The following is a 57671-nucleotide window of genomic DNA, read 5'->3' on the forward strand; positions in this document are numbered from 1 at the left end:
GCGATGTCAAAAATATCTTGTTTACGCGTCCCTATACCATTTTGCTGCTCGCCCGCAGAGTCTTTCGTGCCACCCAAGCGGGACTGAGAACGTTGATAATATTCGTTAAAACTCAACGGCTTTAAATCTGTATGGTCAATCAACACTGCCCGCGCCGGATTTATTGGCGAAGTCTCTATTTTCGGAGTTGAATTTGGTGGCACGTCCCAATCCAAGCCAGAAGGCAGTTGAAACCTATCGTATTTAGGAGCCGGAATTGGTGGCGCGACCCAGTCCAAACCAGCTGGAGCCTGAAACATACCTTCTATGTCGTCAATCGCTTCTTTTTGATTGTTCGCTGAAGGCAAAAATTTGACTTGAGGAGCCGACAACAACGGACGCATAGACGGATCGGTACCATGAACATGTGTATAGTTCTTGCCAAATCCCGTTACCAAAGCAGGAGTTTGTTGAATTTTATAAATGAACCCATTAGGCGCCATAGCATTTCTTCCGCTATAGGCTGGGTTCGGATTTCCATAGTGAAGGCTTGAACCAACGATACTCTCCCCTCCTGCAGCTCTATACGCGATTATCCTTCGAACCAAACTGTCTATTTTTGGACTGGCCCTAGGTGCCTTTTGCACACTTCCATATGGTTCTAGTGCCACTCGCCGCTTGAGCTTAGAATTGTAATAGTATTTTGGACCATTTATCTTAGAAAATGCATATTTTTGATTCAAAACGTCAGTAACGTTATCAGGAAAACCAGCATAAGCAACACGATTTAATATCGTATCAACTATAGCAGCCGCTCCAATCGCAAGTATTTCATTTCGCCAAACTGGAGGCACTTCAGTTTGGACAACGCGAGCAATATAGTCGATGTCCAAATCATCTATAAATATACTTTCCGCATCCGTTTTCTTCATTTCATACCATTCCTGTTGTTTAATAAATTAAGAAGAGAGAGAAAAGATCTCTTCTCAAGAATGAGCCGATTTTTCCCGCAGCCTTACGACCGCAGAAACAGCCTAGTGGGGTGTTCGCGAAATTGCCCGCACGGTTTTGAGGTTGGCTTCGTCACCTCCGCCGGGGGCAAAAATGATCTCGAGAGTTCCGTACTCGAGGAGTTCAGTGTCGCCTTCGCCTGTCATCTCATCCATCTCATCGAAGCCATGCCATCTGAAGAAGACCATTGAGCGGCTGTATTGCAGATCCAACCCCACCTGCAATGCGCCGAAAGTGATCTGGCCATGGCCGTCGGCCTGGATGGAGACCGCCGCTGGCCCGCACAGATCGAGATGATCGCGCTGCCACAGGTCGGCTTCGACAATGCGCCACTGGCCGATCAACTGGCAGTTCATCGGAGCGCTCATGCCGTGGCCGCCAGGAGTTTCGGCAGGCGGATAAGATTGAAGGCGCAGGCCGTGAAGACAAAGTCCCATCCCACGCGCTCCCGGCCTCGGAAACGCGTCTTGCGCCGGCGGCCAACGGTCTTTATCCAGCCGAACGTTTCCTCGATCCTCTTGCGAAACCGCTGACTGGCGGCATAGCCCGCGTGCCGGGTCGTGCGGCCGTCGATCGCCGAACGGCGGCCACTGGTGTTTTGCGCCACATGCGGCGTGACATTCAGACTGCGCAGTTCATTGATGAAGTCCTGGCTGTCGTATGCCTTTTCGGCGCCGAGCGTGACCGCTTTCGGCCGCTCCGCATGCGCCTCGATCATATACAGCGCGGCGTTCCGCTCCGCGTGGCCATCGGCGGCGGTCAGGCAGGCATCGACCAGAAGGCCGTGACGGTTCTCCATCAGGCCATGACCCATGAAGCAAAGCTTTGCTTCCTTGCCCCGGCCTTTCTTGTACAATCTGGCGTCCGGATCGCTCGTCGAGGCATGGGTTGCGTTGGTCCACCTCTGGCCGTGGAAATCCGCCTCGCCATTGCGCCCGCCACCGGACGGACCGCCGCCGTCAGTGTCGTTGTTTGTGTCGTCCTTTGACCTGACGCTCTTCATCGAGGCCCAGGCCTCGATCAAGGTGCCATCGACCGAGAAGTGATCGCTGCGACAGCAGCCTCTTGACCTTGGGCTGCGCCAGGACCGCGCTCAGGAACTTTGCCGCGATGTCGCCGTCAAGCAGACGGTCGCGGTTCTTGGAAAAGGTCGAATGGTTCCATGCGGGATCATCAACGCCAATACCGACAAACCAGCGGAACAGAATGTCGTATTCCAGCCGCTCCATCAAAAGCCGCTCGGAGCGGATCGAGTAAAACGCCTGCAACAGCATCGCCCGCAGCAGCTTCTCCGGCGCGATAGAAGGACGGCCCATCGAAGAATAGAGCGCCGCGAAGTCACCGCTCAGAGCCGACAGCGCAGTGTTCACGATCTCCCGGATCTTGCGCAAAGGGTGATCCTTGCGAACCCGCGCCTCAAGATCGACATAACACTGAAAAGTTCACCGGTTCCGTCGTCGCCACCGCGCATCTCAAATCCTCATGATCTCAACGGATCAGAAGGAATCATGATTGAATCCAAAGCGCCAGCGACTTTTTCAACAGCCTGCTAGATACTGATGGAAATTCCTTAACGTCATCAGTAACTACAACTCTACCAATTCCACTGGACTTTAGTTCTGAAATTAAGTTTTGAAACGGTTTTGAACTTACATACAATTCCCTATAATCATCTTCAATTCTACTTGATTCGAAATAACCACTATTTAGAGCCGTTTCCAGGCGTACAGGGATGTACATAGCTGTTACTCCACAATTAGATCGCCATTATTGAGATATTTAATGTATTTACAGTTAGTTTCTCTTGGATCACAACTCTCAAAAACTATCGCTCCATTGTCGGTGATAACATCACTCACGAAAAAGTCTTTATACAAAAAATCGATGGTATTTACTTCGCATCTTTTTACTCTGTGAAAGCAAATTAAGGTCAAAAAGAGATCAGGTTCTCTTTTTTTGTCAGAAACAAATATTGAAAAAGACTCGTTTTCGCTGAACTCAATTCTGTTATTTTCGGTGACGTCAAAACCAAGTTCTACCAAATCAGAAATATCTCCATCATATTCTTTTAGCTCTAAAAAATACCCTCTCGCTTGCGCACTTGAGTACTGGAAGATAAAGAGAGAGCAACAAATAAATATAACGGTAAAAAATCTATTTTTTACCAAGTTTTTCTTTTTTTCTGATAAGCGCATTATTCTTACTACCTTAAGATGAGCATAGGCCATATTCCAGGCCGTGTGGACGAATTGACTCAGGTATAAGTTTGGGATTCCGGATTTGATTTCAACGTGATTCATAGGTTGCCGACGTGATTTGGAGGTCGGCGATGTGTACCAAGATGACAGAACGGGACTTCGAACTGGCCCTGGAGGTTTTCCGGGCTTGCTTGCCACGGGTTGGCGCGAAGGCACAGAATGACGGTCTGTTTCTCGAGGCGCTACATTATTTCACGCTTCACAACATCTCCTGGCGCGCTTTGCCGGAGCGGTTCGGCAACTGGAACAGCGTCTGGAAACGCTTCGACCGCCTTGGCAAGGCACGTGTGTTTGAGGACTATTTTTCCATTCTGGCCGGACTTGATGAAGGGGCGCATCTGATTGCCATGTTCGACAGCACCGTTATTCGGGCCCATGTTTCAGCGGCAGGCGCCAAAGGGGGCAGGAAGGTCAAGCGCTCGGGCGTTCGCGCGGCGGGGTCGGTACCAAGATCCATCTGAAAACGGATCGAAACGGCCTGCCGCTTGGCTTTGAGCTGACAGGTGGCGAAGCCTCTGACTGCAAGCAGTTTACCGATCTCATGGAAACCGGCCCCGAGATCAAGCACCGGGCCATCGTTGCCGACAAGGGCTATGACAGCAACGCCAATCGAGAGGCTGCGCGAAAGGCTGGGGCTGTCCCGGTCATCCCTTACAAATCAAACCGGCGCGATATTCCCAGGCACTTCGCCAAAGCACTCTACCGGGGACGGGCACGCATCGAACAAATGATGGGAAAGCTCAAACGCTTCAAACGGGTCGCCCTGCGTTGCGAGAAAACAGCCAGAAACTTCCGCTCCATCGTCGCAATCGCCGCAGCATTCATCTTGATCAAATCCGTCCACACGGCCTAGGATCTACATCTTCGAAAGCATGGTCGATGCGATTGTTCGCTTGCGAACTCAACAAATCCTCAAAAGCTTGCCGAATTCTTCTATCGACGTAATCCTCTAAATTTCGGTTTTCTTGATCAGTCATCATTCTGTCACTTGTTTGAAATGGCTGTTTTGGCGCCCATCACCCCTAAACCCGGAACAACCCGGGGTCCCGGCCGGCGGCCAGGATCATCTGGCGGGCGCGGGCCGGGTTGCGGTCGAGAAGCTCCGATTGCTGCTGCAGATCGAGACTGCCCGGCGCGAACGGGTTGCCGCCGCCGTCGTCGCCAAGGCCCGCAAAGCCGTCTTCGGCAAAGGCCCGGTCGTGGATGAAACTCAACAGCTTCACCGCCACCGGGTCCACCACCTGCTGCAGCCCGTTCCGGTCGGCCCGGCTCAGCGCGCCTTTGCCCGCAAACCAGTCAGCCAGGTCGATCCCGGCAGATTTCAGGCCGGTCAAAGCCCGGTCCGCCCGGGCGACCGCGTTCTGGTAGCCGTCGCTTTCCGGGGGGCCGAATTCCTGCACCAGTTCCCGGTGAGCGGTCTCTGCCGCCTGCTGCTGGATCCGGGCAGCGCCTGCCGCGCTGTCTTCCTGGGCGGAGAACTCCTGCGCCATCTTGCCCACCCATTTGTCATGCAGCGCCTGCGCTGCGGCGGGGTGCAGGCCCGCTTCCTCAAACCAGCCGCTCGCCTCCTGGGCAAAGGCCTGATCATAAGGGAAATTCTCCGGCAGGCTGTCCGGCAGGGTGAAGCGGTAGCCGCCCTTGGGCGTCCAGCTTTTGGAGATTTCGGCATAAAAGGCCGCCCGGTCCTCCTCGCTTGCCTCGTGGCCCGGCACCTGAAGCGCCTGCGTCAAGTCGCCGTCAAGCACCGGCTCGGCTTCTGTCCCGTTGAAAGACCCGTCAAAGGCTTGGTCTGCCCCCTGTGCCGGGGAGCTGTCACCAGTGGCCATGTCATCGCCGGACCCGGCATTGGAAAACGCGTTCATCACAATCCCTCGTCAGTGCCCAGATCGGGCAGGGTTTCCAGCCGCGCGGCTTCCTGCAGCGCGGCATGTTCTTCCGGTGAAATGCGGATCATGGACAAGACGCGGGCAAACAAGGCCTTGCGCCCGTCCAGATAGCCGCTTTCGCGGGGGGCGAGATCGGCCGGGGCGGCCTGGTAGATCCCGCATTCCGCGGCCAGATCCGCCAGCACCACCTCCCCCTCCGGGCATAAAAAAACGGACCTGTAGGCCCGTTCGATGGCGGCTGTCCTGTCCGCCCGCCGCCGGGCGGTCCGTTTAAGCGAGCGCCAGAGCATCCAGCCCGCCTCCCTCTTCGTTCAGGGTTTTCAGGAGCGGGGCGCCGTCCTTGGCCATTCGGGCCAGGCTTTCGCCTGCCGCCATCTGCTCCTGCTGGGCCGCGGCCTCCTCCTTCTGCTGGCGCAGGGCCTCCACCTCTTCCGGCCGCCGTTTCAGCTTGGCCGGCAATCCAAGAGAGCGCCGGGTCAGGTCGTATTCCTCGACCCGGTCGTGCAGATCCAGGATCGCCGGATCTGCCTGCCCTGCAATGCCCAGATATTCCTGGAAGCCCATGATTGCCTCAAAATGCCCGGCCTCGCGCATCTGGTCGATGGGCGCGGTTGAGGTCAGCGTCACATCATTTTCCGCAACGCTCTGGGGCGGCTCCAGGGGTGAACCTTTGGCAAAGGCGCCCCGGCGCCCCAGAATGCCGATCTCCCGCTCAAACAGACTCTCATTGCCCGCCATGATGTTGGTGGAGAACGGCCCGATCATGTCGGCCATTTCCTGGCGGCGGATATTGACTTCCGTCGCCGTGCGGCCATTGCCGTCCAGAAGCGTCTGCCACAGGTCGCCATAAAGACCGACCCGCAGTTTCTCGCGGATATTCTCGATTTGGCTATCCGCCGCGCCCGGGTTTACCGTTTCCAGCATGGGCCGGAACAGGGGCCGGCCCTGCTCGTCGATCAGCCCCGGATTGGTGCGGCCGGGATTGAGATCCAGCTGCCGTTCCTGCCGGTGGGTGGCGATCGGCGGCCGCACCGCCTGGGAGCTTGCGATCAAACCGTCCCGGGCGAGACTCTGCAGGCTCTTGATGTCGCTCATCAGCTTGGCCTGGGGCGGCGAGCCATAGGGCGACAGGCCGTCCCGGTCCCAGCGGCTGATCACCAGCGGATACTCAAAATAGCCGCCTTTGCGGCAGATATGGCGGCTTTCCTCTTCAAAATGGATGCTTTCATAGCGCGATTTGCGAATGTCAGCCGCCTCGTCATAGCCGCCCTCACGCAGGAAGCAGGCATGGACAAATCGGTGCTCGGCGGTCTTGCGCACCGGGTCAGCCGCATCCTCTTTCACCCGGGCCGAGACCGCGCTGCCATATTCCTTCACCGCCTGCCAGGCTTTCAGCGTGCGCACCCGGAAAAAGCCGCAGTCATTGCCCTGCGCATCCACGATCAGATAGACCTCGTAAAGCGGCACATAGCGGTAATGGACCGGGGTGCGGATATCGGCGAGATTGCTCTCGTTCTCGATGGGAAACAGCACACCGGTGCCCAGCTTGATGGTGGACAGGAGCCGGGACCGGTTGGCCAGCGCAAAGCCGGACCGGCCCGCATAGCGCACCCGGAACAGGTGATCGCGCACCAGCTCGAAAAACTCCTCGTCTTCCTGGCTGGGCGGCGGGGCGAACGGGTCTCCAAAGGCAACCCCATGCCAGTTGAAGCCTTCCGGCATGGTCAGGGAGCCAACACCGGAGGCCAGCCGGTCAAGCAGCCAGACTGCGGTCGGGTCATAAAGCTTGCGCGAGCGTTCGCGCGCCGCCGAGCGCCGGTAGACGCTCATGCCGTCCGGCGCGCAAATGCCCCCCGGCCGGTTGAAGGACCGCTCCATGTCCGGCGCGGTATAGGTGACATAGTCCTGCCAGTCGGTTTCATACCAGAGCCGCTCGGACTTCGCGCCCTGCAGCTCCTGGGCCAGATCCTCAACAATCCCCATGCCTTATGCCCGTCCCAGCAAGGTGACACCGGGCCGCGACGCGCTGCCATAGTTGGAAACGCCCAACGGACTGGTCTGGGTCGTGGCCCGGGTGCTATAGGCGGCCGCCCGGCGGCGCCGGTCATTTTCCTGCAGGTTCTTGGCCTGCCGCTGCGGGTCCGGGTCGCGCGGCGCCGGCGGTGTCGGTTCCGGGTCCTGCTGCTTGGGAGCCCCTCCGAATAGGCACATGCTTGTTTCCTTTCCTGAAATTGCCAAAAAGGCCAGCCAGCGCACAGGCCGTCCCTGCCGGTCCGTTTGCGGAACGCCTGACAGCACCTTTTCACCTGACTGATTTTTGATGAGATTACGCGCTCTGCCGCGTGGTAGCGGCCCTATGTCCGGACGCGGGCACAGATCCGCACAAGCCCTTTGAGCGTGCCACGGTCATCCGGTTTTAAACTGCCTGGTCTTTTGCGTTGAAATCGCTGATTTCAGGCGACGAAAGACAAACCCGATGAAACGCGATGTGCTCTGAAAGAGCCTTCTGGCCAAAGCCGCATTTGTCCAATGTAATGTGATGAGGTCTGTTTTAGCCCCGTTTTGACGAACCGTCCATGCGAGCGGAATGTCTTGAACAGGGGCCCAGACAGGGCTGCCGGTATTCTTTGTAAGATGTCAATGCTTTGCGGACACGGTCCGTTGCGCGCAATGGCTTGAAAATACAGTCTTTGTCATCTTTCCTGCAACGCCAGGCGGGCACTGAGCGCGCAATAGATGCCGCCAACAACCTTGCCCTGCCACTTGGCCACAGCCTTGTGCCTGCGTAAAAAATCCCCCAAACGCCCGGCACCGGCAGCAAGCCCTGTCAGGTTCGAAGGCTCTTCGGCACATCGCAAGGCGGCATCCCGTTTCCCGGCCGCACCCACGCATAGACAAAAAAATCCTCCCCGCCCCGGCCATAGGCGCGCAGCTTACCTTCCCGTTGTCCGCCAAAGCCTTCAATCCAGCCATGGGCAATATCGTGATCGCTTTTGGCGATCACCTGCAACCGGCGGCACTCTCGCTCCACCACGGGCCGGATCTCGTTGAGATGCCGGGTCATCAACGGCACGCAGCGCTTGAACCGGTCCGTGCCGAATGCCCAGGCCTGCCAATGGTCCGGGTCGAAGGCTGACGCCCGGCTGAACCCATAGGCTGCTGCCGGCTGGCCCTCATACCAAACCGCCCAGGCCATACCGGGAACGGCGGTTTCCAGCGCGCAGATCCCAAGCGCCCGGGTGTCCCAGGTCTCCCAGAGACAGGCAATTTCCTGGAAATCCTGCGCCCGCAAATTCGCGGCAATATAGCTGGCATCGCGCACGGTCAGGTCCCGGATCAGAAGCCGTCGAGCGGATCGTCCAGCGCCGCCGAGCGGCTCCGCCGGTCCTGTTTCATCACCTGTCTGACCGTTGCCTTGTCTTTCCATCCCAATGCCTCAACAATTGCGTCCGCCTCATCCGGGGACGCCCCGAGACGGTCCTTGATCTCTTCCTTGCTCTCAATCAGGATCTTGCCGCCCTTCAGCTTCCAGCGATGGGCCGTCAACTGCGCCTTCACGGCTGCGGAGCGTTTGATGGCCAGCCCCTGACCGCTTGTGGGGTGCAGTGCCTCGCGCAAGCGCCAGTAGAGCTGGGCGCGCAGGTTGTAAAAGGGAATGCGGCTGTCCTTCGCCGTTTCCCCGGACTGGGCCGAGAACACGCATTTTTCCACCGGGATGCTGTTTTCACGGCTCAAGAACCCGACTGTGTCACCACCCCAGCCGCCGGTGCAGTCCACCACAATCAGCGCATTGTCCCGCCGTTCGCGGACGATCAGCGCGCCCACATCCGCCCCGTCCCGCGTGTCGGTTCCCTTGCGGATCACGGCCGCTTCAAAACGGCAGCCATGCAGGGGTTGCAGCACCGTCTTGTCCTTGCCGCCCTGGGCCACATCAACGGCCAGAACGTCCATGGGCTTGCCCGCATCAACTCCCTCGTCATAGCGTTTGAAGGCAGCATCCACCCATTCGGACGGGATGACCTGCCAGTCATGATCCTGACGTGCAGCCTGAAAGTCGCCGGTCCGAAGGGCCGTGCGCATGGGCTCCGGCATCTGGTCCAGCTGGGCGTCATAATCTTCGCCGAGATAGCGGTTGTCCCCGCGACGGGCGGGAATGAAGGTCCGGCTTTTCGGAGTGCGCAGCTCCCCTTCCACCTCCACCGGCTCCGGCCCGTCCACCCAGACGGTGCGCACCGTATCACCGTCGTCAATAAACACGGCCCAGAGCAGTTCTCCGGGTTTCACGGTTCCGAAGAGCGGATGCAGAGGGTCGAGCCAGGGAGCAAACCATTCAATCAGGTAATCCCCTTGCCCGCCCAGCGGCGGATTGGTGGCAATCAGCCCCCGGCAGCGCTGTCCCGGCCGGGTGGTGCGCAGCCAACCCAGCACGAACAGGATCTTGCGCGGGTCCATCTGTGCGCCTTCATCAAAGGCTTTCAGATCATGATCCCGCCCCTGCCAGTCTTCTTCCGATCCCGGCAAACCCAAATGGCCGAACTCGATCATACGTTCTTCAGGCCCGGTCCAGCGCGGCGGATTTCCGGTGATCTTGCCCATCCCCGCCCGGCGCATCAGCGTGTTCATGCGCTCAATCAGGCCTTTCAGGGACTTCAGCGACTGGCGGAAGATCACCGCCTTGTGGTGGGCGAACAGGGCCAGGCCCGCAATCAGGTCAGTTTTGCCTCCACCAGCCGCCCCGCCATAGAGCGTCAGATCCGCTTGGGAAAAATACCCCTCCGTCTGCGGCCCCCTCTGCGGCTGCCAGATGTCGAACTGGGTCAGAACCCCCGTCTCATCCAGCTGTTTTTGCAAGGCAACCCGGTCAGGAGCCGCCATCTTGTCAATATGGTCAATCAGCGTCTGAAGTGCTGTCGTCATTCCCTTTGATGCCCTCACCCGTCAACAATGCCATCACCCCCAGCGCGATTTCCGCGGAGCTGCGCGGCTTGAAGGTCTCGATCCTGGCCGCATCTTCCGGGCCGCCCAGCACAGTCCAGATCTCGGCCTCGGACCGCTCCCGCCAGCCCGCCCTGTTCCTCATGGTGAGCGACCAGGCGCTGGCGTTGAATTTCGCCAGCTCGCCGCGCACGCCCTCCTTGCCGATCCGCTCCCATTCCAGAAGCCCCTTGCGCGCCGCTACCTCCAGTTTGTCCGGAGGAAAATCCTCGGGAAATTGCTCCGCGTGGTAGCGGATGGTTCTCCGGTCGGCCGCCGGAAAACTCTCGATCGAAAAGCCTTCGGCAATGTGGGCGCACAGATCCCGGCAGATCTTCTGCCGTTCAGCCGGTGTTGACCACAGGAGCGGATCCGCCTTCTCATCAGTTTCAGACATGGTCAGTCTTTCCCGTTCCATATAAAACCGGCGCTCTGTATCAATTGAGATTTGTATTCACCGGTCGGATTAAAAATAAAATCAGTGAAATAAGCCTGCCCGATGTGAATGGGCGCAGGCTTTGCTTTCGGGGTGGCATAAAAAACACCCCAAAACTTGGCGCTCTAAAGCGCCTTGCAGTCCTGTGGCCGCAAACCATTTTTCGTTTGCGTTGACTTCTTTGATTTCAGTCAGAGAAAGGACAACCCGTTGAAATGCCGCACGTTTTCGAGGGAACGCTTCAAGGTTGGCATACGGTCAGCGTGGCACACGGTTCCGGGAAAGAATTGGCAGCCCGTAGACTATTGGGTCTGCTCGTCCGCTTCTTCAGAACGGTAGTCCTTGGGATCAAACCAGTAAGACGGCTCATCCAGAGGCGTCAGCGCGCTCAGGTTTGGATTTGCAATCGTAAAGACCTTTCGCTGGTCCAGCCTGGCACGCATAACGGCCTCCAGATGATACTTCCGGAAGTGCGCTTCGAATGTTCCGTCCGCAATCATCAGTTTGAGGCCGTTCTCAATCTGCCGGGCAAGTTCCGGATATTGCGGACTGACAAAAAAATAGACCGGCAGGGGCACGAACAGGCACAAGGTCTGCTCGACCACCAGATCTCCCCGGCCCCGGTCATAATCCCCGATTTCGTTGAAAATCTCGAACACACCCCGACCGAATGTAACAATCCGCCCAAGGCGCAACATCTCATAGAGAGAGCCAAGCCCTTCGGCCGTGATCACACGAAACCCGGATGTCTGTAGGGCCTCCGTACTGGCCCATTGCAAGCCGGAGCCGGTCGGCAGTTGCTTCAGTTGCTCAAGCGTTTCGACAGCAGCCAGCGTGTCTGCGTCCTTCTTGTTGATGGCAAACAGGCGGTAGCCCTGCAGCCCCTTGTGCAACGGGATGCGGATCGTGATCAGCTTCTCTTCCCATCCGGCAGTCGGCGCGTGCGAGACAACCTGAAGATTTTCCCCCTTAATCAGCTCTTGCAGCATCCGCTTGCGTGAAAAATCCGTCTTTGCATAGACCAGATGAGCAGTTACCCCGACCTTGTCGAGCGCCATGACAAGAGTCTCTTCAATGAAACGGTGGTGACCGGCATGATAATAAGCGGGATCACGCACTATAATCTCTACGTCATCTGCAAATGCCATCGTTTGCAAACAAGACAGAAATTGCACGCATATTGCAAAAATGAAAGTTTTGACAGCCAAGAATTTACAATTCACCGTAAGCCCAACTATAAATTGTGGAAGCTTACCTAAATGATACCACAACAAGTTCCAGATAATCCGCTTTTTTACCAATCGGAATTTTAACGAAAAAACAATCAAGAAGACAAGGGATACCCCGCCCCACCCTGACAACAACCGGAAAGCGGGCCAATCTGCTCTCAAGCCGCCAAACCGGAACAAGCTGTCCTGCCAGACGCCGCCGCACAATTGGCACCAGCTTCCGCAAGTTGCAAGGGCCCAGATTACTGTGATGACGCCCGTTCTAGCCGCCTTTTGAGGAACCGTCCAGAAAACGGGACCGTCTGAAACCGTTCCCAAGACCCAAAATTCCGTTAACCTGCTGACATAAAATATTTTTCTCAGCCGGTAAATTGAGCGCACCGCATCAAGATTTGCCAAAGCCGCCGCCGATCCCGGCTGCGCTGGCAAACCAGCGCAGCCGGGTCATATGTTAAATTGAAAAACGCTCAAGTAGCCAGCGTCCGCCCGGCCAGTCTCTTCAGAACCACCTTGTTCCGGCTCGTCACTGTGCTGCGCTTCCAGCCATATGTCTCGCAAATCCGGCTGAACTTGCCGCCACCAGCCTTGCACATCACCTCAAACTGCAAGGCCCGGCGCGCATCGGCATCATCGATCAGCGTGAACCAGGTCAGCGCCTCTTCAGCCTCCGAAATGCGCCGGGGCGGGAAAACACGTGTGCGCCTAGCAATCTTGCGCCGGTAATCCGGCCAGGCAGCCAGAACCGATTTCGGCCCGTCCCCCTTGCCAGTCACAGCAATGACTTCAAAAGCTTCGACCAGACGCCCCATCACAGCATCCGGATCTTCAGGTATCCGGGACGATCCCATGTCAAAGCACCTCCAAGCCAACTGTTGAGATCGAAGGGGCAAAAACCCCCCTCTCATTCCAGCCTGAAAATATGCCTTGCAGGGCCCCTTTACCCTTCAGCCCTGTGCCGCATCCCGGGCTTCCAGAAACCCCTGCTCCCAGAAGAAGAAATAATCGACTTCCCGAGGATAAGGATTGTCGCGTTGCGATTTCCCTTCCCGGTACGCCTCCCCCCCACGTTCGAAAGCGTGGACCTGCGCCTTTGTCTGATACATGTTCTAGCCCCCAACCGGCCCATGCTTTGTTGCATGTGTCACCGCCTTTCAAGGCCCACCTCAACCCAAATCTGACGCAAGATCCAGATTCCAGTTTCAAGGCCAGCACTCGCAAAATATTAGCAAAAATACCTATCTTATCTTTCTTTACGATTAACATCACGCCACCATACCTGGTAATTTTGACGATAATGACCGATCCAGTTCGTAAGACAGAAGGACAGCCAGCGTCAGTGTCGGCGCACCTGGATTGATATCCTTGGCGCAGATCAGCATCCCGCCCAGATCGATCTGGTCAAACCGGCTGACAAAATCCGCCTCAGCAACAAGACCCGGCTTGTTGCGAACCAGCCAGGACACGGCTGTCAGAACCGGCGCAGACCAGTTGCCCCTGTTCTGCGGCGTATTGATCAGACCAAAGACCAGCCGCAGATGCTCCGGACCATGCTTGCCCAATAGCTGCTGACAGGTCTTGCGGGCCTTGCAGTGATGACGCCCCTCCAGACGCCTGGCAGACGAGATGAAGTGCACTCCGAATTCCGCCGCAATTCTGTCTACGTGACCGCCGGAAGCCATCACTCTACCTCCTTTCCCGCATCCCCGCTTTTCTGCAAGGCGGCAAAGGCCGCCTCAGCCCGGTCCCGAGGCTTCAAACGCAAAAGTTCATGTTTTGTTCCTATTGTTTTTCCAGCGGCTTTACGCGCAGACCCGCGCCCCGGTTGCGGCTTGCAAGCAGAGTCCCCGCGCGAGTTTACCCCCTTAGAAGGCACCACCGCCCCCAATTGGGACTTCAAACTGCGCAACTCCAATGTCAGCAAGCGGTTGCGCGCCTTTTCCAGGGCAAAATCATCTTCCAGACGTGCATTCGGCCGCTCTGCCCGCAACCGGCACCGCTCCACCCTGTCCCGGGCCTCTTCCATCTGCTCCTTAAAGTCCCTCACCATTTGCTCCCATTCCAGATCCGCAGACCCTTGTCCGTACCTAGCCCGGATGCGCCGAATCCTCTCAGGCCACCTCTTCCTCGCATTGCCGACTCCTCTTTTGCAATTTTAGATCGCAGAAAACGTACGTATATAACGTACACTTGTCAACGCAATACTCATACGGTATGAATCGCGTCTCTTTTAGCGAACAGACGGCACACCCTGGATGACCGGAACCTCTCTTCACGAAAAACTTCAGCACCTGAAGGACCGGTCCGGCCTGTCACTGCGGGCCATCGCCCGGGAAATGGGTTACTCCCAAGCCTCGTCGATCCAGCGGTATTTCTCGGCCAGTTATCCGGACGCAGGCCTGCCAGCAAACTTCATCAGCAAGCTACTGACCGTTCTACCGGGCAAAGGAAACCCGGCCATCACGCGCGAGGATGTGCTCGCCCTGGCAGACGGAGCTGTTGCGGAGATCCAGAAAAAAGTGCCTCAAATCCCCAAGAACGGCGTTCCGATTGTCGGAGAAGTTGCCGCAGGCCTGTGGATGGAAGCGGCTCTATTTGAAGCAGAAAATGCTTTAGAATCAACAATTTCATATGATATCCGCTTCCCCGCACAAGCCCAGTATGTGGTCAAGGTCCGCGGAGAATCCCTCAACCGGATTGCAGCCAATGGCGACCTGCTTCTCTGCGTTGACTATCTGGCCGCAGGCATTGAATTGAAAGAAAACGATCTGGTCCTGGTTGAGAGGTCCCGGGACGATGGCATGACGATTGAACGCACAGCCAAACGCCTCATCAAGCTGAACGGACAGTCCGAGCTGATGCCGGAATCCAGTGACCCCCGGTTTCAGGATACGATCCTTTACCGGGAAGGAGATGCCAACCACACAGAGGTCAAGATCAAGGCCAAGATTGTCATGGTCTTCAAACCTCTCTAACCCCCACAAGAACGAACGCATACGCTCCACACGCCGCACTTGATTTGTACGCTTCTTGCGTATATTTTATGGAGGTGATGTCATAGGAGGCGCGCAGAAATGCAACTGGGTTTGGACAGGTCATTTTTCACAATTGTCTGCGAACTGAATGGATGTCTCTACACGCTGGAACGCGATCTCACGGACATGACGCCCGCCGCCGTGGAGAAGGATCTGCGCTCCGGACAATTTGACAACCTGCACGCCATTTTGGAATTCAATCCCGCAGAAGGCTGGTGCAATGACGTGACTGAAGATTTCCTTCTCAGACTGGACAGCTCCCCTTGCCCAAACGCCGCGCAAGAGATGAACTGGTCCGACTACCGGTCCGAACGGCTCGATCCGCAACGGGCCGGGGTAGAAGCACGCACCGCCGCCTGAGTGGCAAGATACTGTTGACAGAAGACCGGAAGATCCATGCCCCCGTGCAACAACCCGTCCTCAGGCGCTGCGAATACCTCCCACACAAGGAGAAACAAAAAAACCCTCTCCACAAGCAGCTCAATTGAAAGAAAAATCTCTAACTTAATGAGCTCAATTACGAATAAGCTTCTACGGCTAATAAGACATTTGTTTCAGGTCATTTCTGTAATTAACTTTTCATTAATCTGTCAAACAACGCTGATACCTCCAGCGCCCTACGCAATTATCGGTATTTTCTGAGTATCTTAGACGGCTATCCAGTTAGACTTTTTAACAACATGGGTGTCGTTGGTTACTTTTGCTCAGACCCGGTTTTCTTGCTTAACAGCGTTCAATTAAGGGGTGAGGGACATCATGGATTTTCAAAGCGGATCTGACGGATCGCAAGACAGCGGCACGGACCAGAACACCGTCCTGGACGATAACAACAAGGCGCTCGAAGAAGCAATTGAGAAGCTGAACGAGAACATCTCCAACAGCCGCACAACGCAAAGCGCCCAGCAAGACCAGGGCGGCCTGCCCAACGCATTGCCTTCCGCTTTGGAAGGATTCGAGTTCCTGGCTCTTGATGAAAGCAAAATCGACTATTCCGGTGCGGCCCAGGGTCTCTATGTTCGCCTTGACCAGAATTGGGGAACCAACCTCTCCAACAAATCTAAAGGCTGGCTCAAGCTGACCGAGGGCATCAAAGACGGCACCATCGATCACGATGATCTGTCAAAAGTGACTGACGTCGCCGGCAGCGACTTTGGCGACGTGATCACCGCCGACGGCGCAGACAACAAGATTGAAGGCAATGGCGGCAACGATCTGATCGCAGGTCTTGGTGGCGATGACGAGCTGAGCGGTGGCAAGGGTAACGACAAGCAATATGGCGGCAAGGGAGATGACCGGGTCGAAGGCGGAGAAGGCAACGATTATTCCGACGGTGGCGCTGGCATTGACACGCTCGTCTTTTCCGGCAACCGCGCCGACTATGAACTCGACCGGGAGGCGGGCACGATCAAGGATCTGCGCGATGGCGAAAATGACGGCCGGGACCGGTTTGTCAATTTCGAATATCTGGAGTTCAAGGACCAGACCGTCAGCCTGATCGAGCCAGAAGTGTTCACGCTGGAACTGCTCCATTTCACTGACCAGGAAGCCGGTGTAGCAGCCATTCATGACGCGCCGAACCTCTCGGCTGTTCTGAACGCCCTGCGGGCGGAAGATCTCGGTAATGACGGACTTGCCGACAACACGCTGACCCTGTCCTCCGGCGACGCCTTCATTCCTGGCCTCTTTTATGATGCTTCGGAAGCGGTCTTCGGCTCCGGCGGCATTGCCGACATCCAGATCCAGAACGAGCTGGGCGTCCAGGCCATTGCCCTTGGCAACCACGAATTCGACTTCGGCACAGGCGAGCTAGCCGGCCTCATCAGCGGAGATGCCACGGGCGACTTCAGCGCCCTGTCCGGCACCGCCCTCGATGGCCAGGATTTCACCGGCACCGACATGCCGTATCTTTCCGCCAACCTGGATTTCTCAACGGATGCCAACATGGCACCGCTTGAAACCGCTGGCGGTCAGGCTCCTCAGGGCAACGTCGTCACCTCCTCCACCGTAATCGACGTGAATGGCGAAAAGATCGGTGTTGTTGGGGCAACGACCCCGACCCTGGCCTCCATCTCCAGCCCAGGTGATGTGGGGGTTCTGCCCAACTGGGCCGACACCAACCCGACCGGCGCTGAACTTGATGCCCTGGCGGCGCTGATCCAGGCGGAAGTCGACACGCTTCTGGCCGACAATGAAGGCATGAACAAGGTAGTCCTGCTGGCCCATATGCAGCAGATCAACATTGAAGAAGCCCTCGCCACCCGTCTGGAAAATGTCGATATCATTGTAGCTGGCGGCTCCAACACCCGCCTTTTTGACGACAATGACCGTCCGCGGGACGGCGACAGTGACCAGGGTCAGTATCCAGAGTTCATCACCAATGCGGGCGGCACCACCACCGCTGTGGTCAACACTGATGGCAGCTACAAATATGTTGGCCGCCTGGTTGTTGACTTTGATGAAGACGGCAACATTATTCCTGAAAGCTACGATGAAGATGTCTCAGGGGCTTATGCGACCGACGACCAGGGTGTCGCCGATCTCAATGCCGAAGATCTGGTCGATCCGGAAATCCAGGCAATCGTGGATGCCATCCAGGATCAGATCGTTGAAACGGAATCGAATGTCTTCGGTGTTTCCAACGTATTCCTGAACGGCAACCGGTCCGGCACCGGCGACGCAGACGATCCGGACGGTGTGCGCACCCAGGAAACCAATCTTGGCAACCTGACCGCCGATGCGAACCGCGAATATGCGGACAACCTTCTCGAAGGCGATGACCCGGTTGTCATTTCCATCAAGAATGGTGGCGGCATCCGCGCCTCCATCGGCCAGACCATTGTCCCCGCAGGCGGCACCGAAGCGGAACGTCTTCCGAACGAGGAAGTCGTTGACGGCGACGGCAATGTGGTCAAGCCGGAAGGCGGCATCTCTCAAAACGACATTCAAACCACCCTCGCCTTCAACAACGGCCTGGTGCTTCTGACTCTCACCAAGGAAGAAATTGTCGCACTGCTTGAGCATGGCGTCAGCGCCTTGCCGGGCGTATCCGGCCGGTTCCCGCAGATTTCTGGCATCAAGATGTCCTTTGATCCCGACCTGCCCGAAGGCAGCCGCATCGTCAATGCCGGTATCTTCGATGACGACGGCAATCTGATCGCGGACCTGGTTGTGGATGGCGAACTCGCCGGAGACACCACCGAGACCTTCCGTGTTGTCACGCTGGACTTTCTGGCTGCCCCACGCTTCGACGATGACGGCAACTTCATCGGCGGCGGCGACGGATATCCGTTCCCGAACACCAACTCCGATCCGTCTGTCGGCGACGTTCAGGACCCGGACGTCCTTGCCCGGATCAATTTCGTTGCCCTGGAACAGGAAGGCACCACCAGTGGTGACGCCACCTTTGCAGATGACGGCACCGAGCAGGACGCGCTGGCCGAATATCTCGACGACAACTTCGGCGATGCGGACAACGCCTATGACGAAGCTGACGGCGGTGCGGATACGGACAGCCGCATCCAGAACCTTGATTTCCGCGAAGATGATGTTTTTGACGGAGTGTCAGATGACCAGAAACTCGTGATCAACGAAGTTCTGGGCAGCACCACAGGAGCCGATAGCGAATATATCGAGCTATACGGTGAACCTGGCCAGTCCCTGGCCGGCCTCAGCATCATTGTCGTGGAAAGCGATGCCGGATCGTCCAACGGCAAGATCGACAAGCAGTTCGACTTCCCGGACGATGCGGTTATCGGAGACAATGGCTTCTACCTGGTGGCCAATGACAATGCCGCTTCCACCTACGGCGTCACGCCGGATGCGTCCCTCTCCAACAACTTCGTCGAAAACAGCTCCTACACGATTGCTCTGGTGGAAACCGCAAGCATCACGGACACATCTGTGTCTGGCTCTGAAGTCGTGCTGGATGCGGTCGGGGTTACCGATGGCGGGGAAAGCGACAGCTTCTTCTTTGATGCGCCTGTCGTTGGCCCGGATGGCAGCTTCCTGCCTGCTGGTGTCGGCCGCATCACAGATGGCGTTGACACGGATACGGCTGCGGACTGGTCGATCCTGGACTTCAACAACGATCCATCCGTCAACACTCCAACGGCAGGCGGCAGCGGTGGCAGCACCGGCCCGCTGGAACTGGCCATCTACGACATCCAGGGTGCCGGGCACATATCGGCCTATGAAGGCCAGTCTGTGCTCACCTCCGGCATCGTGACCGCCGTCGGCAGCAACGGCTTCTATTTGCAGGACCCGACAGGCGACGGGAACATCGCGACATCCGATGGCATCTTCGTCTATACCGGCAGCACACCGTCCGTCTCAGCAGGCGATGCGGTCAATGTAGAAGGCTCGGTCTCCGAGTTCACGCCAGGCGGTGCCAGCACCCGCAACCTGTCCACGACCCAGATCGTGAGCCCAACCATCACGGTCACCGGAACAGGCGTGATCGCGGCCACCGTGATCGGCCAGGGCGGCCGCGTGCCGCCGAGCGAAATCATCGATGACGACGCCTTCGGAACGATCCCCGGCGAGGGCAATTTCGATCCGGAAACCGACGGCATCGACTTCTTCGAGAGCCTGGAAGGCATGCTCGTGACGGCCCAGGATGTCCAGGCCGTTGCCGGCACCAACCGGTTCGGAGAAATCTTCGGGGTTGTTGATCAGGGGGCCGATGCAACTGGTCTCAGCGAGCGGGGCACGCTCAACATTTCGCCGGATGACTTCAATCCGGAGAAAATTCAGATCGATTTCGACTCCGGCATTCTGGATTTCGATTTTCCGGACGTGAATGTGGGTGACAAGCTCGGCGATGTGACTGGGGTCGTGACCTACAGTTTCGGAAACTTCGAAATTGCACCGACCGTCGATTTCACCAGCCAGATCGTCTCCGCTGACCTTCAACCGGAAACCGCCAACCTGGTGGATGATCCCAGCCTGCTCAAAGTGGCCAGCTACAACGTTCTGAACCTTGATCCGAACGATGGCGACGGCGATGCGGACCTGGCCAATGGCCGTTTTGCCAAGATTGCCGAGCAGATCGTCAACAATCTGGGCACACCGGACATTATCGCCCTTCAGGAAATCCAGGACAACAGCGGTTCGCTTGACGACGGGGTCACCTCGGCCAGCAAGACGTTGCAGCTCCTGGCGCTTGAAATCGACCGGGCCGATGACGGCTTCATCAATGGCAGCCTGAACTACGAGTTCATCGACAACACGTTCATCACCGATGGCCAATCTGGCGGTCAGCCGGGTGGCAACATCCGCACGGCCTTCCTCTACAACACGGACCGTGTCGATCTGGTAGAAGGATCGGTGGAAGCAGTCGGCGACCAGAGTGAAGGCAGTGCCTTTGAAGGCGCCCGTCTGCCGCTGGCAGCCTCCTTCGTTTTCGAAGGGGACGAAGTCACGATCGTCAACAACCACCTGTCTTCCAAAGGTGGCTCCGCGCCGATCCTCGGCCTGGAACAGCCATTCGACGAACGTCAGGAAGACACAACGGTCAATGGCAGCCTTGACGAACGTCAGGCCCAGGCCGCGGCGGTCCGTGAATATGTCGATACGCTGGTCTTCGAAGATGAAGATGCCAACGTGATCGTTCTCGGTGACATGAACGAATTCGAGTTCATTTCCCCGGTCGAAACCCTCGAGCAAGGCGGCGGCGGTCTCACCAACCTGGTGAACACGGTCGACGAAGATGAAATCTACAGCTTCATCTTCCAGGGCAATTCCCAGGCCCTCGACCAATTCCTGGTCAGCGACCACCTGGCCGATGGTGCCGTGTTCGACTTCGTTCACGTGAACTCTGAATTCGCCGAAACCGACACACGGGCCAGCGACCACGATCCGCTTGTGGCACAGCTTGACCTGTCCGGCGATATCTTCGCCGTCTAACGGCTGGGAGCATTGTCAGCAAAACAGAGGGAAGCGGCCACCGCCGCTTCCCTTTTCTATGACCGGCGAACGGTCGGGATCAGTTGAGATCCTGCAGCAAGCGGCCGTGTTTGCGGGTCTGGGTGATCACATCGCCAAAGGTGCGGTAGCCTCTGGAGGACAGGATCGGCAACATCTTACACAGCACTTCCGCCGTAGCGGTGGCATCGCCCAGCGCGGTATGGCGCAGACCCGGTGCAATCTGAACATCAAGGCGCTGGCACAGGGCGTCCAGAGAATGGTCTTCCGTCTCCCCGAACAGCACCGCCGACAGCAACACCGTGTCCAGCATTGGCTGGTCCCAGGTGAACCCGCATATACGCGCATGCCGGTTCAGGAAGGCCATGTCGAAGGGGGCATTATGGGCCACCAGAACACTGTCACGGGCAAAGCCGTGCAGCGCCCCCACTGCCTCGCCTGCATCCTGCGCCCCAGCAACCATCCCGTCAGTGATCCCGTGAACCCGCGTTGACGCAGCTGGAATGGGCCTGCCCGGATTGACCAGTTGATCCACTTCCTCCCCCGGAATGATCCGGCCATTTACCACCCGGACAGCACCAATCTGAACAAGTTCGTCCTTGTTGGGCATCAGCCCGGTCGTTTCCGTGTCGAACACGACAAACTGAAGTTTTTCCAGCGCCCGGTCTCCAAGTTCCCGTTCTGCCTCCTGTTCGGTAAAGTCAAAATCATAGATCAGAGGACGCTCGGCCTCCGGCGCGATCCGGGCCCGGGTCGCATCCACCAGGATCATGTAGCCCGGCACCTGTTTCAGGGTCTTCAGCCGCAATTCGAATTTAAGGTTCCCCCGGCTGCAGCGGATATTGGCCAGAACCTCGGTCCGCCCCTCGGCCAGCTTCTTCTGGGCTGCCGCCAGATCCTCTTCATTGAAATAATCGAACACAGACGCACTCAGGCGGGGCACATGCACCTGACCCAGAACATCAGCGGCCTGACCGTCATAGAGCATGATCTTCTGGTTGGGGCTGACCAGGATGATAGCGACAGGGATCTCAGTCAACAGCATGGACAGATGCGCCTTTTCCGCCAGCAAATGCGCTGTTTCCGCCGCCACCAGATCCTCCGCGCCGGCAGACACTTTGGAGAGTTCCCCGCTGACAGCATGCACCGCCGGGCCAAGATCCCCCAGGAACCGCGCCGCATCCAGATCAACATCCGCATCCACCCCCGCATGGGCCCGGGTCCGGATGGTTGCGGCCATCTGCTCAACCGGCTTGGCGACATGTTCGTCAAACAGAAGCCAGATCTTCGTGGTGACCGCGAGGATGGCAAAGACGGACAGGGCGCCTGAAATCAGGAAGGCGTTGACCGGTCCGCTGTCGTTCAAGCGGGAAAAGGCAAAATAATGGGCAGCGCCCACCAGCAGGCAGCTGACCACGGCAGCGCCCAAAAACAGCAGGAAGGTCCTGAGGCGCAGGCTGAGCGACAGAAACATCACGGCACTCCGCAGATCGCGCTCAAAAGCGGATCCTCTTCGGCCACCGGCACCCAGTCCGCGCCTGCCACGGTGCCATCGGCCTCAAAAGAGACAGCGTCTGCCAGTGCGGCACGCCGATGGCCCGCACAATCGGCCAGCACCGTCAATTTGTTGACCGGGGCCCAGCGGCCGAAGAAATAGGTTTCCGCCAACCGTTCCTGAGGCCGTTGCGGGTGCGAGCGCAGTGTTTCCCGGTCGACTGCTGCAAACCGGTCGACAAAGGGCTGCACATAGGTCCAGGGCCGGTAAAATGTCCGGTTTTCGACGGTTTGCGCCACCACAAACCCGTCTGGCAAGGCGTCCCGGGTCCGGCTGTACCAGCCATATTCACTGGAGATCGTGGTCACGATCATCGCAAGCCCTGCGGCAACCGGAGCCAGCCAGCGCGGCAGGCGCCCGCCAACAACCCTGTTCAACAGCAGCACCAGGCCCGCAGCGGCCACTCCGGCCACAAATGCTGCGATTAGTTCGACAAACATGTCTGTTCTCCCTCAAGACCGGTCTGGCCTTGCCCGTTGTTTTCTTATCCCAGCATGCCCCGGCCCTGTCCAATAGCGGACTGCATGGTCTTCACCACCACAAAGGCGTCGCGCAAATGACTGCGCTCAAAGTCCGACAAGGTCGACGGCTGCAGGAAATTGTCCGGCGCCAGTCCCTGCTTGATCAGATCCGCCTGATGCAACAGGCGGCTTTCCGCGATCAGGTCATAGGCGTCCAGAAGGTCGCTGCCACCCGACTGGCTGAGCTGGCCGTTGGCCCGCGCCTCCAGCAGACGGGCCTTGGTGTTGACCAGCTGGATCTGCCCCTGCAGCGCGTGAATGCGAGCCAGATCCACAATCGGCACAACACCGTTCAACTTCATGTCGAGCGAATTCTTGTGCTCTCCTGAGCGGATCGTTGCAAGTCCGCGCAGCAGGTTGAGCGGCGGTGTGTGCTTCAGAGAATTGCTGACCATATGCGCCACGAAGATCGAGTTGCCCGCCGCCTTTGCCAGTGTGTCCGCCTGCAGGGTCTCATAAAGCCCCATGTCGCCACTGATGGGGCGCAGATCGAACATGACGGAGCTCAGCATCTGCGCTTCAGGGTCAGGCTTGCCGATCCAGCCGTCAAAATAGCTTTTCCAGACCCGGACCGGCTGACGCCAGCGGTCGGCCGTCGCCATCATGTCACCGGGGCAGTAGACATAGCCGCAGGCATTCAGGCCGTCACACACGAAGCGGGCGAGATCGGCGAAATAGCCTGCCCGATCATCCTCTTGCACGCCATCGTCCAGAAACAGGCAATTGTCCTGGTCGCTGACGCCTGTCTGCTCCTGGCGTCCCTGCGATCCGCAGGCAAGCCAAAGATAGGGCACGGGCGGCGGTCCGAGCCGTGCTTCCGCCAGCGCCAGCAGCCGGCGCGTCACACTGTCGGCAATGTCGGTGATCAGCCGGGTAACCACCTCATGCGGGCTGCCGGCCGCAACCAGCTGCAGCAGCAATTGCGGGATACGCGCGGTGACCGAAGCCATCTCTTTCGCTGAAGATGACCGCGCAATCTGGCCAACCATATCGGCCGAGCTGATGGCCTGAAAGCGGGTCAGGTCGGTCTGGGTCACTATACCGGCTAGCCGCCCCGCCGCGACAATGGGAACGTGCCCGATCCGGCGTTCCATCATCAGATGCAAAATATCGGTTCCAATGGCGGACGGCGGCAGCGTGACTGGGTCCCGGGTCATGATCTCGGCAACCGGCGTCTCCACGGACCGGCCTTCCGCCACAATCTTGCCCGCAAGGTCCCGGTTGGTCACGATCCCCAGCAAGGCCGCCTCAGGGTCCGTGACGCAGAGCGAGGAAATATGCTGGTCGCGCATTTGCCCGGCAGCCTCCCGCGCCGTTGTCTGCGGCCCGCAGGTCACCGGATTGCGCGCCATCAGCGTTTCGGCCCGGCTGGCTGCCAGATCGCGGCCCCGCGTGCTGGATTTCCGCGCCCGGTCGAAAAACCGGGCCACCACCGGCTGCTCATCAAGAAGTGACCGGAAGTCCTCTGGAGGCAGCACCAGCAGCGAAGATGCCTCATCCGCCTCGGCGGAGGTTGCAGCCTTGCCGTCTTTCAGAAGTCCCCGTTCGCCGAACGTGTTGCGCAGCACCAGATGACTGACAAGAACGCTGTTCTCATCCCGGATCTTGACCGCCCCTTCATAGATGATGAACAGCCCGGGCAAATCTTCCCCATAGGTGTAGATCTTCTGGCCCGGCGCCACATCATGAACGGCAAACCGGGACGCCAGATGGCTCTGAAGGTCCTCGGGCAAGGCATCGTAGGGATGCAAGGACTTGAGAAAGGTCAAGATCTGTTCGGCGTTTAAGGACATGTCATCTGCCTGTGAAAGGTCTCTCCAAGTCAAAAATGCCCCGTCCGGCGGGTGGCCGGACAGGGCAGGATGACAGATGGGCGGGCAACCTTTGAAGGCCGCCCGCAGCCTTGATCAGTGCTCCTGCGCCACGCCGGCACCACGCGGCACACGCACGCTTTCCACCAGATCCTTGATCGCCTGCGGCGTTTCCTTGGTCATACCGGTCACCACATAGGCCACCAGGAAGTTGACCGCCGCACCAATCGCACCGAACGAGGTCGACTTGATCGGTCCAAGCAACGGATCCGCATCGGAGAAGGTGTTGGTTCCTGGAATGAAGAACCAGCCCTTGTGCAGGAAGATATAGACCAGGGTCACCACGAGGCCTGCCAGCATCCCGGCCACGGCTCCGGAGTTGTTGATGCGGGTCGAGAAGATCCCCATCATCAGCGCCGGGAAGATCGAGGCCGCCGCGAGACCGAAGGCAAGCGCCACGGTTTGCGCGGCAAATCCGGGTGGATTGAGCCCCAGATAGGTGGCGACCACGATGGCAACGGCCATGGCAATGCGCGCCGACAGCAATTCCCCCCGTTCCGATATGTTCGGATTGAACGCCCCCTTGATCAGGTCATGACTGACGGCCGACGAAATGGCCAGCAACAATCCGGCGGCAGTGGACAGGGCGGCTGCAAGGCCCCCGGCGGCCACAAGACCGATCACCCAGCCTGGCAGGTTGGCGATCTCCGGATTGGCGAGCACCAGAATGTCTCGATTGAACTTGGTGAGCTCATTGCCTGCCCAGCCCTTTTCCGCAGCCAGGGTCTGCATGTCCGCATTCTTGTCGTTGTAGTACTGGATCTTGCCGTCGCCGTTCTTGTCTTCCCAGTTCAGGAGACCAGTCTTCTGCCACGTGTCCATCCAGTCATATTTCGGGTCGTTCTCGATCTGCTCAACGGTCACAGCCCCACCGCTGATCCCGCCATTCGGCCACATCATGTCGGTGATGTTGAGACGAGCCATGGCGCCAACCGCCGGAGCCGTCAGATACAGCAGCGCGATGAAGACCAGCGCCCAGCCGGCGGACCAGCGGGCATCGGCAACCTTCGGCACGGTGAAAAACCGCATGATCACATGGGGCAGCCCGGCCGTGCCGATCATCAGCGACAAGGTGAACAGAACCATGTTGAGCGTATCAGCATGGTGGGCCGTATAGGAATAAAAGCCCAGATCCGTCACCACCTGATCCAGCTTGGTCAGCAGCGGCTCCCCGCTTGCCACATCGGTGCCGAACAGACCAAGGCCCGGGATCGGGTTCCCGGTCAGCTGCAACGAGATAAAGATTGCCGGAATGGTATAGGCTGTGATCAGCACCACATATTGCGCCACTTGCGTATAGGTCACGCCCTTCATGCCGCCAAAAACCGCATAGGCAAAGACCACGCAGGCGCCGATCAGCAGCCCCGTCGTATTGTCCACTTCCAGGAAGCGGCCAAAGGCCACGCCGACACCGGTCATCTGCCCGATCACATAAGTGGTCGAGGCAACGATCAGACAGATCACGGCAACGATCCGAGCGGTCTGGCTGTAAAACCGGTCGCCAATGAATTCGGAGACGGTGAACTTGCCGAATTTGCGCAAGTAGGGCGCAAGCAAAAGTGCCAGCAGCACATAGCCACCGGTCCAGCCCATCAGGAAGGAGCTGTTGTCATAGCCGGTGAAGGCAATCAGCCCGGCCATGGAAATGAAAGAAGCAGCAGACATCCAGTCCGCCGCTGTCGCCATGCCATTGGTCACGGGGTGGACCCCACGCCCGGCCGCATAGAATTCGGAGGTCGAGCCGGCACGGGCCCAGATAGCGATGCCGATGTAAAGCGCGAAGGAGCCGCCCACAAACAGCAGATTGATAGTAAACTGATCCATCTGTTCAGCGGTCCTTATTCTTCGTCCACACCGTGTTCACGGTCGACCTTGTTCATCCAGAAGGCATAAAAGAAAATGATGGCCAGGAAGACCAGGATCGAGCCTTGCTGGGCAAACCAGAAGCCGAGATCCGTGCCGCCGACGGCTATGCCGCTCAGCATGGGGCGCAGCAGAATGCCAAACCCGAATGAGACCAGCGCCCAGATGACAAGGCTGATCGAGATGATCCGCATATTGGCGGACCAATAAGCGTTTTTGGATGAGTTGTCAGACATGTCGTCTCCTCCACTTCGTCCGTCTGATCCCTTGTGACCGCAGCCAGCAAGGGAAACGGGGGTGCAATTCCGCCCAATCAGTCTCAGCCTCGGCACGTCCAGCGCCCCCAGGCCTGTCAACAACCGGGAACGCCACCAAGGACCGGGCACAGTGTCTTCATTCGCCCAACCCGGCACGGCCCAACCTCACCCGCGGCCGAACTGGATTGGAACGTCTTTTCCAACCAAGACTGGAAGACTGATCAGAACTGAGACCGGGACAGTAGCAGCCAAAAACCCGGTTTCAACACTACTAACGGCTGACACGACTTAGGTCGTAGACTACGTATCTTAACGGAACTCCGAAGGACGTAAGACTTTGGGAGAGCTTTGAAATTTGGCAGATTTCAGCCATTTTTAACCTTGGCGGGCTGATCTGGAACACGCGGCTCTGCGGTCAGCGGCGCGAAAATCCGCCAGTGGAAAACCATCAAGCCCCTGTCTATTGGACCAAGTGATTATGCGGCGCAGCAAAAGAGCCGTAACGGCAGGCTTTGGCTTTTCACCCGGCCTGCTTCACCGCGCAGCTTCACGGATCTGATACGGTTGCGACACGCCCCTGTGACGGCGGCGGTCTACGCTGCCCCCATCATCCGCAGACCTGATGAGGAGCCCCTATGCACCGTATGCTGATCACTCTGTTCCTGACCGCCACCGCCACGTCCGCTCTCGCAGACAGCGCCGAATACGGCGCGACCCTTGCCGGCCATGCCGTCCTGCCCGCCGAAACCCTGATCGAGCCCCCGGCCGATGCCCCGGAAGCTCTACAGACCTCCGGAAAATTCACCGGCGAAGGCAACCGCCGCTCCACAGCGGCCCCGGCCAGCGGGAAGGCCCTGCCGTTCAAAGGCCAGCCGCTGCAGGGATTTTCCGGCATCAAGGCCATGGGAGACGGGACCTATACCGTCCTGACCGACAACGGCTTTGGTGGCAAGGCCAATTCTCCGGACGCCATGCTGTTCTTCTCGATCCTCAAACCGGATTTCAAAACCGGCAAGGTGGAGGTCCTCCGCCAAGTCTTTTTGAAAGATCCGCACAAGATCGTGCCCTTTCCCATCACCATGGAAGGCACGGACACGCGCTATCTCACCGGTTCGGATTTCGACATTGAGGGCTTTCAGATCGTTGGCGGCGACATTGTCATCGGTGATGAATTCGGCCCCTTCGTGCTGGTTGCCGACAAGACCACGGGCGTAATCAAGGAAATCCACGACACCATCATCGATGGCACGCCCGTCCAGTCACCGGACAATCCATTCCTGTCCCTGTCCAACCCGGATAAGGCAGCTTCCGGTCCCAACGCAAAACGCTCGCGCGGCTATGAAGGCTTTGCCTCTTCGGTTGACGGCAAAACCCTTTATCCGCTGCTGGAAGGTCCTCTCTGGGATGCTGCCTCCGGCCGCTATGAAACCACGGCCGACGGGCGCACGGCCCTGCGGCTACTGGAAATGGACGCCAAAACCCGCGCCTGGACCGGCCGGTTCTGGATCTATCCACTGGAATCAGACAGCCACGCCATCGGCGATTTCAACATGATCGACGCGACCCGGGGCCTGATCCTTGAGCGCGACGGCGGCCAGGGTGATGCGGAGCTGGCCTGCAAGGCCGGTGATAACGGCAACTGCTTTGAAAAACCGGCAGCCTTCAAACGGGTCTATCTGATTGATATGGCTGGTTCCGAACCGGGCCAGCCCGTCCACAAGGTTGCCTATATCGACCTTTTGAACATTAAGGACCCGAAGGGTCTGGCCCGTCAGGGCCGGCGGGAAGATGGCCGGTTCACCTTTCCCTTTGTGACCATTGAGAATGTCGATCGCGTGGACAGCAATCATATCATTGTCGGCAACGACAATAATTTCCCCTTCTCCTCCGGCCGCCGCCTTGGTGCCCCGGACGACAATGAATTCATTCTGCTGGAGGTGGGGGACTTCCTGAAGGCAAAGGCAGACTGACGTCCACCGCCTTGCATTCGCAAAGTCACAGCCGCAAGAACACATCGCGCTGTATCGGATTTGAAACCGGATGAACGCGTCACGCGCCGAACCAGAGGCTTATGTCTGCCCCCGGCTTGGCGCGTGCTCTGCCCAAACGCTTCGAAACAAGGGCCTCACTCTCAAAATCCCACCGCCCCAGTTCTCAACTGGCCACAATGCCGCTAATCTTCCGCTGCGTATTTTTCATGCTAAGCAGAAGGGGTCTCCCATCCGGATGCGGTCTTCCCTGGTGACGCTTTCCCTGCTGATCGGCAGCTTTATTGCCTTTGCAACGCTCTCTCCCAAGCTTTTTCAAGCCGACCTGCCCACGGGCCAGCTGTCCGTGCTGAGCACCCCGCAGCCGGTCCGGGAAGTCTCCTTCCAGGATGCCGCTGGAAACAGCCTGACACTGGCCGATTTCCGGGGCAGCTATCTCTTTGTGAATGTTTGGGCCACCTGGTGCGAACCTTGCCGGGAAGAAATGCCGTCGCTTGACGCTCTTGCCCGCAGCCTCAAGGGCTATCCCATCCGTATTTTGCCGATCTCCGTTGACGTGACTGGCATCGGCACTGTGGAGCGCTTTTACAAACGCAATAACCTGCGGGACCTTCCCGCCTATTCCGATCCGGGGCAAAGCGCCATGCGCGCGCTGACCATCTTTGGGATTCCAAGTTCGGTGCTGATCGGCCCGGATGGCCGCGAGCTCGGCCGCATGACCGGTCCGGCCCACTGGGACCGGCCGGAAGCCATGCGCCAGCTGCTGGAGCTCACAGGCACCCAAGCAAGACCGGATGCGCGCAATGGCCTCTGACGACAGACACCTGGCAGTCGACAGCAAATGCCACCTGCCGTCTCCCCAGCCGTGGAGACGCCAGTGGCCATGCATCCAGAGCATTGTCTTGCTGATCAAGTTTCATGGCAGGATTGCGCCTGCAATCCGGGCCGGTATTTGATCAGGTCGTATAGCGCCTGACCTAATATATCGCGTAATTCCGGCGGCCATTCTCCAGAGGCTAGAGCATCGTGCGATAAGTTTGCAAGATACTCTAGTCCTCAGAAAGAAGCTTCCAGCATATGTAGATAATCTTCGGCCGATGCCTCGATCGGATTGGTCTTGTGGCTGTGATCCGCCAGGGCGCCGGTGATGATCCGGTCGAACAGGTCTTTGGTGACGCCCATTTCCGACAAGGTGGTCGGCAGACCGATGGCAGCCGTCATTTCCTTGATCGCGCCGCTGATCTGGTCACCGGACTCAAGACCCATGACACCCGCCATACGGTTATATTTGTTCTCGCCGCCCCCGTCCGGCGCATTCTTGTTGAAGTCAAGGACAGCGGGCATGAAGACCGCATTCAAGGTGCCATGGTGCAGCTTGGGATTGATGCCCCCCAGAGCGTGGCTCAGGCTGTGAACACAGCCAAGGCCCTTCTGGAACGCCATGGCGCCCATGGTCGCGGCGATTGCCATATTGGCGCGGGCCTCCCGGTCTTTCGGGTTTTCAACTGCATCGCGGATATTCAACCAGCTCCGGCGCAGGCCTTCCAGCGCAATGCCGTCCGCCGGCGGGTTAAAAGACGGGGCCAGATAGGTCTCGATACAATGGGAGATCGCGTCCATGCCGGTGGCCGCTGTCAACATCGGCGGCAGGCTCATGGTCAGCTCCGGATCCACAATCGCCGCCTTCGGGATCAGGTAAGGCGATAGCAGGCCAACCTTGCGGCCGTCATCCAGAATGACAATCGCCGCACGGCCCACTTCACTGCCTGTCCCGGAGGTGGTCGGAATAGCGATGGTCGGCCAGGTCCTGTCGGAGATCTTCTCGATCCCGCCTTCGATCACGGCATAGGTTTTCAGCGCTCCACCATGGGCGGCCAGGATGGCGACCGCCTTGGCCAGATCCAGGGCAGACCCGCCGCCGATCGCGATAATACCGTCGGCCTTGACCTCATTGAAAAGGTCCGTCGCGGTGCGCACCGCAGCTTCATTGGGATTGCCGGGGGTTTCATCATAGACACCGGCGGGTGCGGTACCCAGAACCGCTTCGACCCTGTCCAGGAAGCCGAGCTGACGCACACCCTTGTCGGTCACAACCAGCGGGCGGGAAATTCCGGCAAGGTCCAGCTCGGACTTGAGTGTTCTGATTTCGCCAAACCCGAATTGAACGCGGGTGACATAATTGATCAGGCCCATGCCTATCTCCCAGATGTACCCAAACAGACACCCTGGTTAGGGAGATTTGACCGTTTGGAGGATGCTTCTTGTCTCTTTTGCCGAAAATACGCGCAAATAACAGGGTGTAAATCCGTTGTCTTCGAACATTGATATAACCAAATGAAAAATTGACAATATCCTCGACTATGCAACCACTTACCAGACGCCCCCCAAGACAGCTCCCTCTGAATTTCGGCCATTGACGGCAATGGCTCGCTCAAACGGGCCGCAGAAATCATCGGAATGAGTCAGCCGCGCGCCACCAAATCCCTGCAGGAAGCCGAAGACCTGACCTTGCAGAAACTGCTCCACCGCTCCAATCGAGGGCTGATGGCAACGGCCGCCGGCTGCGGGCGCTGAACCGGCCCCAGTGTCGGCCTTGGCTGCCCGGAAAACATTGCTTACGCTTGATCCGGACGGTTCAAACGCAGGCCGTCCTGCAGCCACTCGACCATCAGCCGTAACACCTTCTGGTTCTGCCAGTTCTGGCGCAGAGCAATCTGGAACTGGGCCGGATAGGAAAACACATCGGTGCGGATCGGCCGCAGGCTGACCCGTTCTGACAAGACGTCTGCCATGTGTTCAGGCAGATACCCCAAAAAGGCACCGGACAGAATCAGGTGAGCCTCGGCCTCCATGTCCGACACTGTCGCGTGGGCCGTCGGAATGGCAAAGATACGCGTATCCCGCGCGCCCCAGTATGACCGTGACACGATCCTGTGCTGGCGGATCGTGTCAATGCCGATCTCCTCATCCGGCACCTCAAAGAGCGGATGGCCCTCTGCGCAGTAGAAATGATGCATCTCCTTGTAAAGATCGAGATATTCAAGGCCCAGAATGATCTTCGGAAAGCTGCCGACCGCCATATCAATCCGACGGGCCAGCACTTCAGCCAGAAGTTCATTCGGGGTCAGCGTCATCAACTGGATATGCACTCCGGACGCCTCTTCGGCGAACCGTCCAAGCGCATGGCTGATCGGGCTGCCCGGATCGGAAATCATGTTGTCGATCAACCCGACCGTCAGGTATTTGGGCATTTTGGCCGTGAGCGACCCCACCCGCTGGCCGAATGTATCAATGGCGCTGAGCAGACGTTCGCATTCCTCGTGGAACTGCGTGCCTGCAGAGGTGAGGGAAAACCCCGCCCGGCCACGATGGCACAATTTCACTCCAAAGCGCTTTTCCAGAGAGGAGATCTTCTCCGAAATGGTCGACAGTGCGAGGTTCAACTCCAGCTGGGCGGCGGACATGCCCCCCGCTTCCACCACAGCCATGAAAATCCGGATCAGCCGGATATCGATGGTCTCCACGGAGAAATTCAGTTTCCGGTCCGGTGCGGGGCCAGGCCTCGTCTCTCGTTTCATCAATGCGCCTTGTGTCTCTTGAAGCCATTCCAGAACAGGAGATACCGTTTGTGCATCCGGACGCGCAAACAGACAAGGAGTTCATACCAATCACACTTGGGATGGTATCAAGCGTTTCCCACCCGGCCTCAGGGTGAAAGTGCAATCTGCAACAAAAAGACGGTTGTTCAACCAGTCATAGGCACCGGGCGGGGCATTGAACGCCGGGGCACAGCGGAGTTTATATTCGTCTGTCCCGACCGGCTCGCCCCGGTCCAGCCGGCCGGAGAGATCGTGCGGGGCCACATAAAGCCCTTGTTGCAAATATAGACTGGCGGGCCGTCCTCAGCCTTCCAGAGAATAATGGGCTGCCACCCGGGAGGGCCCGGCCGGACAGTTTGGGCCAAAGACCGTGCCCCCATTGATCGAAATGATCCGCCGCTGGCGGTTCGGTCCTGGCCCGCCGGTCACCCGCGCGCCGATCTCAACAATAATTCAAAGGCATGACTGAGGTCATAGGCGTTTCAGGAGCCGAGCGTGTCTTGGGTCACCTTGCCGTTGCAGATGGTCACAAGGCATTTGACCGACGCCATCTCCTCCGGCCCGGTCTCAGTCAGGTCCCGGTCCAGCAGGATCACATCGGCAAAATAGCCCGGCTTCAGGCGGCCCTTCCGGTCTTCCTTGAATTCGGCATGGGCCGCATGGGTGGTGTATCCGGCCAGTGCTTCGTCCAGCGTCAGACGGTTGTCCGGCTGGCTGTCATGCCAGGGACGGCGGGTCATGGCAGAATGAATCGAGGCCCAGGGATCAACCGGGGACACCGGCCAGTCGGAGGACAAGATCAAGGGCAGCCCCAGATCCAGCATCCGCCGCCAGGCATAGGCCCGGGACCAGTTTTTCGTGCCAATTCGCGAGACGGTCGGCTCCATCGGCAGGCCGCATTGGCCCGGGGGATGCGGAGGCTGCATGGACGGGATCACGTCCAGGGTCTTCAGCCGGTCAAAATCCTCTTCCCGCACCACTTCCAGATGCTCGATCCGGTGACGGCTGTCCCTCGGCCCGTTGGCCGCGCGCACCGCCTCATAGGCATCCAGCGTGATCCTGGTCGCCCCATCGCCAATGGAATGCACCGCGATCTGCAGGCCTTCCGCATCTGAAGCGATGCACATTTGCTTGAATACGTCCGGCTCGAAACGCGGTTCGCCGCGCCAGCCCGGCCGGTCTTCATAGTCTTGGCTCATCACCGCCGTGTGGCTGTCCAGAACCCCGTCGATGAAAAACTTGATCGCCCCGGCGCTCAGCGTATCAGAGGCATAATCCCGGACGAGCGCGACGGCGTAGGCAATCGCCGGTGCCGGATCGCCGCCGACACAGCGGCCGGGCACACGGGCCCGGCAGATGAGGCGGCCTTCGTCTTCCAGCTCGGCCAGCAGCTCCAGCGTATAACGGTTGCCATCCATGTTCTGGAAGCTGGTGATCCCATAGGCCGCCATATGTTTGAGGCCCTGGTAGATAATTTCCCGGTCCGCCGCCCGGTCCTGAGCGCTCGGCGAAGCCTCCGGATCCTTGCCGGTGGAAAGACCCAAGCGGTCCCGGCCCGCATTGACAGTCAAGCTGAAAATCGGCCCGAACGCAGCCGGTTCACGTAACTCGCCCGCGGCCAACCCATCAGCCCCCATGACAATCTCATTGCCGGGGGGCAGCACCTTGCCTTCCAGAAGCCCGGCAGCCGCAAGCGCAGCCGTGTTGGCCCAGACCGTGTGATGATCCGGCGACATCAGAGCCAGCGGCCGGTCCGGCAAGATGTCGTCCAGAACCTGCCGGGTCACCGGAGTGTCCTCGCCTAAGATTGTATAATCTGCAGTGTTGCAGAGCACGATGGGCAGGTCCGGCTGTTCGGCCGCATAGGCCCGGATCAGGCCGCAAATGGTATCAAACCCGTGCTGTTCGAACAGGGACAGCTGCGCCAGTTCCGCCGCCCCGGCAAACACATGGACATGACTTTCATTGAGACCCGGCATGACCGTGGACCCGTCTGCATCGATCATACGGGTTTGCTCCCCGGCCAGCGCCCTGACTGTCTCGTCGTCTCCGACCGCCAGGATCTCGCCCCCGGCAAGGGCAATCGCCGTTCCGGAAACATCCGCATCCATCGTCATCAGGCGCGCATTGTAAAAGAGAATGTCGGCGGTCTGCCTCAAGAAAAGCTCCAGCGATCAGTTTGTTGTGACATGTTTGAGGGCGCAGTAGGCCATCAGCCCGCCCGGCCCGAGTTCCCGGCCAATGCCGCTGGCCTTGAAGCCACCCCAGGAGGTTTGCGGAAAAATGATCTGTGGCGTGTTCACCCAGATGTGGCCCGCATCGATCCGGGCGGCCAGCGCCTCGGCCCGCTGCGTATCCCCGCCCACAACGGTGGCGGCAAGGCCGTAGCCGGTCGCATTGGCAAGGCGCAGGGCTTCGGTCTCCTCCGCAACCCGCCGGACACACAGAACCGGGCCGAAGACTTCCTCGGTCCACAAGCGGCTTGTTTCGGGAACATCCAGATAGACAGTCGGCTCGACAAAATAACCTTCACCCCGCCCTCCGGTGCCCCCGGCAAGGCAGGTCAAGCCCTCCGCTCGGGCGGCCAGAAAGTAGCTGAGCACTTTGTCACGCTGGGGCAAGGTCGTAACCGGGCCCATATCGATCTCACCGGACAGGGGATCTCCGACCCGCAATTTGCGCAGCCGGGCCCGGATGGCAGATAGAAGATCGTCTGCCACGCTGTCCATCACGATCAGCCGGGAGGTCGCAGAACACATCTGACCGGTGTTGAACAGGATGCCCGCGCAAACGATTTCCGCCGCGCTGTCGATCTCCGCATCCGCCAGCACGACGATTGGAGACTTGCCTCCAAGCTCCAGGGAAACCGGCAGGACACGCTGGGCGGCCGCCGCCATCACCTTGGCCCCGGTCTCCGTCGAGCCAGTGAAGGACACTTTGCGGATTTCCCGGGCTGCAATCATCGCAGCCCCGATCTCGCCAAGCCCCGGCAGGATCGACAGGACCCCGTCCGGCAAGCCGATTTCGACTGCGATATCCCCATAGACCAGTTCGGCCAGCGTGGTGAACTCGGACGGCTTCAACAGCGCAGGACAGCCCGCAGCCAGAGCAGGCGCCAGTTTCCAGGCAGTTGTAACAAGAGGGAAGTTCCACGGCACGATCAGGGCCGCCGGGCCATAGGGCAAGCGGGTCTGGTGTCCGCGCAGGCCATCCGGCAGCGCCATGTCGGCGCTTTTCAGACCGTCCCCCTCAATCAGCTCCGCATAATAGTCGAAACAGGCCGCCGCATCGTCCAGATCAAAGTCCGCCTCTGCCCTTGGCTTGCCGTTGTTGAGCATCTGCAGCTCCACAAGGACCTCCCGGCGGCAGCGCAGACCTGCAGAAAACCCGCGCAGATACCTGGCGCGCTCTTGCAGCGCCAGATCCCGCCAGCCGGAAAGGGCAGCTTCGGCTGACCGGGCTGCCTGGGTCACATCGCGGGGAACGGCGGTTGAAAATTCGGCGAATGCCCGGCCGGTCGATGGGTTCACCGCCTGACGGGCAGCCCCCTCCCCTTTCAGAAAACCACCATCCAGAAAAACGCAGTTCTGGCGGTCACGCAAGGTTTGGATCAAAGTGCTCATAGCGGAAACCCCAGAGAATGGACAAGACGGATCCAGGCCTTGCGCCAGCCGCCCTTTTCGTCAACTTCATCCAGCGCGCGCATGGTCAGCGCCGCGCCCAGCCAGCGGAACGGTTCCGGCGGCAGGGGATTAGGCAAGGTCCTGGCAAAATCGAGTTTCATTTCCGGCCGGTCCGACCGGTCGAGAATGTCGAGCCCCATGCGAGCGCCAAAGCGGGTGGCGGTGACGCCAAAGCCCGAATAGCCTCCGGTATAAAGCGCCTTGGCGCCATAATAGGGCTGGAAATGCACGGTCATGCGGGTGGTCAGGTCAATCGGGCCGGACCAGGCATGGGTGAAGCGCACATCCTCCAGCATCGGGAAGGTCTTCAGGAAATAGCCAGCCAGGCGCTCATAGACCTTGCGGTTGCGGTCGCCTGCCGGGTCGGTCTGATCGCCGAAATAATAGCCTATACGTCCGCCATAGACGATCCGGTTGTCCGCTGTCAGCCGCATATAGTTCAGCTGCGTCCGCGTGTCATAAATGCCCTGTCGGCTGGTCCAGCCAACCCGGGCCAGCTGCTCTGCGCTCAGGGGCTCGGTGGCGATCACCCGGTCGCGCATGGCCACGACATAGCGTTTGATCCTGCGGTGCCCCGCGCCCCAGGCATTGGTGGCAAACAGCACTTTCGGCGCCCGCACCTGCCCGTCATGGGTCTTGACCTCAAGGTGGCTGCCCTTGTCCTCCACGCTTTCCATCGGCGTGTGTTCATAAAGCGCAACCCCAAGAGACAGCGCGGCCTGTTTCAGCCCCCATGCCAGTTTTGCCGGATGCACCGTGCCGGTCTGCCCCCGGTTCCAGAACGCGCTCTGGAACATGGGCGAGGCAACCTCTCTCTGCACAGCATCCCGGTCCAGCCACTCGACCTTGTGGCCATGCTCCTGATGCAGCTTGTATTCACGCTCAAGTTTTGGCAGGTCTGCGGGATCGACAGCAACGGTCATCTCGCCGTTCCATTCCAGATCGGCGTCAATGCCGAACTGTTCGATCGCCGCCCGCCAGCCGTTGATGTTCTCCCGGCCCAAGTCCTCCAGAACCGTCAGGTCTTCGGGAAAATTGCGCTGGGCATTGGCAAGGCCGTGCATGACGGAGGCAGAGACGATCCCTCCCGGACGGCCCGAAGCCCCATGGGCGACCTTGCCCGCTTCGATGACCACAACCTCGCGGTCCGGGTCCCGCTGTTTAGCGATGATGGCCGCCCACAATCCGGTGAAGCCGCCACCGACAATGAGCAGGTCCGCCTCCCGGGGGCCGATCAGATGCGCACAGGTTTCCGGCGCAGCGGGATTGTCCAGCCAGAACGGGGACAGCGTGGTTTCAGCCAGCATCCGGCGGGCAGATGTCATGATTTGCGGGCTCCCATCAGTTTGGGCAAGTCACCGAACCAGGCGACAAGGGCAAAGATCAGCACGGTCGCAGCCACAAACACCACGGAGGCAGCCGCCATCACGGGGGTGTAGCCGTAGCGCAGGGCGTTGAAGATCTTCATCGGCAGGGTTTCGGTGACAGCGCCAACAGTCATGGTCGCGATGATGTATTCATTCAGCGAAATGACGAACACGAAGGCAAAGCCGGACACCAGATAGGCGCGGATCATCGGCAGCACGACTGTGCGCAGCAAGGTCCATTCATCAGCGCCCATGGACCGGCTCGCCTCCACCAGACTGTCATCGATTTCCTCAAAGCCCAGCGACAGGGTGACAATGGGCAGTGTCACCAGAAACACCGCATGGGCCACAATGACGGTCCAAAGCTCTCCATAGGCGCCGATCATGATGAAGAAGCTCAAGAACCCGACCGCCGTGATCACCGGCGGCAGCAAAAACGGCATGGCCCCGATCCCGGCCACCAACCGGCCAAACCCGGTGCGGTAACGCCAGTTGAACCACGCCACGGGAAAGGCCACCAGTACGGACAGGACGGCCGCCCCCAGCGCAACGCCGAGCGAGGTCAGAAGCGCGGACCGCCAGCCGTGATCCAGAAACAGATCCGCATACCAGCTCGGATTGAAGCCTTCGGGCGGGAAGTTGAGCGACCGGCGCTCATTCACCGAGACCCCGGCAATCACCACAAAAGGCGCGATCATCACAGTCCCTACCGCCGTGAAAAAGGCGCGTTTCAACAAAGATCCAATCATGCCTTTTGCCCCTTTCTGCCGAAGAGATAGACGGTCAGCACCAGAAGACAGGCCACCGTCATCAGGAAGATCGCGAGGGCTGACGCGAACGGCAGGTTGGCCTGCAGCAGCGCCTGATCGGAAATCACCACGGACAGCGTCCAGTTGGTCGGCCGCCCCAGCACCTGCGGCAGCAGATAGGAACCGAGCGTGAAGACAAAGATCATGATGAAGGTCACCAGCAGCGGCCCCCGGTGCAGCGGCACAATCACCCCGAAGAAACTGCGCAAGGGCGAAGCCCCCAGGGTGCGGGCCGCCTGGTCGATATCCGGATCCAGCCGGCTCAGGATCGGGTAGAACAGCAGCACCGCATAAGGCAGCGCGATATAGAAGACACCGGCAATCACAGCAAAGAAACTCGGCGCATAGCTTGAGGCCCGCTCCACGAGCCCCAGAGCCTCGGCCATCGCCCCGACCCCGGCGGTGCGCGACAGCAGCGTGGACCAGGCAAAGCCGATAATAGCCTCCGACAAGGAGAGAACGGACAGCATCAGGATCAGCCAGAACACCTGGGTTGCGCGGCCGCTGCGCACCAGCGCATAAGTGAAGGGAAAGCCGATGGCGACTGCCAGAACAGACACCAGCACAGCCACTTCCAGAGAGGTGATCAGCACCCCGAAGACAAAAGAGGACCACAGCCGGGCGTAATTGGCCGTTGTGAAGACGGTTTCATAGGCGCCGCCGCCCAGATTTTTGAAAAAGGACAGGCTGACCATGGTACCGAATGGCACCATGTAAAAGGCCACCAGCGCCAATGCGGGCAAGAGGATCGGGAGATATCCCAGCGGGGTCGTCGGACGAGTGGTCTGCATGGGTTAGGCCAGCACCACGGCGGCCTTGGGGTCGCAGGTCAGATAGGCCGCCTCCCCAACCGCCACCGGACAGGGCGCCCGGCCCGGCAGGCTGACGGTAAGTTCCGGATCGTTTTCGTTGGCCCCGGAAATGCTGACTTCCGTTGTTGCACCCAATTGCCGGATGAAACTGACCGTGCCCCTCAGGCAGGCATCTGAGGGCGCAGTGGCCAGGCTCAGATCCTCGGGCCGGACCGACAGGGTCACCGGCCCGGTCTCCGGCAGACCGTCCACGGCGATCTTGCCGCCAGGCCCTTCAAACAGACCGGCTTTAGCTTCGCCCTTCAACAAATTTGTGATGCCGATAAAGTCGGCGACAAAGGCGTTGGCCGGGCTGCGGTAGATCTCGATCGGCGCAGCGATCTGCTGGATTTCACCGCCGTTCATGACCACCACCAGATCCGCCGTGGTCATGGCCTCGCGCTGGTCATGGGTCACCAGAAGGGAGGTCACGCCCAGCTGGCGCTGCAGCCGCTTGACCTCAACCTGCATGGATTCGCGTAGCTTGGCATCGAGCGCGGACATGGGCTCATCCAGAAGAAACAGCGCCGGTTCCATGACAAGCGCCCTGGCAATCGCCACCCGCTGGCGCTGCCCGCCGGACAATTGGGTGATCGCCCGGCTGCCATGGCCCGGCAGATGCACCAGATCTAGCACCGCTTCGGCCCGCTTGAGCCGTTCGCTTTTGGCAACACCCCGGATCGCCAGGGGATAGGCCACATTTTCAGCCACCGAGAGATGGGGAAACAAGGCCAGAGATTGAAACACCATGCCAAAGTCGCGCTTGTGGGCAGGCACGCCGGTAATGTCGCGGCCATCGAGCAGAACGCGCCCGCTGCTGGCCGGCTCCAGCCCCGCAACAATCCGCAGCAAGGTGGTCTTGCCGCAGCCTGACGGGCCCAATAAACAGATGAACTGCCCATGATCCACAGAAAGGGACACGCCCTTCAGCGCTTCAAATCCACCGAAAGACTTGTGCAGCTTGTCTACGACTAATCCGGACATGCGGTTTCCAAAAAAGCAGAGTGAACCGGCCCCGCCGCAGCAGAGCCGGCCTGGTTTCAGGGGAAGAGGGCTTAGCTGTTGAGCATTTCCGACCAAATCTGGTTGAGCCACTCGGTCCGCTCCGTGTGCAGATCGTAGCGCGGGATCACCGGATCGATGTCGGAGGAGACGGCTGCGAATTCCGCGTCGGTCAGGTCCATTAGCGAACGGTCCACATTCGGAGCGGTTCCCAGCTTGCGGGCGAGCATCGCCTGGATCTCCGGCTGGGACATGTAGTCGATAAAGACCTTGGCCTGATCGATCTTGTCCGATGCACCGGCAACAACCCAATTGCCGCTGTCACGCAGACCGCCCTCCTTGGGGAAGGTGGAGCGCACGGGGAAACCGTCGGCGGCCGCCAGACCGGCCACATCGTGATAATATTGGCCCATCGGAATCTCACCGGATTTCAGCGCCTGCTCGAACTGGGCCTCGTCCCGGTACCACAGCCGCACATTCGGCTTCAGTTCGGCCACCTTGTTCAGCACTTCCATGATGGACTCATCGTCCTTCAGATAGTCCGCACCGCCAAAGAACGTCTTTGCGGTGATTTCCAGAAGGTAGGAATTGGAGACCAGCGCCAGCATCCCCAGGGAATCCTTGTATTTCGGATCCCAGATATCCGCCCAGCTTTCAATCTGCTCCGGGAACACATCCGTGTTCTGCACCAGAGTAATGTACCAGGATACAGCAGCGGCACCGGCAACCGAACCGTCCTCGTAGCGCAGCATCAGTTCCGGCTTGATGTTCTTCAGGTTCGGGATCGTTTTCTCGTCAAGTTTGGCGAAGAGTTCGGTCTTCATGCCCCGCAGCGCGCTGGTGGTCGCCATCATGGACACATCGGACGGAGCCCGGCGGGCGCGTGCCGCCTGTTGCATCTGGATCAGCCAGGCTTCCCCGGTCGGCACGGCAATGCTCTCCACTTCAATGCCGCTGGCGGCGGTGAAGTCCGGATAGACATGCTTGTCGAAACTGTCCTGAAAATACCCCCCATAGACCCCGACTTTCAGCGGCTCGGAAGCCGCTCTCAGGACCGACGGGGCTGCCAGGGTCATGGCGGAGGCCATGGCGGATTTCAAAAGCGTACGGCGTTTGATCGACGTGAAGTGCTCAGACATTTTTGTCCCCTTTGGATGTATTACCTCCATGGAAACGCGGGACTGGCTTGGGAAAACATCAAAAAAATACGGGCATAACTTCGACATATAACGAAGTAACCGTCATTCGCTTTGGCTCCAGGAATTGACTTTGAAGAAAGGCCAGTCTGCAGGATCATTTGGCAGTTTTCGGACCATATCTTCGGTATTTCACGAAGCTATTTTCGGAAAATACCTATTTATACGAAGAACCCTGCTGGAGAAGGTCACGGCAAGAAGGACACGAGGACACAATGACGGAACTTTTGAACCAGCCGCTCGGGGGAAACACAATGCCGCGAATGGGCGGCCCGGCCACCATGATGCGCCTTCACTCTCAGGCAACGGCTGAAGGACTTGATGCCTGTTTTGTCGGCATTCCGATGGATATCGGCACCTCCAACCGCTCCGGCACCCGTCTGGGGCCCCGTCAGATACGCGACGAAAGCCGGATGATCCGCCCCTACAATATGGCAACCGGGGCCGCGCCTTTCGACAGCCTCCAGGTGGCGGATATTGGCGACGTTCCCATCAACACATTCGATCTCAAAAAATCCGTCGGGATTATCGCCCAGACCTATGGCGAGATCCTGCGCCACGACACCGTTCCGCTAACGCTGGGCGGTGACCACACCCTGACTTGGCCAATCCTGCGGGCGATGGCGCAAAAACACGGCCCGGTGGCGCTGATCCATGTGGATGCCCATGCGGACACCAATGACGCCATGTTCGGCGAAACCGCCGCCCATGGCTGTCCATTCCGCCGCGCGCACGAGGAAGGCCTGCTGCAGAACGACAAGGTGTTCCAGATCGGTCTGCGCGGCAGCGGCTACAGCCCGGCCGATTTTGACTGGGGCCGCGACAAGGGCTGGACGGTGATCCCGGCTGAAGAATGCTGGCACAAGTCCCTGACCCCGCTCATGGCGGAGATCCGCGAGAAAATCGGCGATGCTCCGGTCTATCTGAGCTATGACATTGACAGTCTGGACCCGGCCTTCGCACCGGGCACAGGCACGGTGGAGGTCGGCGGCCTGACAACAATCCAGGGGCTTGAGATCATCCGGGGCTGCGCGGGCCTTTCTCTGGTCGGCGCGGATCTGGTGGAAGTTTCCCCGCCTTATGATACAAGCGGCAACACGGCAGTGATCGCCGCCAACTTCCTGTTTGAAATGCTGTGCGCCCTGCCCGGCGTCAAACGCGCCTGACCGGCATAACGGCCCGGGCCCCGACGAGACCTGGGCCCCGAAACCATAAAAGGGACCCGCTCTTGCCCGCCGCTCCGCTCAGCCCGCGTATCGAAACCCTCAACCCGCCCCCGATCCCGCGGATCCAACAGGCGCTCGCCGGCTATGACGGCAGCGCGGGGCCGGTGATCGATCTCTCCCAGGCTGTGCCCGGCTATCCACCCCATCCGCGCCTGCGCGGCTGGCTGCAGGAAGCCGCCGGAGATCCAGCCCTCCTCGGGTATGGCCCGATCGAAGGCCTGGACAGCTTGCGCAAGTCCTACGCAGCCTATCAGGCTGATCTCTATCAGGCTCCGGTCACACCCCAAGAGACCGCAATCACATCCGGCTGCAATCAGGCCTTTGTGGTGGCCGCCCTCACCGTGGCACGCCCCGGGGAGTCGCTTTTGCTGATCACCCCATTTTATTTCAATCACGACACCAGTCTTGCCATGCTCGGCATCGGCACAAAAACCGTTGCGGCAAAGCCGGAAAACGGCTTTCTGCCGGATCTTGGCGACATCGCCGCCGCTCTGAGCCCGGACATAAGGGCCATCGCCGTCATCACCCCGAACAATCCGACCGGCGCGGTCTATCCCCCCGCCCTGCTGGGCCAGCTGTTTGACCTGTGCTCAGAGCGCAATCTCTGGCTGATCCTGGATGAAACCTACCGGGACTTTCTGCCCAGCCCCACCCCGGCGCCCCATGGCCTGTTTTCCCGGCCCGGCTGGCAGGACCGGCTGATCAGCCTTTACAGCTTTTCCAAATCCTTTTGCATTCCCGGCCACCGGCTGGGGGCGATCACGGCGGGCGCACAGGTGATTGAAGCGGCCGCCAAGATCATGGACAATCTTCAGATCTGCGCCCCCTGCCCGCCCCAGTCGGCCGTTGCCAAGGGCCTCGCCGGACTGGGAAACTGGCGGGAGGACAACCGCGCCGAGATCGCCCGGCGCACGCAGGCCCTGACCACAGCCTTCGCACCTTTGAAAGACTGGCAGCTCCTGACGAAGGGCGCCTATTTTGCCTATATCCGCCACCCGTTTGACGGCATCGGGTCCGAACAGGTGGCCACCCAACTTGCGACAACCCACGGCATTGCCACCTTGCCCGGCTCCTTCTTCGGCGCCCGGCAGGAGCCCTACCTTCGCTTTGCCTTCGCCAATGCTGACGCAGACGCGATCCGCAGCCTGACGGACCGTCTCAGCGCAGTCCGTGCGCCTTCAAACGGCAGCGAATAAAGCACACTGAGGGTCCATCAGAGGAATGCCTGCCAGCAGCAGCAGCTCTTGCTAAAAATGACATCTGCCGGTTTCTTCCCGCCTCCGGATCGTATTACATGCTGTGAGCATCAACACTGCAGAGGCTGAGCCCTTGAAAGTCAGAAGCTTCGCCGTGATCGGCCTGGGAAACTTTGGCAGCACCGTGGCCAGCGAGCTGGCCCGCTTCGGAAACCCGGTCCTCGGCATTGACATCCAGGAGCGCAATGTCGCCAGACTGGCGGGCATCCTGTCCGAAGTGATCATCGCGGACGGCAAAGATGAAGCCGCCCTGAAGGATGCAGGGGTCGGCAATTATGATGTGGCCATCGTCGCCATCGGCGAGGATCTGGAAGCCAATATCCTGTGCACTATGAATGTGAAGCTGCTGGGGGTCGAGACCATCTGGGTCAAGGCCCTCAACAAGACCCATCACCGGATCCTGACGAAACTGGGCGCGGACCGGGTAATCCTGCCTGAACAGGAAGTGGGTCAGCATATCGCCCAAATGCTGCACAATTCCCTGATCCGGGACTATGTCAGCCTTGGCAACGGCTATCATATCGTCGACTTCAAGGTGCCTGCCCCGCTGCATGGCAAGGCGGTCAAGGACCCGTCCCTGTTTGCCAAATATGAAGTGCGCGCCCTCGGGGTCATGCGCGACACCAAATTTCTGTCCTGCGAGAGCGGAGAGCTGCTTCTGCTGGAAGGCGACAAGCTGCTGCTGCTCGGCACGCGCACGATGCTGCGGCAGTTCGGCGATGACATGCGCGACCGGATCTGAGAGCAAAGGCCTTTTGGAAATGCCCCTCATGCCCTCCAGAGACCGTGTCTCGAACCTGCCGCCGCCACTCGTCCTGATCCTGATCTACGCCACTTTTGTGCTGCTGGGTGCCGCCGCACTGATGATGCCTGGTGCAACCACCGGGCCGATCACCTGGTCCGACGCCCTCTTCACCGCCACCTCAGCCGTCACGGTAACAGGCCTTGCGGTTCTCGATACGGGCAGCGATTTCACCTTTTTCGGCCAGGCGGTGATCGCTGTCCTGATCCAGCTGGGCGGTTTGGGCCTGATGACCTTCGCCGTCCTCATCCTGTCCATGCTCGGCCTGCCGGTCGGCTTCACCCACCAGCTCTATCTGCGCGAGGACCTGAACCAGACCTCGGCAACGGATCTTCTGACCCTGACCAAGATCATCCTGCGGGTCGTGGTCCTGTGTGAACTGGTTGGCGCGGGTCTGTTATGTTTTGTATTCGTGCCGGATCTGGGGTTTTTCCCAGGCCTCTGGAGCGCCGTTTTTCATGCTATCTCTGCGTTCAACAATGCGGGCTTTGCCCTCTTTCCCGACAATCTGAGCCGCTGGGTTGGCAATCCACTCCTCAACATCGTCATTCCGGCCCTGTTCATTTTCGGAGGGCTCGGCTTCACGGTCGCCGCCGACATCTGGCGCCAGCGCCGCTGGAACAGCTTTTCGCTGCACACCAAGCTGATGCTGGTTGGAACCGCGGCGCTGCTCCTCTGGTCGACGACGGCCTTTGCCATGATGGAATGGTCGAATCCGGCCACGCTCGGCCCCTTGAGCTGGCAGGACCGTCTATGGGCCAGCTGGTTTCAGGCGGCCTCCACGCGCACGGCCGGGTTCAACACGGTGCCAATCGGCGGCCTGACCGACGGCAGCACCTTGATGTTCATGACCCTGATGGTGATCGGCGCGGGCAGCACCTCAACCGGCGGCGGCATCAAGGTCACCACCTTCATTGTTCTCTTGCTGGTGATGATCGCGTTTTTCCGGCGCCGCCAGAATGTTGACGTTTTCAGCCGACGGCTCGGGGGCGATCAGGTGATGAAGGTCCTGGCGCTGGCCATGGCCACGGTGCTGCTGATCCTCGTTGCCATGTTCATGATGATGCTGTTTCACGAAGGCTCCTTCGTGGACATCGCCTTTGAAGCCGTTTCCGCCTTCGGCACGGTCGGCCTGTCCCGCGGGATTACCGGCGACTTCGACACGGCCGGGCGCATCGTGATCATGTTCATCATGTTCGCCGGCCGTGTCGGCCCTCTTACCCTCGGCTTTCTTCTGGCCACCCGCAAACCCAAGCGGATCTCCTACCCGGCGGGCATTGTCTATCTCGGGTGACCGTGCGCAACCGGTCTGCGGCGCCTGAGGCACAGACCGCCAAACGGTGGCGCGGCCCTGAAAGGGGCTGGTCCGACGGACCGGCCGGGTTCCCCCTCACCGCCCAAACAGACAATTGGCTCAAATCAACCGGCCTGCTCTTCGGCAGACCCCGCTTTGGTATTCTGTCTGGCAATACTGTCGCGGATCATCGGACTGATGGTCGGCGCTTGCACCAGAATGGAAAAGATCACCACGATATAGGTCATCACAAGCAGCAGCGTGTGCACATCCACACCCTGCACCATCACGGCATGTTTGGGTGTGGAGGCCGCCATGGCCAGGGCCAGTCCGCCACGCAAACCGCCCCAGGTCAGAATTTTGATCGAATGGGCGTCATATTGCCGGAACCGTGTAAAACCAAGGTAAGGCAGCCAGACGCTGATAAAACGCGCCGCCAGCACCAGAGGGATCATCAGCAGACCCAGCCAGACCTCCATCCACTGAACAGGCAGGATCACCAGGATCAAGCCGATCAACAGGAACAGCAAGGCATTTAGGAAGGAATCCATCGTATGCCAAAAATGTTTCAGGGTCCGCTGACTGTCCTTGCTGAAGCCTTGCGCTTTGGTGATGTTGCCAATCACGATTCCGGCGACCACCATCGCCAGGGGGCCTGAAATGCCCATCATGACGGCGCAGGCATAGCCGGAAGTCGGGATCGCCAGGGTAATCAGCAACTCGATGCTGGGATCATTGGATTTTTTGATCATGTAATGGGCGACAACAGCCAGAACGCCCCCAAACAGAATACCGCCCACAGCTTCAACGAAGAAGATATCGGCAACACGTTCGACTGTCGGCTCGACACCCGAAAAGGCAAGGGCAAAGATGACGCTGAAAATGACCAGACCAACACCGTCATTGAACAGGGATTCCCCTTCGATCTGCACCGCAATCTTTTCCGGCGCGCGCATATGCTTGATGATAGCCAGCACCGCGATCGGGTCGGTCGGACTGATCAAGGCCCCAAACAGCAGGCAGTAGATAAAGGGCAGCTGATAGCCCAGAGCACCAAGCAGCCAGTAACTGGCATAGCCGATGAGGAAAGTGGACAACAGGGTGGACCCCAAGGCCAGAACCGCAATCTCCCATCTCTGGCTCTTCAAAAGCTTCAGATTGATCTCCAGACCACCGGCGAACAGCAGAAATCCAAGCATCCCCTTGAGTAATAGTTCGTTGAAATTGATATTTTCCAGAGCATTTTCAATCAAAATGACCGTTGGGCTGTGAACTCCGATCTTCAGCATAAGCAACAGCAGAACAGACAAAAGAACAGAACCACGCGTAATCGCAATTGTTGTTTGCGTACTTAGAAAATACTGATTTGCAAAAGCGAGAAAAACTGAAACTGCTGATAAAAAACAGAGAACATACCAAGCACTCATCGATTACTCCGTAAATTTTGCGACGAGCCAAAGTGGAAGCGCATTATTTTATTTGCATTTTTTTGAATGCAACTTGTGTGTCGGGATGGATTGCTTACCGGAAACTGGCGTGTGAGTGTCAGCCAGGTGCGGCGCGCTTCTATCACATTAAATCTGAACGGCAAAGCGCAGAATTGCGGCAAAGCTCGGCTGCGGAAAAGCCAGCCACATGCTCTTTCAAAGTCCCAATGGTCTGTTATCCGCAGAACCCGGATCGCTTCATCGGCCGTGTCCGTCAATTAGGGCCCGGCCGACCGAAAAACGATGAATTTTCAAGGCGCAGTTCAATCCCCCAGTTTCAGCGGAACGGAAAATCTCCCACGTCCTCTTCACAACAAACCGATTGGGAAACAAGGAAAACGAAAGAAACCAACGACCCGTTCGGCACAAGGGTGTAACCCATGTGTCCAGTACGAACCGTGGCCGATGTCTTCGGATCGGACAGGAAAAAGAGAAAGTGGTGGGCCCGGAGGGCCTAACCAAACCGAAGAAGATCAATAACTTAGCGCAAGGTGGGACAAAACATCTGCCTAAAGGATTTCAATGGCTTAAAAAAGCCGTTGTCCCACCATTTTGCCGCTTTGCCTCACTCCAAATCGCTGACCAGGCGGGTCTCTGGAGGCACGCATGAGCGAGCGCCGTCCATTCCGGGAAGTGAAGCTTCAGTGGCTGCGTCTGCTGAGCTGTGATGCCAATATCAATGACAATGCCAAGTGCGTCGCGCTCTATATCGTGACCGCACATGTGAACGGCCACACCGAGAAGGCGTGGCCGTCCTACAAGACCATTGCCGAAGCAACCGGCAAGAGTGTCAAATCCATCCAGCGTGCCATCCGCGATCTGGAAGAAGGTGGCTGGCTTGGCGTTCAACGCGGGAATGGAGTCGGGCACAATACGGAGTATTGTCCTACCGACGCCTCGATCCTAAAGGCCTCTGAGCTCAGAGAAAAGACGGACAAATCTGTCCCCCTTAGCTCTTCTGAAGGCGGACAGATCTGTCCCAAAAGGCGGTCAGATATGTCCGGCAAAGGCGGTCAGATCTGTCCACCAAACAAAGAGAAAGAAATAAATAAAAAACCTAACGCGCGTGAGGCGCGCGCGAAGGCCGTCTCACGCCGCGCCATTCCCGTCGTCCACGTCCCGGTCAGTCACGCTCACATGATCCGGGAATGGAATGCCTGGCTTGAACGGAAGTCCCTACCAGACCTCGTTCGTTTCAATCTCAACTCAGCTTCGACTGGAATTGATGGGTATCGGCTTCCGGGACGATGGCCACCGGAAACAGGTTCGGACAAAGAACTGGATTGCCTCTCGTATTTCCTCAACAGGCTGCCCGATTGCACACGCCAAGCGGTCTCTCAAGCCGTCGAAAGGCGGGCGGCATGACTGCGGCGGATCTGACAAGAGCAAGGCGACCCGTGTCATACGACACGGGACCTTGCGAGGGGCGGCAGGCCTCCCCTTCGAACCCCTCCAGACCGCAAACGGCCCGTCTTAACGAGACGGTTGTTATGCGCTGTACGACGGAGGAAAAGAGACATCTCAAGCGCCGCGCTGCTGCGGACAAAATCTCCGTCGCAGAGCTGTTGCGCGGGGCGTTGGGGCAGATCAAAGCCCCGCGCCGCCGTGCCACGCCTAAGGTCGATCCGCAGCTCGTGACCGCGCTCAACCGCATCGGCACAAACCTGAACCAGATCGCCCGCGCCGTGAATGCCGCCCAGGCGGCTGGCGACATGCGCCAGCTCGATGGCCTGCAGCTGCTTGCCGAGCTGATCGGCATCGAGCGCCAGATGTCGACGCTCCTTGCCAGCCACACACGGCGGGACGCAGATCATGCTGATTAAGCTGTTCCGCAGTGGCAAGGGCGGCGGTGCGGCACCAGTCGATTATCTGATCGCCTCTCATGTGCTCGCCTATGACGGCAACCGCGACCTCATTCGCGACGACGACGGCGCCCCGCTGATGAAGAGCCGCGATCCGCTGCCGGAAGTGCTCGCGGGAGATCCGGACCACACCCGCGCGCTGATCGATGCCTGCCCCCACGCCTGGACGTACCGGGCGGGCGTGATCGGCTTCGATCAAAACGACCAGCCAACGGAAGAGCAGCAGCAGGCTGTCATGGATGCCTTCGACGAGCTCGCGTTCGCTGGTCTGGACCGCGACCAGGTTGACATGCTCTGGGTCCGGCACAGCCATGAAGGCCGCGTGGAGCTGCATTTCTGCACGCCCCGCATGGAGCTCACCTCCTGCAAGAGCCTGAACATCGCCCCACCCGGTTACCAGAAGGCGATGGATGCCCTGCGCGACATGCTCAACAAGGAGTATGGCTGGGCCGATCCGCAAGACCCCACCAGGTCACAGGACATAAAGCAGCTTCCGGAAAAGAAGCTTCGAGCCCAGGGCCGCGAGGACATCCAGAACTGGCTGGAAGACCTGATCGTTGCGGGCCGGATCTCATCCCGGCCGGACATGGTTGCCGCACTTGAGGACGCCGGCTTCGTACTGCCCCGCCAAGGCAAAACCTATCTCACAGTCAAAGACCCGGACAGCGAGACACGCTGGCGGCTCAAGGGAGACATTTTCCATGCAGATTGGACCAGAGAGAAGACCGCTCAGAGAGCGGCTGAGCGAGAGCCTCGAGCAGACGAACCAGGATCAGAACGCCTCGCTGCTCGAAGCCATTCAGACCTCAGAGACGAATATCGAGCGCATGTTGAAACGCGCAGGCTCTACAATGAGCAAAGATATCCGCACGTCCCAGGAGACGATGAGCGCGACGTTAGAAAGGCACTTGAAAGCGAGCGAGCAGCAGCTCTTTCAGTTGAAAACCAGCCTGGAGCAAAACGCGAGATTGGCCGCGAAGAACCGTTTTCTGAAACTGTCGGCGGCACTCCTGGTCTCAGCCGTCCTAACGCTGTGCGGGGTGTTGTTCCTGAACAACCAGCTGAGATGGGCCCTGGTCACCTCGGCATTCAATCAGGCGACCTATTCGGAATTTCCGGTCCTGATCTTCAACACCAAAACCGGCACCTATCAGCGCTGCCAGCGCACACCGGAACAGTTCTTCTGCCAAGAAACGAAGTAGTGCCACATGACCTATACAGATCCCCCTTCACCGAACCTGCCATCCCTACAAACCCTGACGCCGCTCGAGCGCGGGTTGCTGAGCTTGGTCGAACGCTTGACCAACGCCTTCGAACATTCGACTGCTCAGCTGGAGCACTTGGAAAAACGCTCGACCAGATTGCTGGAAGAACGGCTGATCGAGCTCGAGACGTTGCTCGACAAGTCCATCAGCTCGCAACGGGCTTTCAACGAGGCATTGCTCGACTTGCTCGGCGCGTCGGAATCCTCCGGCAGATCGGTGGACGAGTTATGCGAGGCACTGAGGGAACCCAGCAGCGTTCACAGCAAAGGGCGATGAAGACACCTCTCCACAAAGAAATAGAACGCTAACGTTGGGCAACGAGTTTCTGTTTGTAGAGCTCAAAGTTCAGTGACCAGAATGGGGCCGGAAGCAGACAGTCAGCTTCCACAAATGAATACAAACTACGCGACATTTGCACTTATAGGGCAGAAAGAAGCTTGCGCTTCTACGACCCACTTAGGTCACTAGTGGCATACGCGATGAACGACAGCTTTGAACCCAAACTAAAGCCCGATAAAAGAAACACCCATCTCCCAAACGCGCCATTTCATACCATTGACTAAATAGTACAGTCAGCGCTTTTTAATCAGGATCCAAAATTCATGAATAGCTCGATCGAAGTTGAGGCCTTCTAGTGCCGTGCTTAGACATCAATAGTCATAAGACGACAATACTATATCAAGACTACTGAAGATCTCGCGCAAGCTTGAATTTTCGATGATTCCCACACTACTCTGTTGAGACTACCAGGGCATAGGACTGTGGGGCCAATGGAAGATCCGTTCCCTCAACGATCACCGTCCAATTTCCAGCCTCTGGTGCTTTGACATCGATTACCTCGACGACGTTAAGTGAATCTTTGCCGCGTTTAGCTGGGCTTCGCGGCGCGCTTGGGTCCAGTAGCCACGGCGAGATCCGAGTCCCAGACGGTGAGACGACTACGACGTCAAGGTCGTTGACTAGTGCTGTGGCTTTACCGACCGCGCTCGGCGGATCATCCCAAACAAGCGTTGCCCTCAGATGGCCTGTTCCTGAGGCAACGCTAATCGTTTGGCTCTCTTGAGTTCCACTGTCTGCGATTATGCCTTCTGATACGTGCCTATCAGAGAGTAATTTCAACGCGGCTGCAGCATCGATCAACCCGTAACCGGTCTGAAAATCCGGCCCTAGGTTGCCAAGATCCTCAGCACTATGGAGCAAAACCGCCTTGTAGGTTGCTGGGAGAGCCAAATCTCCTCTGAGCAGGGATGCTTTGTGGCTACCCTTGCCCAGATACTCCATCAGGATAGCGATTACGCCTGAGACTGCAGGTGCCGCGAACGACGTACCACAGGCTCCGCTCGGTAAGAGACCGTAACGGTTGGGTGGAAGCGTCGAGGTGATGCCACCATCACCGGCACGCTCGCAACCCGGTGCCACAATTTCTGGCTTGAGGCGGCCGTCATCGGTCGGGCCAAAATTCGTGAAGCGTGTCACAGCGCGATCATCGGAGTTTATCGCGCCTACGACAATGACATTTTTCGCTGTCGATGGAGATGGAACGACGTAATAATTTGCATAATCCGGCGCGCCATCAAAAGCATCGCAACCACATCCGTTTCCACATACTTGCATTTTGTTTCGATTGTTACCGATTGCAAATATGATCGGTAGCTTGTTTTCCGAAACAATCCGGTCATAGGCAGCCGCTTCTGCAGTGTAGTCACCAAGCCGGATGCACACAATGCCTGGATCATACCCCCAAGAATTGTTGGCAATGCGTATCCTATGATCTTTAATCGCAGCAATGTGTTTGTCGTGCGGTTCGTCAAAAAAGTCATATGAAAACAAGTGGGCATTCGGCGCAACGCCACGATAGCGTGTCGCACCGTGAAAGGCTGGCGTTGAGGCAGTGATTGTGTCTTCCGTACCGTCGCCCGCCAGCGTACCAGCCACATGTGTGCCGTGTGCACTTACGGCAGACTGGGATTCCCCGATGGTCAGTCGATTCTTAAACCCGGGGTGCTGGTCCGACACGATGCCCCCGTCGAAGATCCCAATACGAACATTATCTCCAGTGAGTTTAAGTTCGTCGAAGACATGCGTTCCAAGACGCTTCCGAAGGCCGTCGTTGTAAGTTGTTGGCGCGGGGGGGGCGATTGAGATGAGTTCGACTTCACGCAGACGCCGAAGGGACGCAACTGCCTGCGGAGTGGTAAGGAGCGTGATCGTCGATGCCGTGATGCTGCGGCTTAGGACTTTCAAACCCATTCTTTGAAGAGCACCCTCGACAAGAACAACATCAACATCGGAGAAGATCTTGAGCTGAAGGGCGACGCTCTCATCACTAGGAAGGTCAGGCAGAATTGATTGAGCGGTTTCGTCGATTTTGAACGTCTTGTAACGCTCCGTGAGACTGTCAATTGATTCTAGACGAATGCCATCCGCTCCTACCACCTCCGAGAACACCTTAGGTGTCAAGGGCAAAGGTGCGTTTGACCGCGTTGCATAGTAGCTGCGATTGCCGATGTAGTCGCCGAGGAAGATGCCCCTTTCGCGCAGAGCATCTCGTTCTGCCAACGATGGCGTCTTCTCGAACTGGACCACAACACGCTCTTTCGTGGGTCTCGGACCTGCCTGATCCTTCGCTAAGGTTTCGAACACGCCTTTCGGCTGTATTTGACCTTCGGTTCCAACAAAAGAATTACGATTTCCAAAAATAGATGGCTGGAACTCCGACATTAGACTTTTTTCCAGAAAAATTGGACCTGAGCGCAGTTTGATCTGCGCGTCAAGGGAAGAGTTCTCTTGCGCTGCCGCACTTCCCGCGGCAAGACAACTGCAAAGAATCAGCGGAAATATCTTCTTTATCATTGTTGTTGTCCTTGTGGACGGAACAGACTATTCCGAGAACAGTTGGATTGACCCGATCGTAGGGCGGGCGTCATTTGGAACGTTTCCCCGAATAGAAGCAAAGCTGACACGCAGTTCTCTCAATCCTCCGGCCGTTGTAAGCCGCCTTACCGCATCAGTCACGTCAATGCGAACCACGGCTTCATTCGACCTATGATGACCAACGCTGCTGTGTGGTGTTACGAAAAAATTGATCACGGTAAGGAAGCTCTCGCTTTCCGGCGAAGCCTTCTCAGTTTCCGGCAGGTTCAGAAAGACCATGAAGTTATCTTGTGGCCCGGTTTCGAAGCTAAGCTCGGACAGCACAAGGACGTAGCGGGCATCGTCGGCTGCAGCTGTTACTGGGACAGAGGAGGAGATCTCCAGTGGCACGGAGACTGTATCCGCACTCAATTCCAAGCCTTCACCACGAGCGATTTCATTAGCTATGCCACCACCGTCTCCAAAGGTTCGGGGTGCCTGCTCCACCGCGGCTCCTCCGCCGGCGACAACCAATGGCGTCACCGTTTCAAGCGTATCATATACATAGCCACGTCCTAGAATATCGCTCGCCTTCAAGACCTGGGCAGTGCTCAATACCTGCAACTCGCCAGCGGTGTCGATAAACGTGTGTTCTTTGTGAAGCCAGTCCGTTGCTCCTGTTGGTTCTGCGTTTGAAGGAGATGTAACCCAACTGCTCCAAAGGCGATCGATGTTACCGTGATGGGCAAAAAAGATCGGATCGCGTGCAGCCATCTCGAAGAAGCCCATCCCCCGGACCCCGCCGACGAACACATGCACATTGCCATGAGGCCCGCTCTCGAGCGACGGGGAGAACCCGCCTGATACGGTGAACTCACATGAAGGCTCTAGGGATTGATCGAAACAGCGTTCCAAGAGGCTGTTGTGAGAAACCTCGGCACTAATCAGTTCGGTTGGTGCGTTGCCGTTCACATCCAGATTGCGCTGATTCCAGTATAGCGCATTAGACGTTCCGCCAATAGTTTCCGCCCTGAAGGCCGCGGGCAATGCACGGTCCCGGTGCCAATCCCAGTAAGGCACAGTCACCGTGTTATCCTGAATGGCATCTTGCAGGATACGCTCAAACAGGAACAAGTAGACGCGGTGCCAGGGCAAAAAGTCTGGGCCGCCATGGGGGCAGGTACCCCAAGTCGATTCCGCCATATGGCGACGAGCTTGTCTCTCCAACGACGATAACTCCGTCAGGATCGGGCCACTTTCAAACACCCGCGCGAACTCCGCTTCTGCAGTCGGCGCATTCACTGTCAGGAATTGACCGGGCCAGCCATGGATGTTTGCCTGCCAAATCCAACTCGTTGGATCATGATCGGCCCTTTCCTTGATATTGGCGACCGCCGCACGATATCGCGCGACGGCTTCCTGGGCCTCAGGACTGCTTCCAGTAACCGAATATCGCACAGCAGGTGCGGCGGTTTGTGCGTGAACCTGGCCTTCAATCCAAGTAGGCAATGTAGTTGCCGCAAAGAGTTTCATCAAATCTCGACGTGAAATCGCCATCACAACCTCACATTTACGCAACGTTCTTTTAAAACTAATGTGTCGTTGTTAAACTAGTGGATTACTGCTTACTCTATTTCATTTATCAGCTCTATTAGTCGGTTCGCTTCTGCTGGCTCGTGTCTCAACAAGTCATGGCCTTGTGGCATGATTCCGAATTGCACGAAACTGCCGATGAATCCGGATTGATTGATCACGGCTTGCTTGTCGAAAACGCTGTATGCAACAGAGCTATGACACCGGTAACAGTGCCGATTCAGAAGTGACAACAACTCGGCATCGTCGGGCGTATTTGACCAGACCTCACCACCTGTATCCAGCGCACGTGTGACCGGCGCGAAATGCTCTGACGAACCGGCGTGGATATCGATCCATTTAGTTGCGCCAAGGGTTTGGAGGCTCGCCTCGCCGCCAATCGAAGAGTCGGTAGCCGTGTTTTGCGCCTGGATCTCCACATTCAGTGTGCGAATGATGTCAAACGCAGCTCCGTAGATTGGCTTTGTAGGATCAACGCCTCCATCAAACAGCACACCAGACAACGTTCCCGCAGTTTCGTAGTATTCGCCGCTCTGCACTCGATCCCACCAATGATCTGTGTCTAGGAAGTTCAACTTAGCCGCAGGGTATGTCAGCCCTGCTGGCGTGGAGACTCCACTGCCACCGCCATGACATTGCGCGCACGACTTTGGGACAAAGTATTTACCGTCGGTGCCCGGATTGCCAATCGGCATGTCAAAGATTGCAGACAGGAAATACTTCGACGGGTATCCTTCGGCCTTTTCGCCATAAACAATCCAATACAGGCTGTCATCATGATTGGGGCTTGCCGGATCGACCGTCAACATTACCTGGCTGTTTTTCGATGCCCGTTCATCTCCGTCATCGCGCAATGGGAACGGGTTTGGGTCATCCTGCGCACGTGCATAGTTAAACAGAACATACGCCGATTGCACGCCAACGGCTTTGGCGCCAGATCCTTGGCGCGGTGCGAGTCGCACTAGCTTACGCCAGCCGCTCCCATATGGCGGTGCAGCAGAGATATCGACGATTTTCGGCGCGATGAAACGCGACGACAGGATGTTTGCAGCGGCGAAATCATCGACATCGAAGTTGGCCAAGAATATCTCGCGGTTATCCTCGGAAACCGTTGCAGCTAAGGCATCGAAGCCAGCAGTGTCGCGCACGTGCAGAACATCAGGCGCGATATACTCAAGATCGTCCGCACTGAGACCAGCATAACCAAGCCAGTCCAAAAGACCATTCATCGAGGAACCGTCAACCTGAAAGCCTAGTTTCGACGATATCCTTGAGTAATAGGCAATCGCCTCCCTCTCTAAGCCTTGGTCTACGGCCACAACAGGGTCAGAAGCGACTGCCGAAATAGGCGTCAATCCGATCTGGTTGCGCAGTTTGACGTTCTCTTGCGTTAACGCCCGGATCAGCAAATCCTTGTCACCGAGCACAAGACTATTAGCGTCACTTGCTGGGGCAATCACTGTTGCCGAGACGAAATTGCCTGGGTCTGTATTCTGTTCCAGCATCGCGACCGCAGAAACCGGTTCGGCATCCGCTTCGAACCAGAAGTTAAAGGCCTCGCCCCAGCGAAGCGCATTGCCCTTCGGGTCTTCCGGTGCCTCTTGCATCGTCCAGGTAATTGAGCCTGCCTCCTGCTTCGCTTCCCAAGGCTTACTGGACAGGTCGCTCTCAACGTGCTTGGGCGGACTATAAAACCCGGAATTGTTGACCGTAAGGCTGCCGATTGGCACACTAAAGCTGCGTAGATTGCGCGCACTCGTCAAGTTGTGAACAACATACTCATATCGGTAGCGACCATTACCTAGCGGAATGCTTCTAAAGCCGACGCTCACTCGTCCAGTGAGATTTTCAACGCCATCCGCTGTCTCCTCAGGCGTATCTAAGTCCGAGATCTCCGCGTCCCGCCAAGCCTTGATCGCAGGCATCCGCCTGATAGTGCCACCCACCGGCCGGAACACCAAACTACCATTGCGAGCGTCGATGAAGTACTCGCGATAGGAGGCATTGTTCTTGCCGTTACCAGCTATTGCATCATCTGCGGCGACATATTGAGACTCAATGAAGTACCGCGCGCCGTTCTCTGTTTCTTCTAGATCGGAGCGGCGAACCTGAAGACCATGCTCAATTCCTAAAGGATGGGCATGCCCATGATTAATATGGTCTGTTACACCCTCGAAATAGCCAGTCAGTGGATTGATACGCAGTGGGGAACCAAGTCGCGGACCTCGATTAATGCTACCGCTATACGGATCCGCACAACCGACACCCAACTGACTACCGGTGGAACTCGGCGTACAAGTATTGTGTGGGAAGTCGGGATCTCTCGCTTTCGTGCATACATCGCCAAGCTGTAGGGCAGTGAAACCATGTTTCACCCAAGAACGACCCAGTTGTTGGAAACGGCCACCCTGCTCACGGAAAATGCTCAGTGCAATGACCGGATGGCGATTGTCCGGAAGCGCGTACCAGTTGAGTTGCGCCGTGCCAGCATTACACGAAACAGTGTCGAAAGTTAGTGCGACAGTACCGTCATGCTCTGCGTAAACTTGGGGATTTTGCACCTCTCCGACGATGACATCGGGCACCTGTGCTGACCCAGCAATAGGAACGAGGCCAAAAATAACTATCGCAATTGCTCTAACATGCTTCATCTCAAGCAACCTTCAGTATATTTTAAACAAATTCCTACCTTAAGTAGAGGCAGGGATTGTATTAATTGTCAAGTAGTGGTGTGCTTATGAAGT

At 58.2% G+C, this 57671-nt stretch carries 48 protein-coding genes and 3 pseudogenes (1 of these 51 running past the window's edge); 15 read left to right on the top strand and 36 right to left on the bottom strand.

All coding sequences use genetic code 11. The annotated features are described in order from the left end of the window. The 5 genes and pseudogenes from ACXAH0_RS01785 to ACXAH0_RS01805 all read right to left on the bottom strand — a co-directional run. Positions 1–911: the 5' portion of a cell wall hydrolase gene (locus ACXAH0_RS01785; RefSeq protein WP_475188620.1), read on the bottom strand. It extends 322 nt beyond the left edge of the window; the window shows 911 of its 1233 coding nt (coding positions 1–911); its start codon is at positions 909–911; its stop codon lies off the left edge, out of view. Positions 912–1013: 102 nt separating this feature from the next. Continuing rightward, positions 1014–1358: a hypothetical protein gene (locus ACXAH0_RS01790; protein ID WP_475188622.1), complete on the bottom strand. Its 345-nt coding sequence runs from the start codon at positions 1356–1358 to the stop codon at positions 1014–1016. Further along, positions 1355–2461, bottom strand: a pseudogene (locus tag ACXAH0_RS01795) (IS5 family transposase). The gene ACXAH0_RS01790 and the pseudogene ACXAH0_RS01795 overlap by 4 nt, the downstream one beginning before the upstream one ends. A 35-nt stretch (positions 2462–2496) precedes the next feature. Then, positions 2497–2730 carry a hypothetical protein gene (locus ACXAH0_RS01800; protein WP_475188625.1) on the bottom strand — a complete coding sequence of 78 codons (234 nt, stop codon included), beginning with the start codon at positions 2728–2730 and terminating at the stop codon, positions 2497–2499. A gap of 5 nt (positions 2731–2735) precedes the next feature. Further along, a complete protein-coding gene (locus tag ACXAH0_RS01805) occupies positions 2736–3218 on the bottom strand; it encodes a hypothetical protein (protein WP_475188627.1) in 483 nt (160 codons plus the stop codon). Between the two features lie 113 nt (positions 3219–3331). Here ACXAH0_RS01805 and ACXAH0_RS01810 point away from each other — a divergent pair, with 113 nt between their 5' ends. Continuing rightward, on the top strand, positions 3332–3709 hold the full coding sequence (locus ACXAH0_RS01810; protein WP_475188751.1) for a transposase: 378 nt from the start codon (positions 3332–3334) through the stop codon (positions 3707–3709). Further along, positions 3691–4101, top strand: a pseudogene (locus ACXAH0_RS01815) (IS5 family transposase); the annotation flags it as partial. The gene ACXAH0_RS01810 and the pseudogene ACXAH0_RS01815, both read left to right, overlap by 19 nt. Before the next feature lie 169 nt (positions 4102–4270). On the opposite strand, the gene ACXAH0_RS01820 reads toward ACXAH0_RS01815, so the two are convergent. The 12 genes and pseudogenes from ACXAH0_RS01820 to ACXAH0_RS01875 form a co-directional block, all read right to left on the bottom strand. Continuing rightward, positions 4271–5110, bottom strand: coding sequence for a hypothetical protein (locus tag ACXAH0_RS01820; protein ID WP_475188629.1), 840 nt, complete (start codon positions 5108–5110; stop codon positions 4271–4273). Further along, the gene (locus ACXAH0_RS01825) at positions 5110–5424 is read right to left on the bottom strand and encodes a Bbp19 family protein (RefSeq protein WP_475188632.1); all 315 of its coding nucleotides are present in this window, start codon (positions 5422–5424) and stop codon (positions 5110–5112) included. Before ACXAH0_RS01825 ends, ACXAH0_RS01820 begins: the two co-directional genes overlap by 1 nt. Next, positions 5405–7117, bottom strand: a complete 1713-nt coding sequence (locus ACXAH0_RS01830) for a portal protein (RefSeq protein WP_475188634.1) — start codon at positions 7115–7117, stop codon at positions 5405–5407. The genes ACXAH0_RS01825 and ACXAH0_RS01830 overlap by 20 nt, the downstream gene beginning before the upstream one ends. A 3-nt stretch (positions 7118–7120) precedes the next feature. Then, positions 7121–7345, bottom strand: coding sequence for a hypothetical protein (locus ACXAH0_RS01835; RefSeq protein WP_475188635.1), 225 nt, complete (start codon positions 7343–7345; stop codon positions 7121–7123). Positions 7346–7827: 482 nt separating this feature from the next. Next, positions 7828–7953 (bottom strand): annotated as a pseudogene (locus tag ACXAH0_RS01840) (LysE family translocator); the annotation flags it as partial. Positions 7954–7961: 8 nt separating this feature from the next. Continuing rightward, the gene (locus tag ACXAH0_RS01845) at positions 7962–8456 is read right to left on the bottom strand and encodes a hypothetical protein (RefSeq protein WP_475188638.1); all 495 of its coding nucleotides are present in this window, start codon (positions 8454–8456) and stop codon (positions 7962–7964) included. 14 nt (positions 8457–8470) lie between these two features. Next, positions 8471–10051, bottom strand: coding sequence for a hypothetical protein (locus tag ACXAH0_RS01850; protein ID WP_475184787.1), 1581 nt, complete (start codon positions 10049–10051; stop codon positions 8471–8473). Continuing rightward, positions 10023–10505, bottom strand: coding sequence for a hypothetical protein (locus ACXAH0_RS01855; RefSeq protein WP_475184782.1), 483 nt, complete (start codon positions 10503–10505; stop codon positions 10023–10025). Before ACXAH0_RS01855 ends, ACXAH0_RS01850 begins: the two co-directional genes overlap by 29 nt. A gap of 341 nt (positions 10506–10846) precedes the next feature. Continuing rightward, positions 10847–12172, bottom strand: coding sequence for a hypothetical protein (locus tag ACXAH0_RS01860; RefSeq protein WP_475188641.1), 1326 nt, complete (start codon positions 12170–12172; stop codon positions 10847–10849). 68 nt (positions 12173–12240) lie between these two features. Beyond that, positions 12241–12621, bottom strand: a complete 381-nt coding sequence (locus ACXAH0_RS01865; protein WP_475184773.1) for a DUF6362 family protein — start codon at positions 12619–12621, stop codon at positions 12241–12243. A gap of 96 nt (positions 12622–12717) precedes the next feature. Continuing rightward, entirely contained in the window at positions 12718–12876 is a 159-nt protein-coding gene (locus ACXAH0_RS01870; RefSeq protein ID WP_475184772.1) for a hypothetical protein, read from the bottom strand. A gap of 159 nt (positions 12877–13035) precedes the next feature. After that, positions 13036–13452, bottom strand: a complete 417-nt coding sequence (locus tag ACXAH0_RS01875; protein ID WP_475188643.1) for a hypothetical protein — start codon at positions 13450–13452, stop codon at positions 13036–13038. A 573-nt stretch (positions 13453–14025) separates the two neighbouring features. On the opposite strand from ACXAH0_RS01875, the gene ACXAH0_RS01880 reads away from it, so the two are divergent. The 3 genes from ACXAH0_RS01880 (at position 14026) to ACXAH0_RS01890 (ending at position 20709) form a co-directional block, all read left to right on the top strand. Next, positions 14026–14745 carry a LexA family protein gene (locus tag ACXAH0_RS01880; protein WP_475184767.1) on the top strand — a complete coding sequence of 240 codons (720 nt, stop codon included), beginning with the start codon at positions 14026–14028 and terminating at the stop codon, positions 14743–14745. Between the two features lie 99 nt (positions 14746–14844). Continuing rightward, entirely contained in the window at positions 14845–15165 is a 321-nt protein-coding gene (locus ACXAH0_RS01885; RefSeq protein ID WP_475184764.1) for a hypothetical protein, read from the top strand. Positions 15166–15561: 396 nt separating this feature from the next. After that, positions 15562–20709 (top strand): 5'-nucleotidase C-terminal domain-containing protein, encoded by a 5148-nt coding sequence (locus tag ACXAH0_RS01890; RefSeq protein ID WP_475188645.1) that lies wholly within the window; start codon positions 15562–15564, stop codon positions 20707–20709. 79 nt (positions 20710–20788) lie between these two features. On the opposite strand, the gene ACXAH0_RS01895 is transcribed toward ACXAH0_RS01890, so the two are convergent. The 5 genes from ACXAH0_RS01895 to ACXAH0_RS01915 all read right to left on the bottom strand — a co-directional run bounded on the left by ACXAH0_RS01895 (position 20789) and on the right by ACXAH0_RS01915 (position 26773). After that, positions 20789–22201 carry a 3'-5' exonuclease gene (locus ACXAH0_RS01895; protein ID WP_475188647.1) on the bottom strand — a complete coding sequence of 471 codons (1413 nt, stop codon included), beginning with the start codon at positions 22199–22201 and terminating at the stop codon, positions 20789–20791. Continuing rightward, entirely contained in the window at positions 22201–22722 is a 522-nt protein-coding gene (locus tag ACXAH0_RS01900; RefSeq protein WP_475184755.1) for a hypothetical protein, read from the bottom strand. Before ACXAH0_RS01900 ends, ACXAH0_RS01895 begins: the two co-directional genes overlap by 1 nt. Before the next feature lie 44 nt (positions 22723–22766). Beyond that, positions 22767–24596 carry a DUF294 nucleotidyltransferase-like domain-containing protein gene (locus ACXAH0_RS01905; protein WP_475184754.1) on the bottom strand — a complete coding sequence of 610 codons (1830 nt, stop codon included), beginning with the start codon at positions 24594–24596 and terminating at the stop codon, positions 22767–22769. A gap of 114 nt (positions 24597–24710) precedes the next feature. Beyond that, positions 24711–26498: a sodium:solute symporter family protein gene (locus ACXAH0_RS01910; protein WP_475184750.1), complete on the bottom strand. Its 1788-nt coding sequence runs from the start codon at positions 26496–26498 to the stop codon at positions 24711–24713. A gap of 14 nt (positions 26499–26512) precedes the next feature. Further along, positions 26513–26773 (bottom strand): DUF4212 domain-containing protein, encoded by a 261-nt coding sequence (locus ACXAH0_RS01915; protein WP_475184746.1) that lies wholly within the window; start codon positions 26771–26773, stop codon positions 26513–26515. A 656-nt stretch (positions 26774–27429) separates the two neighbouring features. On the opposite strand from ACXAH0_RS01915, the gene ACXAH0_RS01920 reads away from it, so the two are divergent. Together ACXAH0_RS01920 and ACXAH0_RS01925 are read left to right on the top strand one after the other, a co-directional pair. Further along, positions 27430–28764 (top strand): esterase-like activity of phytase family protein, encoded by a 1335-nt coding sequence (locus ACXAH0_RS01920; protein WP_475188650.1) that lies wholly within the window; start codon positions 27430–27432, stop codon positions 28762–28764. Between the two features lie 256 nt (positions 28765–29020). Next, entirely contained in the window at positions 29021–29596 is a 576-nt protein-coding gene (locus tag ACXAH0_RS01925) for a TlpA family protein disulfide reductase (protein ID WP_475188652.1), read from the top strand. A 242-nt stretch (positions 29597–29838) separates the two neighbouring features. Here ACXAH0_RS01925 and ACXAH0_RS01930 read toward each other — a convergent pair whose 3' ends face one another. Then, positions 29839–30975: an iron-containing alcohol dehydrogenase gene (locus tag ACXAH0_RS01930; RefSeq protein WP_475188654.1), complete on the bottom strand. Its 1137-nt coding sequence runs from the start codon at positions 30973–30975 to the stop codon at positions 29839–29841. Positions 30976–31194: 219 nt separating this feature from the next. On the opposite strand from ACXAH0_RS01930, the gene ACXAH0_RS01935 reads away from it, so the two are divergent. Continuing rightward, positions 31195–31356 carry a helix-turn-helix domain-containing protein gene (locus ACXAH0_RS01935; protein WP_475188753.1) on the top strand — a complete coding sequence of 54 codons (162 nt, stop codon included), beginning with the start codon at positions 31195–31197 and terminating at the stop codon, positions 31354–31356. A 41-nt stretch (positions 31357–31397) separates the two neighbouring features. Here the strand turns inward: ACXAH0_RS01935 and ACXAH0_RS01940 are convergent, their stop codons facing one another. The 9 genes from ACXAH0_RS01940 to ACXAH0_RS01980 form a co-directional block, all read right to left on the bottom strand. Further along, positions 31398–32360, bottom strand: coding sequence for a LysR family transcriptional regulator (locus ACXAH0_RS01940; protein ID WP_475184731.1), 963 nt, complete (start codon positions 32358–32360; stop codon positions 31398–31400). A gap of 90 nt (positions 32361–32450) precedes the next feature. Beyond that, positions 32451–32645, bottom strand: coding sequence for a DUF3237 family protein (locus ACXAH0_RS01945; RefSeq protein ID WP_475184728.1), 195 nt, complete (start codon positions 32643–32645; stop codon positions 32451–32453). 218 nt (positions 32646–32863) lie between these two features. After that, on the bottom strand, positions 32864–34540 hold the full coding sequence (locus ACXAH0_RS01950) for an amidohydrolase (RefSeq protein ID WP_475188656.1): 1677 nt from the start codon (positions 34538–34540) through the stop codon (positions 32864–32866). 15 nt (positions 34541–34555) lie between these two features. Further along, positions 34556–36004 (bottom strand): aldehyde dehydrogenase family protein, encoded by a 1449-nt coding sequence (locus tag ACXAH0_RS01955; RefSeq protein ID WP_475188657.1) that lies wholly within the window; start codon positions 36002–36004, stop codon positions 34556–34558. Further along, entirely contained in the window at positions 36001–37389 is a 1389-nt protein-coding gene (locus ACXAH0_RS01960; protein ID WP_475188658.1) for an NAD(P)/FAD-dependent oxidoreductase, read from the bottom strand. The genes ACXAH0_RS01955 and ACXAH0_RS01960 overlap by 4 nt, the downstream gene beginning before the upstream one ends. Continuing rightward, positions 37386–38177: an ABC transporter permease gene (locus tag ACXAH0_RS01965; RefSeq protein ID WP_475188756.1), complete on the bottom strand. Its 792-nt coding sequence runs from the start codon at positions 38175–38177 to the stop codon at positions 37386–37388. Before ACXAH0_RS01965 ends, ACXAH0_RS01960 begins: the two co-directional genes overlap by 4 nt. Beyond that, positions 38177–39031 (bottom strand): ABC transporter permease, encoded by an 855-nt coding sequence (locus ACXAH0_RS01970; RefSeq protein WP_475184715.1) that lies wholly within the window; start codon positions 39029–39031, stop codon positions 38177–38179. Before ACXAH0_RS01970 ends, ACXAH0_RS01965 begins: the two co-directional genes overlap by 1 nt. A gap of 3 nt (positions 39032–39034) precedes the next feature. After that, on the bottom strand, positions 39035–40075 hold the full coding sequence (locus tag ACXAH0_RS01975) for an ABC transporter ATP-binding protein (RefSeq protein WP_475184711.1): 1041 nt from the start codon (positions 40073–40075) through the stop codon (positions 39035–39037). A gap of 71 nt (positions 40076–40146) precedes the next feature. After that, complete coding sequence (locus tag ACXAH0_RS01980; protein ID WP_475188661.1) at positions 40147–41232, bottom strand: ABC transporter substrate-binding protein; 1086 nt, start codon at positions 41230–41232, stop codon at positions 40147–40149. A gap of 272 nt (positions 41233–41504) precedes the next feature. Here ACXAH0_RS01980 and speB point away from each other — a divergent pair, with 272 nt between their 5' ends. From speB to ACXAH0_RS02000, 4 genes are all read left to right on the top strand, one after another. Next, a complete protein-coding gene (gene speB, locus ACXAH0_RS01985; protein WP_475188662.1) occupies positions 41505–42455 on the top strand; it encodes an agmatinase in 951 nt (316 codons plus the stop codon). A 62-nt stretch (positions 42456–42517) separates the two neighbouring features. Next, the gene (locus ACXAH0_RS01990) at positions 42518–43711 is read left to right on the top strand and encodes an aminotransferase (RefSeq protein WP_475188664.1); all 1194 of its coding nucleotides are present in this window, start codon (positions 42518–42520) and stop codon (positions 43709–43711) included. 103 nt (positions 43712–43814) lie between these two features. Further along, positions 43815–44513 carry a potassium channel family protein gene (locus ACXAH0_RS01995; protein ID WP_475188665.1) on the top strand — a complete coding sequence of 233 codons (699 nt, stop codon included), beginning with the start codon at positions 43815–43817 and terminating at the stop codon, positions 44511–44513. Positions 44514–44541: 28 nt separating this feature from the next. Continuing rightward, a complete protein-coding gene (locus ACXAH0_RS02000) occupies positions 44542–45867 on the top strand; it encodes a TrkH family potassium uptake protein (RefSeq protein ID WP_475188667.1) in 1326 nt (441 codons plus the stop codon). 125 nt (positions 45868–45992) lie between these two features. Here the strand turns inward: ACXAH0_RS02000 and ACXAH0_RS02005 are convergent, their stop codons facing one another. Beyond that, complete coding sequence (locus ACXAH0_RS02005) at positions 45993–47156, bottom strand: cation:proton antiporter (protein ID WP_475184691.1); 1164 nt, start codon at positions 47154–47156, stop codon at positions 45993–45995. Positions 47157–47960: 804 nt separating this feature from the next. Between ACXAH0_RS02005 and ACXAH0_RS02010 the strand changes: the two genes are divergently transcribed. From ACXAH0_RS02010 to ACXAH0_RS02020, 3 genes are read left to right on the top strand one after another with little or no spacing between them, the layout of a single operon-like run. After that, a complete protein-coding gene (locus ACXAH0_RS02010; protein WP_475188669.1) occupies positions 47961–48719 on the top strand; it encodes a helix-turn-helix domain-containing protein in 759 nt (252 codons plus the stop codon). Next, positions 48716–49177, top strand: a complete 462-nt coding sequence (locus ACXAH0_RS02015) for a plasmid mobilization protein (RefSeq protein ID WP_475188670.1) — start codon at positions 48716–48718, stop codon at positions 49175–49177. The genes ACXAH0_RS02010 and ACXAH0_RS02015 overlap by 4 nt, the downstream gene beginning before the upstream one ends. Further along, complete coding sequence (locus ACXAH0_RS02020; RefSeq protein ID WP_475188673.1) at positions 49167–50789, top strand: relaxase family protein; 1623 nt, start codon at positions 49167–49169, stop codon at positions 50787–50789. The genes ACXAH0_RS02015 and ACXAH0_RS02020 overlap by 11 nt, the downstream gene beginning before the upstream one ends. Positions 50790–51210: 421 nt before the next feature. On the opposite strand, the gene ACXAH0_RS02025 is transcribed toward ACXAH0_RS02020, so the two are convergent. From ACXAH0_RS02025 to ACXAH0_RS02035, 3 genes are all read right to left on the bottom strand, one after another. Then, a complete protein-coding gene (locus ACXAH0_RS02025; RefSeq protein ID WP_475188675.1) occupies positions 51211–53334 on the bottom strand; it encodes a S8 family serine peptidase in 2124 nt (707 codons plus the stop codon). Between the two features lie 27 nt (positions 53335–53361). After that, positions 53362–54891, bottom strand: coding sequence for a tyrosinase family protein (locus tag ACXAH0_RS02030; protein ID WP_475188677.1), 1530 nt, complete (start codon positions 54889–54891; stop codon positions 53362–53364). A gap of 68 nt (positions 54892–54959) precedes the next feature. Continuing rightward, positions 54960–57578 carry a hypothetical protein gene (locus ACXAH0_RS02035; protein ID WP_475188679.1) on the bottom strand — a complete coding sequence of 873 codons (2619 nt, stop codon included), beginning with the start codon at positions 57576–57578 and terminating at the stop codon, positions 54960–54962. Between the last annotated feature and the right edge of the window lie 93 nt (positions 57579–57671).

The organism is Roseibium sp. AWQ4_290, assembly GCF_056160985.1.

What these genes read in the sequence shown, in the direction of transcription:
- ACXAH0_RS01790 (WP_475188622.1), bottom strand. Translation starts at nt 1,358, where the DNA reads ATGAGCGCTCCGATGAACTGCCAGTTGATCGGCCAGTGGCGCATTGTC.
- ACXAH0_RS01800 (WP_475188625.1), bottom strand. Translation starts at nt 2,730, where the DNA reads ATGTACATCCCTGTACGCCTGGAAACGGCTCTAAATAGTGGTTATTTC.
- ACXAH0_RS01805 (WP_475188627.1), bottom strand. Translation starts at nt 3,218, where the DNA reads ATGGCCTATGCTCATCTTAAGGTAGTAAGAATAATGCGCTTATCAGAA.
- ACXAH0_RS01810 (WP_475188751.1), top strand. Translation starts at nt 3,332, where the DNA reads ATGACAGAACGGGACTTCGAACTGGCCCTGGAGGTTTTCCGGGCTTGC.
- ACXAH0_RS01820 (WP_475188629.1), bottom strand. Translation starts at nt 5,110, where the DNA reads ATGAACGCGTTTTCCAATGCCGGGTCCGGCGATGACATGGCCACTGGT.
- ACXAH0_RS01825 (WP_475188632.1), bottom strand. Translation starts at nt 5,424, where the DNA reads ATGCTCTGGCGCTCGCTTAAACGGACCGCCCGGCGGCGGGCGGACAGG.
- ACXAH0_RS01830 (WP_475188634.1), bottom strand. Translation starts at nt 7,117, where the DNA reads ATGGGGATTGTTGAGGATCTGGCCCAGGAGCTGCAGGGCGCGAAGTCC.
- ACXAH0_RS01835 (WP_475188635.1), bottom strand. Translation starts at nt 7,345, where the DNA reads ATGTGCCTATTCGGAGGGGCTCCCAAGCAGCAGGACCCGGAACCGACA.
- ACXAH0_RS01850 (WP_475184787.1), bottom strand. Translation starts at nt 10,051, where the DNA reads ATGACGACAGCACTTCAGACGCTGATTGACCATATTGACAAGATGGCG.
- ACXAH0_RS01855 (WP_475184782.1), bottom strand. Translation starts at nt 10,505, where the DNA reads ATGTCTGAAACTGATGAGAAGGCGGATCCGCTCCTGTGGTCAACACCG.
- ACXAH0_RS01865 (WP_475184773.1), bottom strand. Translation starts at nt 12,621, where the DNA reads ATGGGATCGTCCCGGATACCTGAAGATCCGGATGCTGTGATGGGGCGT.
- ACXAH0_RS01870 (WP_475184772.1), bottom strand. Translation starts at nt 12,876, where the DNA reads ATGTATCAGACAAAGGCGCAGGTCCACGCTTTCGAACGTGGGGGGGAG.
- ACXAH0_RS01875 (WP_475188643.1), bottom strand. Translation starts at nt 13,452, where the DNA reads ATGGCTTCCGGCGGTCACGTAGACAGAATTGCGGCGGAATTCGGAGTG.
- ACXAH0_RS01880 (WP_475184767.1), top strand. Translation starts at nt 14,026, where the DNA reads ATGACCGGAACCTCTCTTCACGAAAAACTTCAGCACCTGAAGGACCGG.
- ACXAH0_RS01885 (WP_475184764.1), top strand. Translation starts at nt 14,845, where the DNA reads ATGCAACTGGGTTTGGACAGGTCATTTTTCACAATTGTCTGCGAACTG.
- ACXAH0_RS01890 (WP_475188645.1), top strand. Translation starts at nt 15,562, where the DNA reads ATGGATTTTCAAAGCGGATCTGACGGATCGCAAGACAGCGGCACGGAC.
- ACXAH0_RS01895 (WP_475188647.1), bottom strand. Translation starts at nt 22,201, where the DNA reads ATGTTTCTGTCGCTCAGCCTGCGCCTCAGGACCTTCCTGCTGTTTTTG.
- ACXAH0_RS01900 (WP_475184755.1), bottom strand. Translation starts at nt 22,722, where the DNA reads ATGTTTGTCGAACTAATCGCAGCATTTGTGGCCGGAGTGGCCGCTGCG.
- ACXAH0_RS01905 (WP_475184754.1), bottom strand. Translation starts at nt 24,596, where the DNA reads ATGTCCTTAAACGCCGAACAGATCTTGACCTTTCTCAAGTCCTTGCAT.
- ACXAH0_RS01910 (WP_475184750.1), bottom strand. Translation starts at nt 26,498, where the DNA reads ATGGATCAGTTTACTATCAATCTGCTGTTTGTGGGCGGCTCCTTCGCG.
- ACXAH0_RS01915 (WP_475184746.1), bottom strand. Translation starts at nt 26,773, where the DNA reads ATGTCTGACAACTCATCCAAAAACGCTTATTGGTCCGCCAATATGCGG.
- ACXAH0_RS01920 (WP_475188650.1), top strand. Translation starts at nt 27,430, where the DNA reads ATGCACCGTATGCTGATCACTCTGTTCCTGACCGCCACCGCCACGTCC.
- ACXAH0_RS01925 (WP_475188652.1), top strand. Translation starts at nt 29,021, where the DNA reads ATGCGGTCTTCCCTGGTGACGCTTTCCCTGCTGATCGGCAGCTTTATT.
- ACXAH0_RS01930 (WP_475188654.1), bottom strand. Translation starts at nt 30,975, where the DNA reads ATGGGCCTGATCAATTATGTCACCCGCGTTCAATTCGGGTTTGGCGAA.
- ACXAH0_RS01940 (WP_475184731.1), bottom strand. Translation starts at nt 32,360, where the DNA reads ATGAAACGAGAGACGAGGCCTGGCCCCGCACCGGACCGGAAACTGAAT.
- ACXAH0_RS01955 (WP_475188657.1), bottom strand. Translation starts at nt 36,004, where the DNA reads ATGAGCACTTTGATCCAAACCTTGCGTGACCGCCAGAACTGCGTTTTT.
- ACXAH0_RS01960 (WP_475188658.1), bottom strand. Translation starts at nt 37,389, where the DNA reads ATGACATCTGCCCGCCGGATGCTGGCTGAAACCACGCTGTCCCCGTTC.
- ACXAH0_RS01970 (WP_475184715.1), bottom strand. Translation starts at nt 39,031, where the DNA reads ATGCAGACCACTCGTCCGACGACCCCGCTGGGATATCTCCCGATCCTC.
- ACXAH0_RS01975 (WP_475184711.1), bottom strand. Translation starts at nt 40,075, where the DNA reads ATGTCCGGATTAGTCGTAGACAAGCTGCACAAGTCTTTCGGTGGATTT.
- ACXAH0_RS01980 (WP_475188661.1), bottom strand. Translation starts at nt 41,232, where the DNA reads ATGTCTGAGCACTTCACGTCGATCAAACGCCGTACGCTTTTGAAATCC.
- speB (WP_475188662.1), top strand. Translation starts at nt 41,505, where the DNA reads ATGACGGAACTTTTGAACCAGCCGCTCGGGGGAAACACAATGCCGCGA.
- ACXAH0_RS02000 (WP_475188667.1), top strand. Translation starts at nt 44,542, where the DNA reads ATGCCCTCCAGAGACCGTGTCTCGAACCTGCCGCCGCCACTCGTCCTG.
- ACXAH0_RS02005 (WP_475184691.1), bottom strand. Translation starts at nt 47,156, where the DNA reads ATGCTGAAGATCGGAGTTCACAGCCCAACGGTCATTTTGATTGAAAAT.
- ACXAH0_RS02010 (WP_475188669.1), top strand. Translation starts at nt 47,961, where the DNA reads ATGAGCGAGCGCCGTCCATTCCGGGAAGTGAAGCTTCAGTGGCTGCGT.
- ACXAH0_RS02015 (WP_475188670.1), top strand. Translation starts at nt 48,716, where the DNA reads ATGACTGCGGCGGATCTGACAAGAGCAAGGCGACCCGTGTCATACGAC.
- ACXAH0_RS02020 (WP_475188673.1), top strand. Translation starts at nt 49,167, where the DNA reads ATGCTGATTAAGCTGTTCCGCAGTGGCAAGGGCGGCGGTGCGGCACCA.
- ACXAH0_RS02025 (WP_475188675.1), bottom strand. Translation starts at nt 53,334, where the DNA reads ATGATAAAGAAGATATTTCCGCTGATTCTTTGCAGTTGTCTTGCCGCG.
- ACXAH0_RS02030 (WP_475188677.1), bottom strand. Translation starts at nt 54,891, where the DNA reads ATGGCGATTTCACGTCGAGATTTGATGAAACTCTTTGCGGCAACTACA.
- ACXAH0_RS02035 (WP_475188679.1), bottom strand. Translation starts at nt 57,578, where the DNA reads ATGAAGCATGTTAGAGCAATTGCGATAGTTATTTTTGGCCTCGTTCCT.